Origin of the sequence: Chryseobacterium sp. JV274 (assembly GCF_903969135.1) — a bacterium.
Classification (GTDB): Bacteria; Bacteroidota; Bacteroidia; order Flavobacteriales; family Weeksellaceae; genus Chryseobacterium.
Genome location: NZ_LR824569.1, coordinates 806,609 through 864,279, shown reverse-complemented (window position 1 = coordinate 864,279; position 57,671 = coordinate 806,609). Strand labels below are relative to the sequence as shown.

52 protein-coding genes and 5 tRNA genes (1 of these 57 cut by a window edge) are annotated in these 57,671 nt (G+C 35.7%); 33 read left to right on the top strand and 24 right to left on the bottom strand.

What is annotated here, in order from left to right; translation table 11 throughout:
* Positions 1-338 carry the 3' end of an NAD-dependent epimerase/dehydratase family protein gene (locus CHRYMOREF3P_RS04070; protein ID WP_232538967.1) on the top strand. 691 nt of this gene lie to the left of the window's left edge, so 338 of the gene's 1,029 nt are visible here — the last part of the coding sequence; the start codon falls outside the window, past its left edge; its stop codon occupies positions 336-338.
* A gap of 19 nt (positions 339-357) precedes the next feature.
* Here the strand turns inward: CHRYMOREF3P_RS04070 and CHRYMOREF3P_RS04065 are convergent, their stop codons facing one another.
* The 8 genes from CHRYMOREF3P_RS04065 to CHRYMOREF3P_RS04030 all read right to left on the bottom strand — a co-directional run bounded on the left by CHRYMOREF3P_RS04065 (position 358) and on the right by CHRYMOREF3P_RS04030 (position 7,406).
* Positions 358-1,899, bottom strand: a complete 1,542-nt coding sequence (locus tag CHRYMOREF3P_RS04065; protein WP_232538966.1) for a lectin-like domain-containing protein — start codon at positions 1,897-1,899, stop codon at positions 358-360.
* Between the two features lie 7 nt (positions 1,900-1,906).
* Positions 1,907-2,479 carry a hypothetical protein gene (locus CHRYMOREF3P_RS04060; protein ID WP_180563915.1) on the bottom strand — a complete coding sequence of 191 codons (573 nt, stop codon included), beginning with the start codon at positions 2,477-2,479 and terminating at the stop codon, positions 1,907-1,909.
* A gap of 548 nt (positions 2,480-3,027) precedes the next feature.
* Entirely contained in the window at positions 3,028-3,387 is a 360-nt protein-coding gene (locus CHRYMOREF3P_RS04055) for a DUF4180 domain-containing protein (protein ID WP_180563914.1), read from the bottom strand.
* Between the two features lie 5 nt (positions 3,388-3,392).
* On the bottom strand, positions 3,393-4,415 hold the full coding sequence (locus CHRYMOREF3P_RS04050) for a serine hydrolase domain-containing protein (protein WP_180563913.1): 1,023 nt from the start codon (positions 4,413-4,415) through the stop codon (positions 3,393-3,395).
* A 27-nt stretch (positions 4,416-4,442) separates the two neighbouring features.
* Positions 4,443-5,291: a peptide chain release factor N(5)-glutamine methyltransferase gene (gene prmC, locus CHRYMOREF3P_RS04045; protein WP_180563912.1), complete on the bottom strand. Its 849-nt coding sequence runs from the start codon at positions 5,289-5,291 to the stop codon at positions 4,443-4,445.
* Positions 5,292-6,050: a peroxide stress protein YaaA gene (yaaA, locus tag CHRYMOREF3P_RS04040; protein ID WP_180563911.1), complete on the bottom strand. Its 759-nt coding sequence runs from the start codon at positions 6,048-6,050 to the stop codon at positions 5,292-5,294.
* Positions 6,051-6,054: 4 nt separating this feature from the next.
* The gene (locus CHRYMOREF3P_RS04035; RefSeq protein WP_180563910.1) at positions 6,055-6,756 is read right to left on the bottom strand and encodes a CPBP family intramembrane glutamic endopeptidase; all 702 of its coding nucleotides are present in this window, start codon (positions 6,754-6,756) and stop codon (positions 6,055-6,057) included.
* 38 nt (positions 6,757-6,794) lie between these two features.
* Positions 6,795-7,406: an L-threonylcarbamoyladenylate synthase gene (locus tag CHRYMOREF3P_RS04030; protein ID WP_180563909.1), complete on the bottom strand. Its 612-nt coding sequence runs from the start codon at positions 7,404-7,406 to the stop codon at positions 6,795-6,797.
* Between the two features lie 101 nt (positions 7,407-7,507).
* Here CHRYMOREF3P_RS04030 and CHRYMOREF3P_RS04025 point away from each other — a divergent pair.
* From CHRYMOREF3P_RS04025 to CHRYMOREF3P_RS04005, 5 genes are all read left to right on the top strand, one after another.
* Positions 7,508-7,580, top strand: a tRNA-Met gene (locus CHRYMOREF3P_RS04025).
* Positions 7,581-7,619: 39 nt separating this feature from the next.
* Positions 7,620-7,692 (top strand) — tRNA-Met (locus CHRYMOREF3P_RS04020).
* Between the two features lie 38 nt (positions 7,693-7,730).
* Positions 7,731-7,803 (top strand) — tRNA-Met (locus CHRYMOREF3P_RS04015).
* Positions 7,804-7,841: 38 nt separating this feature from the next.
* Positions 7,842-7,914: transfer RNA gene (locus CHRYMOREF3P_RS04010), tRNA-Met, on the top strand.
* Positions 7,915-7,953: 39 nt separating this feature from the next.
* Positions 7,954-8,026: transfer RNA gene (locus tag CHRYMOREF3P_RS04005), tRNA-Met, on the top strand.
* A 132-nt stretch (positions 8,027-8,158) separates the two neighbouring features.
* Here the strand turns inward: CHRYMOREF3P_RS04005 and CHRYMOREF3P_RS04000 are convergent.
* Entirely contained in the window at positions 8,159-8,416 is a 258-nt protein-coding gene (locus tag CHRYMOREF3P_RS04000) for an Ada metal-binding domain-containing protein (protein WP_077416774.1), read from the bottom strand.
* A gap of 50 nt (positions 8,417-8,466) precedes the next feature.
* The gene (locus CHRYMOREF3P_RS03995; RefSeq protein ID WP_180563908.1) at positions 8,467-9,180 is read right to left on the bottom strand and encodes a 2OG-Fe(II) oxygenase; all 714 of its coding nucleotides are present in this window, start codon (positions 9,178-9,180) and stop codon (positions 8,467-8,469) included.
* A gap of 173 nt (positions 9,181-9,353) precedes the next feature.
* Here CHRYMOREF3P_RS03995 and CHRYMOREF3P_RS03990 point away from each other — a divergent pair, with 173 nt between their 5' ends.
* Positions 9,354-9,800, top strand: a complete 447-nt coding sequence (locus CHRYMOREF3P_RS03990; protein ID WP_180563907.1) for a GNAT family N-acetyltransferase — start codon at positions 9,354-9,356, stop codon at positions 9,798-9,800.
* Between the two features lie 350 nt (positions 9,801-10,150).
* Here the strand turns inward: CHRYMOREF3P_RS03990 and CHRYMOREF3P_RS03985 are convergent, their stop codons facing one another.
* Positions 10,151-10,732 carry a hypothetical protein gene (locus CHRYMOREF3P_RS03985; RefSeq protein ID WP_077416780.1) on the bottom strand — a complete coding sequence of 194 codons (582 nt, stop codon included), beginning with the start codon at positions 10,730-10,732 and terminating at the stop codon, positions 10,151-10,153.
* A 335-nt stretch (positions 10,733-11,067) separates the two neighbouring features.
* Between CHRYMOREF3P_RS03985 and CHRYMOREF3P_RS03980 the strand changes: the two genes are divergently transcribed.
* The 5 genes from CHRYMOREF3P_RS03980 (at position 11,068) to CHRYMOREF3P_RS03960 (ending at position 15,895) form a co-directional block, all read left to right on the top strand.
* Positions 11,068-11,433: a BlaI/MecI/CopY family transcriptional regulator gene (locus CHRYMOREF3P_RS03980; RefSeq protein WP_047385363.1), complete on the top strand. Its 366-nt coding sequence runs from the start codon at positions 11,068-11,070 to the stop codon at positions 11,431-11,433.
* A gap of 5 nt (positions 11,434-11,438) precedes the next feature.
* Positions 11,439-13,382, top strand: coding sequence for a M56 family metallopeptidase (locus CHRYMOREF3P_RS03975; RefSeq protein ID WP_180563906.1), 1,944 nt, complete (start codon positions 11,439-11,441; stop codon positions 13,380-13,382).
* Positions 13,383-13,453: 71 nt separating this feature from the next.
* Complete coding sequence (locus CHRYMOREF3P_RS03970; protein ID WP_180563905.1) at positions 13,454-14,344, top strand: GLPGLI family protein; 891 nt, start codon at positions 13,454-13,456, stop codon at positions 14,342-14,344.
* A 97-nt stretch (positions 14,345-14,441) separates the two neighbouring features.
* Positions 14,442-15,008 carry a sugar O-acetyltransferase gene (locus tag CHRYMOREF3P_RS03965; protein WP_077416786.1) on the top strand — a complete coding sequence of 189 codons (567 nt, stop codon included), beginning with the start codon at positions 14,442-14,444 and terminating at the stop codon, positions 15,006-15,008.
* 20 nt (positions 15,009-15,028) lie between these two features.
* The gene (locus CHRYMOREF3P_RS03960) at positions 15,029-15,895 is read left to right on the top strand and encodes a GLPGLI family protein (protein ID WP_180563904.1); all 867 of its coding nucleotides are present in this window, start codon (positions 15,029-15,031) and stop codon (positions 15,893-15,895) included.
* 71 nt (positions 15,896-15,966) lie between these two features.
* On the opposite strand, the gene fsa is transcribed toward CHRYMOREF3P_RS03960, so the two are convergent.
* On the bottom strand, positions 15,967-16,620 hold the full coding sequence (gene fsa / locus CHRYMOREF3P_RS03955) for a fructose-6-phosphate aldolase (protein ID WP_047385358.1): 654 nt from the start codon (positions 16,618-16,620) through the stop codon (positions 15,967-15,969).
* A gap of 244 nt (positions 16,621-16,864) precedes the next feature.
* Here fsa and CHRYMOREF3P_RS03950 point away from each other — a divergent pair, with 244 nt between their 5' ends.
* A complete protein-coding gene (locus CHRYMOREF3P_RS03950) occupies positions 16,865-17,353 on the top strand; it encodes a YdeI/OmpD-associated family protein (protein WP_077416790.1) in 489 nt (162 codons plus the stop codon).
* Between the two features lie 252 nt (positions 17,354-17,605).
* Here CHRYMOREF3P_RS03950 and CHRYMOREF3P_RS03945 read toward each other — a convergent pair whose 3' ends face one another.
* The gene (locus CHRYMOREF3P_RS03945; RefSeq protein ID WP_228408803.1) at positions 17,606-18,142 is read right to left on the bottom strand and encodes a tetratricopeptide repeat protein; all 537 of its coding nucleotides are present in this window, start codon (positions 18,140-18,142) and stop codon (positions 17,606-17,608) included.
* 195 nt (positions 18,143-18,337) lie between these two features.
* Between CHRYMOREF3P_RS03945 and pepE the strand changes: the two genes are divergently transcribed.
* From pepE to CHRYMOREF3P_RS03925, 4 genes are all read left to right on the top strand, one after another.
* Positions 18,338-19,030: a dipeptidase PepE gene (gene pepE / locus CHRYMOREF3P_RS03940; RefSeq protein WP_077416794.1), complete on the top strand. Its 693-nt coding sequence runs from the start codon at positions 18,338-18,340 to the stop codon at positions 19,028-19,030.
* The gene (locus CHRYMOREF3P_RS03935) at positions 19,030-19,884 is read left to right on the top strand and encodes a hypothetical protein (protein ID WP_077416796.1); all 855 of its coding nucleotides are present in this window, start codon (positions 19,030-19,032) and stop codon (positions 19,882-19,884) included. The genes pepE and CHRYMOREF3P_RS03935 overlap by 1 nt, the downstream gene beginning before the upstream one ends.
* A 96-nt stretch (positions 19,885-19,980) precedes the next feature.
* Positions 19,981-21,354, top strand: a complete 1,374-nt coding sequence (dacB, locus tag CHRYMOREF3P_RS03930) for a D-alanyl-D-alanine carboxypeptidase/D-alanyl-D-alanine-endopeptidase (protein WP_180563903.1) — start codon at positions 19,981-19,983, stop codon at positions 21,352-21,354.
* Between the two features lie 7 nt (positions 21,355-21,361).
* On the top strand, positions 21,362-22,528 hold the full coding sequence (locus tag CHRYMOREF3P_RS03925; protein ID WP_077416800.1) for a sensor histidine kinase: 1,167 nt from the start codon (positions 21,362-21,364) through the stop codon (positions 22,526-22,528).
* 120 nt (positions 22,529-22,648) lie between these two features.
* On the opposite strand, the gene CHRYMOREF3P_RS03920 is transcribed toward CHRYMOREF3P_RS03925, so the two are convergent.
* From CHRYMOREF3P_RS03920 to CHRYMOREF3P_RS03900, 5 genes are all read right to left on the bottom strand, one after another.
* Positions 22,649-24,505: a PDZ domain-containing protein gene (locus tag CHRYMOREF3P_RS03920; RefSeq protein WP_180563902.1), complete on the bottom strand. Its 1,857-nt coding sequence runs from the start codon at positions 24,503-24,505 to the stop codon at positions 22,649-22,651.
* A gap of 132 nt (positions 24,506-24,637) precedes the next feature.
* A complete protein-coding gene (locus CHRYMOREF3P_RS03915) occupies positions 24,638-26,269 on the bottom strand; it encodes a M1 family metallopeptidase (protein ID WP_077416804.1) in 1,632 nt (543 codons plus the stop codon).
* Positions 26,270-26,405: 136 nt separating this feature from the next.
* Positions 26,406-29,366 (bottom strand): reprolysin-like metallopeptidase, encoded by a 2,961-nt coding sequence (locus CHRYMOREF3P_RS03910; RefSeq protein ID WP_180563901.1) that lies wholly within the window; start codon positions 29,364-29,366, stop codon positions 26,406-26,408.
* A gap of 229 nt (positions 29,367-29,595) precedes the next feature.
* Positions 29,596-30,423 carry a twin-arginine translocase subunit TatC gene (tatC, locus tag CHRYMOREF3P_RS03905; RefSeq protein WP_180563900.1) on the bottom strand — a complete coding sequence of 276 codons (828 nt, stop codon included), beginning with the start codon at positions 30,421-30,423 and terminating at the stop codon, positions 29,596-29,598.
* A 134-nt stretch (positions 30,424-30,557) separates the two neighbouring features.
* A complete protein-coding gene (locus tag CHRYMOREF3P_RS03900) occupies positions 30,558-31,517 on the bottom strand; it encodes an SIS domain-containing protein (RefSeq protein WP_077416810.1) in 960 nt (319 codons plus the stop codon).
* A gap of 158 nt (positions 31,518-31,675) precedes the next feature.
* On the opposite strand from CHRYMOREF3P_RS03900, the gene recQ reads away from it, so the two are divergent.
* From recQ to CHRYMOREF3P_RS03845, 11 genes are all read left to right on the top strand, one after another.
* A complete protein-coding gene (gene recQ, locus CHRYMOREF3P_RS03895) occupies positions 31,676-33,880 on the top strand; it encodes a DNA helicase RecQ (protein ID WP_077416812.1) in 2,205 nt (734 codons plus the stop codon).
* Between the two features lie 77 nt (positions 33,881-33,957).
* Positions 33,958-34,407: a hypothetical protein gene (locus tag CHRYMOREF3P_RS03890; RefSeq protein ID WP_077416814.1), complete on the top strand. Its 450-nt coding sequence runs from the start codon at positions 33,958-33,960 to the stop codon at positions 34,405-34,407.
* A gap of 94 nt (positions 34,408-34,501) precedes the next feature.
* Positions 34,502-35,581: a glycosyltransferase gene (locus tag CHRYMOREF3P_RS03885; RefSeq protein ID WP_077416816.1), complete on the top strand. Its 1,080-nt coding sequence runs from the start codon at positions 34,502-34,504 to the stop codon at positions 35,579-35,581.
* A 66-nt stretch (positions 35,582-35,647) separates the two neighbouring features.
* Complete coding sequence (locus CHRYMOREF3P_RS03880; protein ID WP_180563899.1) at positions 35,648-35,992, top strand: hypothetical protein; 345 nt, start codon at positions 35,648-35,650, stop codon at positions 35,990-35,992.
* 50 nt (positions 35,993-36,042) lie between these two features.
* Positions 36,043-36,429: a cupin domain-containing protein gene (locus CHRYMOREF3P_RS03875; RefSeq protein WP_180563898.1), complete on the top strand. Its 387-nt coding sequence runs from the start codon at positions 36,043-36,045 to the stop codon at positions 36,427-36,429.
* A 130-nt stretch (positions 36,430-36,559) separates the two neighbouring features.
* On the top strand, positions 36,560-37,963 hold the full coding sequence (gene lpdA, locus CHRYMOREF3P_RS03870) for a dihydrolipoyl dehydrogenase (protein ID WP_077416819.1): 1,404 nt from the start codon (positions 36,560-36,562) through the stop codon (positions 37,961-37,963).
* A 121-nt stretch (positions 37,964-38,084) separates the two neighbouring features.
* Positions 38,085-38,939: a DUF4476 domain-containing protein gene (locus CHRYMOREF3P_RS03865; RefSeq protein WP_180563897.1), complete on the top strand. Its 855-nt coding sequence runs from the start codon at positions 38,085-38,087 to the stop codon at positions 38,937-38,939.
* Positions 38,940-39,071: 132 nt separating this feature from the next.
* Positions 39,072-39,896: an SDR family NAD(P)-dependent oxidoreductase gene (locus tag CHRYMOREF3P_RS03860; protein ID WP_180563896.1), complete on the top strand. Its 825-nt coding sequence runs from the start codon at positions 39,072-39,074 to the stop codon at positions 39,894-39,896.
* A 17-nt stretch (positions 39,897-39,913) separates the two neighbouring features.
* Positions 39,914-40,834 (top strand): helix-turn-helix domain-containing protein, encoded by a 921-nt coding sequence (locus tag CHRYMOREF3P_RS03855; protein ID WP_077416825.1) that lies wholly within the window; start codon positions 39,914-39,916, stop codon positions 40,832-40,834.
* 59 nt (positions 40,835-40,893) lie between these two features.
* Positions 40,894-41,475, top strand: a complete 582-nt coding sequence (locus CHRYMOREF3P_RS03850; protein ID WP_077416827.1) for a TetR/AcrR family transcriptional regulator — start codon at positions 40,894-40,896, stop codon at positions 41,473-41,475.
* 32 nt (positions 41,476-41,507) lie between these two features.
* A complete protein-coding gene (locus tag CHRYMOREF3P_RS03845; protein ID WP_180563895.1) occupies positions 41,508-42,299 on the top strand; it encodes an SDR family NAD(P)-dependent oxidoreductase in 792 nt (263 codons plus the stop codon).
* 29 nt (positions 42,300-42,328) lie between these two features.
* On the opposite strand, the gene CHRYMOREF3P_RS03840 is transcribed toward CHRYMOREF3P_RS03845, so the two are convergent.
* Positions 42,329-42,775, bottom strand: coding sequence for a hypothetical protein (locus CHRYMOREF3P_RS03840; RefSeq protein ID WP_077416831.1), 447 nt, complete (start codon positions 42,773-42,775; stop codon positions 42,329-42,331).
* Positions 42,776-42,911: 136 nt separating this feature from the next.
* Between CHRYMOREF3P_RS03840 and CHRYMOREF3P_RS03835 the strand changes: the two genes are divergently transcribed.
* Complete coding sequence (locus CHRYMOREF3P_RS03835; RefSeq protein ID WP_180563894.1) at positions 42,912-43,736, top strand: S1 RNA-binding domain-containing protein; 825 nt, start codon at positions 42,912-42,914, stop codon at positions 43,734-43,736.
* A 38-nt stretch (positions 43,737-43,774) separates the two neighbouring features.
* Here CHRYMOREF3P_RS03835 and CHRYMOREF3P_RS03830 read toward each other — a convergent pair whose 3' ends face one another.
* Positions 43,775-47,800, bottom strand: coding sequence for a T9SS type B sorting domain-containing protein (locus CHRYMOREF3P_RS03830; protein ID WP_180563893.1), 4,026 nt, complete (start codon positions 47,798-47,800; stop codon positions 43,775-43,777).
* A gap of 179 nt (positions 47,801-47,979) precedes the next feature.
* Between CHRYMOREF3P_RS03830 and CHRYMOREF3P_RS03825 the strand changes: the two genes are divergently transcribed.
* The 4 genes from CHRYMOREF3P_RS03825 (at position 47,980) to CHRYMOREF3P_RS03810 (ending at position 54,282) form a co-directional block, all read left to right on the top strand.
* A complete protein-coding gene (locus tag CHRYMOREF3P_RS03825; RefSeq protein WP_034695556.1) occupies positions 47,980-48,573 on the top strand; it encodes a TetR/AcrR family transcriptional regulator in 594 nt (197 codons plus the stop codon).
* A gap of 89 nt (positions 48,574-48,662) precedes the next feature.
* Positions 48,663-50,015, top strand: coding sequence for a TolC family protein (locus CHRYMOREF3P_RS03820; RefSeq protein ID WP_077416838.1), 1,353 nt, complete (start codon positions 48,663-48,665; stop codon positions 50,013-50,015).
* 9 nt (positions 50,016-50,024) lie between these two features.
* Positions 50,025-51,086, top strand: a complete 1,062-nt coding sequence (locus tag CHRYMOREF3P_RS03815) for an efflux RND transporter periplasmic adaptor subunit (RefSeq protein WP_077416840.1) — start codon at positions 50,025-50,027, stop codon at positions 51,084-51,086.
* Positions 51,087-51,093: 7 nt separating this feature from the next.
* Positions 51,094-54,282, top strand: a complete 3,189-nt coding sequence (locus CHRYMOREF3P_RS03810; protein WP_180563892.1) for an efflux RND transporter permease subunit — start codon at positions 51,094-51,096, stop codon at positions 54,280-54,282.
* 263 nt (positions 54,283-54,545) lie between these two features.
* On the opposite strand, the gene CHRYMOREF3P_RS03805 is transcribed toward CHRYMOREF3P_RS03810, so the two are convergent.
* The 4 genes from CHRYMOREF3P_RS03805 to CHRYMOREF3P_RS03790 form a co-directional block, all read right to left on the bottom strand.
* Complete coding sequence (locus tag CHRYMOREF3P_RS03805; protein WP_047385336.1) at positions 54,546-54,992, bottom strand: KTSC domain-containing protein; 447 nt, start codon at positions 54,990-54,992, stop codon at positions 54,546-54,548.
* 147 nt (positions 54,993-55,139) lie between these two features.
* Positions 55,140-56,036, bottom strand: a complete 897-nt coding sequence (locus CHRYMOREF3P_RS03800) for a retropepsin-like aspartic protease (RefSeq protein ID WP_180563891.1) — start codon at positions 56,034-56,036, stop codon at positions 55,140-55,142.
* A gap of 192 nt (positions 56,037-56,228) precedes the next feature.
* Positions 56,229-56,993: a hypothetical protein gene (locus CHRYMOREF3P_RS03795; protein WP_077418048.1), complete on the bottom strand. Its 765-nt coding sequence runs from the start codon at positions 56,991-56,993 to the stop codon at positions 56,229-56,231.
* Between the two features lie 209 nt (positions 56,994-57,202).
* Positions 57,203-57,583 carry a VOC family protein gene (locus CHRYMOREF3P_RS03790; RefSeq protein WP_180563890.1) on the bottom strand — a complete coding sequence of 127 codons (381 nt, stop codon included), beginning with the start codon at positions 57,581-57,583 and terminating at the stop codon, positions 57,203-57,205.
* Positions 57,584-57,671 lie beyond the last annotated feature (88 nt).

Genomic DNA, 57,671 nt, shown 5'->3' with positions numbered 1-57,671 from the left:
TTCAATATGGGAAGACTGATGAAAAATATCTCTTAGCCAATGAAAATTTGAGCTATAAGGAATTTTTTAAGAAAGTAAACCGGATTACTGATCAGAATCCAGTCATGATAGCTATTCCAAACAGAATTTTGAGTTTCCTTGGATTGATAGGTGACGGCTTGAGAAAATTAAAAATAAAAACAAATCTCAGTATCTCCAATATGAAAGCTCTGCAGATCCGTAATTATTATTCTAATCAGAAATCAGTAGAAGAGTTAGGTATTCAATATCAATCCGTTGATAAAGCAATTGAAGATGCTGTTCAGTATTTTATTGAAAATAAAAAAACCAGCTCTTAAAAGCTGGTTTTTAATCAAATTATCTTGTTATTTTCTGGGTTACATTCTTGTTGGAAATAACGCAGGCTTTGCTGCAGTTATTTGTATTTGAAATATTAACCTGTACCAATGCCGGCAATGATCTGTATTCTTCCTTATTATAAGGAGCTTCAGTACCATTGCTTCCACCACCTTTAATATCATATTGTACCTGGGCCACTCCTGTGAACCCAACCGCAGGTTTGAAAGAAAGCGCTCCGGTAGTGGGGAAGTAGGTCCATGTTCCCTGGCTGTTAGTATAAACACCACCAGTTATATTCGGAATCAGAGCTCCATTATTATCCAAAAAACGAAACGAATTGAAATCAAGGTTATTATATGAAAGTGTTGGCGGGTTTTGACCACCTGCTGAAGAATAAGCCGCATCATTCAGCAAAGGATAATAAATTGACTTTATCCCCGGGCATCCCGCGAACAGATCATCTGTTACTTCTGCAGCATAAGGTCTGGTAACCCCTAAGTTTCTCAATAAATGTATATTTTTAGCAGCTCCTGTAGAAGCAGCAAATCCAATTCTGAAAGTTGAAGGTGCTGAGGTATCCAGAGTTCTTACCGTACTGTTGGATATTGTAGTTTCCGTATATTTCAGAGAAGTTGGATAATAATAATTATCAATCACTGTTTCTTTCACGGTTCCGTGTTGTATTTCCAGGGTTATATTGTAACCGCCAGCAGGATTGGGAACTAATGTGACATACGCTTTACGGAATCTTGCATCATTTTCATTGAGAGGAAAGGTTGTTCCACCACTTTCAATGCTGAATTGCTGAAGAGTTGTATTTTTAATCCCTATATATTTTCCGGTTGCAGTATCAAGATAAGCAGATCTGTTACTGCTGGAAGGAGCAGCATTGGTTGCTGTACTGTAAAGCAATGGATACCCATTGTATCCTGCAGGTTCAGCTGATGACAGATACTGATTTCCACGTTTACCTCTTAAAGAAACATTGCTTCGTCCATCCGCTAATGATACGCCGAAAATTCCATTTCTGACTCTTTCACCCTGGTTAAAGCTTGTTTTAAAATTTCCGAATTCATCCAGTCCTATTCCAAGATAGGCTCCTTTAAGGCCTTCTGTAGACTCGCCTCCACGTACAAAACTATATCCTAATCCTCCACCAAAGTATCCAAGATTAAGCTGCTCTTTAGGAATAGATCCGTCTACTAAGAATATAGAAATACCGTCTCCTCCGTTAATGTTTCCGCCATAAATAGCAAATTCAAACTCGAATTTGATTCCCTGGTCACTTTTGAATATTTTATCAGCAAGTATTACACCTCCCGAAATATTGTTCACACTTCGGGTAAGCCGCAATCCATCTGTGGTAAAGGTGGCATCATTCTGGACTCCACTGGTTGCTACTTTATAAGCTTCCTGAGGCTGTAATCCCTGTGTGAAGTTTACAAAATAAGGATAGCCGGTTCCCTGTTCATTCTGTGCTTTACTATTCTGGGAGAAAATGAATAATGAAAAAATAAATAAAAGCCTTTTGTATTGTAAAACTGAGGTATTTTTTATCATAGCTCAGTTATTTAACAACAAAAACAATATTAATAAAAGAACAGTCTGTGGCTGTGGCTTTTACATCATAAGTCATTACCCCATCATCAGAAATAGAAATATTACTGAATACATTAGGATCAGCATCTGTTACATAATAATAAATGTCTTTGCTTGACGGGAAAAAAGGAATAGATGCAGGAGCGCTGGTGCTCTTTGCTTTTGGAGACCCGAACTGTGTTTTATACAAGGTATATAAATCTTTTGTTCTGCCGGTAGCATTGGTAGAAGTGTCAAAAGAAACACTAGGCATGTAAAACATTTTTACAGTATTACTACTGATACATAGCCAATCAGGCTTGGTAGGTGTTCCAATATTCTGGCTTAAACATTTCTTATCAGTATCATAAATAAGAAGCGAATTAGCCGGATTGGAAATAGCATCTCTTTTTGCAGTAGTAAGTCTTGGTATCAGCATTCCTTTGTTTTGACTGTAAACATCCAGAATAGAGCTTTCGTCAGGTGTTGGTGTATTAATCCCTATCTGGGCAAAAGAAAAAGAACTTACTAAAACGATTGGTAGAAATAATTTTTTAATCATGATGTCTCTAATAATTTTTTATCTGTGTATTGTATGTTTTTTGTGTTGTGTTTTTTATGAAAATACTTTCCTACCAGCTCGATTCATATTGGAAATAAATACTCCTGCAACTCATCCAAACAATGAATTATACTCATAGATAGTATGAGGAGCCCTTAGGTTCCAAAATAACAGATATAACAAGCATGTGTCATAGAGACAATCTATGTTTTATCTGAAAGAGTCGAAAAGAGAATTGAGTTAAGTAGCCCTATTATATAAAATATAAGCTTGTAGAATAGTAAAATTCATAACCTTTGTGTTTTTGCAAATATACGAATAAACTACTTATTATGTGTGTTTTATGAGATTAATTTTAATTTAACTTTGTTTATTGGTTAAATCATCACTTGTTGAATTAATTTTTTTGAGAATATGGTAATATAAATAGATTATTTTTAACATTCAATCACCGTATTTTTTTTAAACATACCGTTTTGTAAAAAAATACTTCTATTAAAAAATCCATTAAATAGTATGTTTTTGTACGTAATTAGCTGAAAAAGAATTTATTTTGATAAATTATCTAATGCGTTTTCCAGTGATTTTAGAAAATTTATGTGTCTTGTTTTGTTACTTTCAAAAATGAAATCCTTCAGACTCTTACTATCATATTTGTCGAAGTCACCTACAATAGCCAGTCCGATACGATAGTTCGAGAATTTTTGAAGAATTTCACCGGCTATTTTTGTTTTTAAATCGAAGAATTCAGGAGTGATGTTTTTTTCATAAAGAATGACCTTGTCAAAACCTTGATAATAAACATCTCCCATGAGATCCAGCCCGTCCTGTGCAGATTGGATGATAATTTGATCAGAAATAACTTCTGCAATTTTTATCGTATTAATTTCGTGAGATTCAATAGTCATCTTCTTTATTGAATTGTTTTTTTGATGTCATGTAAAAAGTTACCCAAAGGAAATGCTTCTCCCTGATTGGTAAGCGCTATAATACAGCTGTTATGCTGCAGATCTCTCCAGAATAAAGCTTTGAAACCATTCAGGCCACCTGTATGCATTGCGGTTTTTCCTTCCTTTTCATCTTCTATAAACCAGGCAAACCCGTAGTTTGAAATCTGGCCGCCAGCTAGTTTTGCAGGAGTATACATGAGAGCTGTATTTTCTTTACTGATCAAGATATAAGTCCGCAAAGCCTGATCAAATTTATACAGATCTTCAGGAGTAGAATAAATTCCGCCGTCACCAGTTGTTAAGATTGAATAATCATCAGGCTTCTTCTGCTGATTATATCCTGATGCTTTATTCTGGATAATTGTGGAAGATTTATACACATACGTATTGTTCATCTTCAAAGGAGTGATAATCTGTTCATGGATCAAAGTACCATAAGATTTCCCGGAAACTTTTTCGATAATCTGAGAAAGAATGATATATCCGCTGTTGCTGTATTTAAACTTACTGTCAGGAATGAAATCAAGATTTTTAAGACTAAACAGCCAGGCAATCACTTCCGTATTGGTCAATCCTTTTTTCGAAAATAAACTCTCATAGTCACTGATTCCTGATGTATGATGCAAAAGCTGCCTGATAGTGATATCTTTAGCATATTCAGGAAGTTCAATGAACTGAGAAGCCTTATCATCCAGCTTCAACAAACCTTTTTGCTCTGAAATCATAATCGCTGCCGCAGTAAAAGCCTTGCTGAGAGAGGCAATATAAAAAGAAGTATTTTTATCAGACCGGAGCCCTTTTTCAATATTGCGGAAACCCAGGACAGTATCACATACCATCCTGCCGTCTTTCACAATCAGAACAGAGCCGTTGAATTCACCTTTCTTATAATATTCATTCACAACATCCTGAGGATGCTGTTTGCAGGATGTTAACGACAGAATCAGGAAAATACCAACCAAGGCATGCCATATCAAAGTTTTCATAGGTTAGGTGTTTGGAAGCAAAATTACTTATTTCCTTCCATAAATGAACCGGTCATTTTCAGATAAATCCTTCAATAATTGAGCGTTAGAAAAATATTGATAGAGTTCCAGAGTTTCCGGACCTAATTTCTGATTGATTTCTAAGAACAAAAGCCCGTCCTCATTCAAGTGCTTTTTAGCATCTTCTGCTATTTTTTTGTAAAAGATCAAAGCATCGGAAGTGGGGGAGAAAAGAGCCATTTTAGGCTCAAATTCTTTCACAGAGTCTGCAATTTCAATCTCTTCTTCAATGCCTATATACGGTGGATTTGAAATAATGATATCAAAGCTTTCAACCGGTTTAAAATGGAGATAATCAGCATGAATGAATTGTATTTCCAGGTGATGATAATCTGCATTTCTCTGAGCGGTCTTCAATGCTTTTTCAGAAAAATCTATCGATGAAACTATAGCTTCAGGAAAATGTTTCTTTAAAACCAAAGGAATTACTCCACTTCCGGTTCCTATATCCAAAATCTTTAATCCCTGAATGTTAAACTTTGAACGTTGAATCTCTCTGATAGCAATCTCCAGCAGTTCTTCCGTTTCAGGACGGGGAATCAGTACATTTTCATCCACAAAGAACTTCATGCCATAAAACTCAGTTTCTCCGAGAATCTGTTGGTAAGGTCTTCCTGTTTTAAGTTCTGAAACCAGATGACAAAGTTTTTTTTCATCATCTGTCAGAAGTTCCTGTTCAGAAAATCTTCTTTGCTGAAAATGATCGAAACCTATGATCTGATGGATGAATAGGGAAGATAAAAAAACACTTTCCGATTCAGTATAAAGACCGGAAAGTTCTGCTTTGAAATATTTTTTAAATGTTGAAATTGTCATTTACCTTGTAAAAACCAGTTTAGTATCTGTAGACTTCTCTTCATCAATTCTGTACCCTTCATAGTTGAACGCTTTTACATCTTCCAATGTTTTGGCGTTAGTTTCAGCACAAAATCTTACTACAAGACCTCTTGCATGCTTGGTATATACAACGATGGTTTTGAGTTTTCCATCTTTTAATTCATAAAAATCAAAATCGATTACTTTATGGTTCAGTTTTTTTCTGTCGATTACTTTCCCATATTCATTACTGGCAAGATGAAGAAGTATTTCACCTTTCTTCATTTCAGAATTCAGCTGTTCTGTAATCTTTTCTCTCCAGAATCCATACAGGTTTTTGTATTGATCAAACTCAAAAGGACGGCCCATTTCCAGCCTGTAAAGCATTACTTTATCAGAGGGCTTCAGCAGACCATAAAGCCCGGAAAGCATTCTGTAGTTTTTCTGCAGGTAGTCTACCGCATTTTTATCCAGGGTCTTGGCATCCAGCCCCCTATAAACTTCTCCTGTAAAAGCAAACATGGCAGGAGCAGATTCTTTTGCAGTAGGTTTGGATTTCCATTTTTGATTTCTTTCCCAGTTTTCATCAGCCAGTTTGGGTGATATTTCCATCAGTTCGGAAAGATATTTCGGAGATTTTTCTTTTAAATAAGACTGTATAAATGCTGCATCTTCAATGAATCTGGGAGTAGAAGATTTCAACAGATCCGTTGAGTTTTCTACGTTCATTAATTTTGCAGGAGATGTTATAATTTTCATAATGTTAAAATACAGATAAATGTTTAATATTAATAAAATTCAGGGTCATCAGAGAGATAAAGTCAATCATAAAATGACAGATGATCAGAATTTTAATATTTGAATAGCGTTTATAAAACAGGGCAAAAACAATTCCAATAAAGAAAGGTCCGAGAACCTGACCTATGGTACCGTAAGTGCTGTGCAGGATTCCAAATAAAACAGCTGAAATAAAAACTCCAGCAGTTGGATTATTATAGATTTTTTCAATTCTGGGCTGTATATAACCCCGCATCAGGAATTCTTCTACAATAGCAGCCGTAAGGCACATGAAAATAATTAAAAAATAATTGTTCTTAAAAACGGGTACAAGGTTAAGAAGCTTATCACTTATTTTTTCGGGGATAAAAAACAGGATTATTGCATTCAGAAATGCTCCGCCAATGATGCAGATGAAGTACAGGCTCAGAACTGCTTTAATATAAAATAGGATAGAATAAGGAGTTTCTTTTTTTAATAAAAATGAACCTTTTTCAATAACTATATTGTACAGAAATACAATGATCAAAACGATCCAGATCACAATCCTGCTGAGAAAAAAGCTGTCTGAAGTAATTCCTTTTATTCCTGTCATCAGAGTGATAACCGGGAAAGAATAAAGCATTGCCGTAACCAAAAGCACAAAAGTGAGTAAAATTCCTATAGAATATTTCCCATTAAACCCCATAATCCAGTAACCCTAAACCTTGAACTTTATATTTTGAATTAAATAATTCCTTTTCCCTGACGGATAATCTCCGGTTCTCCGGAAGTAAGGTCTACAATAGTGGATGCCACATTATCTCCATATCCTGAATCAATAACGATATCTACCAAATGATCATATTTCTCAGCAATCAGCTCAGGATCGGTAGAATATTCAATGATTTCATCATCATCTTTAATGGAAGTGGAAGCAATAGGGTGTCCCAGTTTTTCAACAATCAGTTGCGGAATCGGGTGATCCGGAACACGGATACCAATTGTTTTATGACCTTTATACGCCAAAGGTAAACTTTTGTTTGCTTCAAGGATAAAAGTAAACGGCCCGGGAAGATGACTTTTCAGAAATCTGAAAACCGAGGTGTCAATAGGTCTTGTAAAATCAGAAAGATGGCTTAGATCATTACAGATAATCGAGAATTTCGACTTCTCAAGCTTCAATTTTTTAAGCTGAGCCAGTTTTTCCATGGCTTTTATATCAAAAATATTACAGCCTAAAGCATATATCGTATCAGAAGGATAGATAATCAGCCCGCCATTTTTTAAAGTTTTAATAACCTCATTCACAAGATTTTCCTGTGGGTTGTCTGGGTAAATTTTTAATATTTTTGCCATAAAACAAAGATACAAATAATAAAATAGTTTTCATAAAAGTCCTTTATTTAAAAGAAAAATTAGGATTTGTAAAAAATATTCGTACCTTTGCAATCCAATATCGCGGGATGGAGCAGTAGGTAGCTCGTCGGGCTCATAACCCGAAGGTCATCGGTTCGAGTCCGGTTCCCGCTACTAAGATAAGTGCTTTCGGTAAGCACTCTAAAAATACACCGCGGGATGGAGCAGTAGGTAGCTCGTCGGGCTCATAACCCGAAGGTCATCGGTTCGAGTCCGGTTCCCGCTACTAAATAAGTGTTTTCGGTAAACACTCTAAAAATACACCGCGGGATGGAGCAGTAGGTAGCTCGTCGGGCTCATAACCCGAAGGTCATCGGTTCGAGTCCGGTTCCCGCTACTAAGTAAGTGTTTTCGGTAAACACTCTAAAAATATACCGCGGGATGGAGCAGTAGGTAGCTCGTCGGGCTCATAACCCGAAGGTCATCGGTTCGAGTCCGGTTCCCGCTACTAAGATAAGTGCTTTCGGTAAGCACTCTAAAAATACACCGCGGGATGGAGCAGTAGGTAGCTCGTCGGGCTCATAACCCGAAGGTCATCGGTTCGAGTCCGGTTCCCGCTACTAAACTAAAAATCGGTATAACGACAGTTATACCGATTTTTTTATGTTAGCCTGTCATTGCCAACAAAGTGAAGCAATCTCAGGTTGCAGTAACGCAGAGACGCAAGTTTATAATTGTATTATAGAATCGTTTTAAGAGCCAAGAGTAAATATTTTCTGTTTCCACTGTTGATACGCTTCTCTCATACAATGTCCACAAGGACGATAATTATTTTGTAGAGCTTCTTTTTCATCTGTAAAGAAGACCCTGTTTTCTATTTTCATTCTTTTTCCTGACCGGCAGCTGAGCAGTCCATAGATTTTCAGTTTTTTATTTCCTCCAAAACAAACTTCTCTGCTATGAATTTTACTTCTCAGACTTTTGGCTGATATTTGAGAATGTGAGAGCATTATAATTGAAATTTTAAAGTTGAAATTTAACACAGTTAGCACAACTCAAATTAGCTGATTGCATCATGGAAAATAATTCCCAAAGCATAGCGGTTTCCTTCCTGAACCTCACTTATTCCATGTTTCATATTGACCCTGTAATAGCCTTTGGCACCTTTTTGTGGCTTAAATTGAGTCGTAAAAATGAGTACATCTCCTTTCTTAGGTTTTAAAACAATAGCTTTTGACTGTGCTCTCGGGATCTGCTGGGTAAGTACAAATTCTCCACCTGTAAAATCTTTATCAGGTTCGCTGAGCATTAACACAATTTGGATAGGAAAGTACACATCGCCATATAAATCCTGGTGTAAAGTATTAAAACCACCTTCTTTATATTTTAAAATTAAAACAGTAGATTTTTGTTGGCCATTGGTATGACATTGTTGTAAAAATTCCTGATGATCTAAAGGAAATTGAGTGTCAATATGTAAGGCTTTAAACCAGGAATTGGCAATCGGAGCCAGATACGGATAAATAGTCGTTCGTAGGGTCTGAATCATTTCAGGAAGCGGGTAATCAAAATATTTATATTCACCAAGGCCGAAACGGTGTCTTGCCATGATCACTGTTTTTCGGTAAAAACCGGGATTGTCATAATTTGTCTTTACTATTTCGCATTCTTCATCTGATAACAGATTAGAAATTACAGCATATCCGTTTTCATGCATTGTTTCCGTAAGGTGCTGCCAATCTGTATTTTTTATTTTATGAATGATATCTTTCATTGGTTTTATTTTATACTGCAAAAATCCGAAGTTGTTCAGGATAATAAAATCCGAAACATGTGGTATTTATCTTCAGACTGAAGCTTCTGGACTATGAGTATAATATGAATCTGGATTATAAGTCTGGTCCTGGTTAAGACTACTTTTGTCCTGTTAATAAAATAAACATAACTATGAATTACATTATTAAAAAGGCAAGTCTTGAAGATCTTAATGAAACAGCAGAATTATTCAATCTTTACCGTGTTTTTTACAGACAGGAATCAGACATTGAAAAAGGAAAAGCTTTTCTCAAAGAACGGTTTTTAAACAGTGAATCGGATATCTTTCTTGTGATTGCTGAAGGAAGGGCTGTAGGATTTGTACAACTTTACAAGCTCTTTCATTATACCAAACTACAGAAACAGTGGCTGCTAAGTGATTTATTTGTTCACCCGGATTACAGAGGAAAAGGCTTTTCCGTAGCATTAATTGACCGTAGTAAACAATGGTGTGAAGAAACAGGGGCATGCGGATTGATGCTGGAAACAGAAAAAACAAATGATATTGGAAATACGCTGTACCCGCGTTGTGGATTTGAGTATGATGGACTTCATAATTACTACCAATGGTGGAAATAGGCACAAAAGGGAACGATGATTTTTAGGCTGGAGGCTGGGGCAGGAAACTCCCAGCATTTTTCTTAAAAGTAGTATTAGTTCTACAATTGTGCACGTTTAATTCTACAGGAATTTTCAGCTAATGGAAAGGTATAGTTCTATTTTTGTAAAGCTCTTACAGATCATGGGTAGGACAGTTGATCTGTAGAGTGTATGCAAAAAAATCTCTGCCTAATTTTCTACTTTTTCCCCAAGAGTTTTATGATTAGTACCACAAAACTGCTTTTTCCGGCGGAGATTTTTTGCTTTTAAATAAAAAGAGAACCGCAATTGCAGTTCTCTTTTTTATGTTTTTAATATGATTTTAGATATTATTGAGCCAATTGAGCGTAAGGAGTAAGCTTGTTGTCATCAGACATTGTCTGTCCTAAAAAGTCTCTTTTCTGATCCGCTTTCATTCTCCCTGCAGCATCGTTGGCATTGAAATAAGCTTCATTCAATTTTGTAGCAATATCAGCAGGCTTGAAATCAAATTTAGTATCACCTTCTACACCCAGATATCCGTTCTTTCTTGTAAGGTTGGTAATATAATTATTGTAGTTGATCATTGTACCTCTAAACATATTGTTATGGTATTCCATACATTTCTTAGCTTTTTTAGAAGAATTGTTCAGGATACAGTTTTTCATATTGTTCCTGTATAAAAACCATTCAGATTCTAAAATACCATATTCTCTGCCCACAGCAATCTTCCCATTATTCACAATATTATTATCCCCTTCTTTTGTGGAGATGGTCTGAAGATGCTGAATAACCAATGGAACGGTAGCTTCGATTTTTGATTTTGTATCCTTTAATATGCTCAGATCGGCAGCAGGAGAACCCTTCTTTTGTGCTGTAGTAACGTTAAAAATAAGCAGTAATAGTACAATCAATAAATTATATCTTTTCATGAGAAATTTTTAAAGCACTAAAATAAATATAATTTCCCGGTTAAAACAAATTCATTTTAATTTTATTTAATAAAATTTAACAAGTTTTAAGAATTTATACCTGAAATGACTCTTTTTGTGTGGATTAAGCAGGTGGATATTTCACTCCTTTAAAAGATTAATATATTTTAACTAATTTTATATAATTGATTTTCAAACAGTTGTATTATTATCTATGTTTATCACTAAAAAAATAGTTGTTTGATTCATTTTTATTTCTACATTTGTATAACTAATTTCTTAGTGATATAGAATTGGATGACTTTATATCACGATAATTGATAAATGAACAGGATATGAAAATTCAGACTTTAACAAAAGCAGAAGAGCAGGTAATGCAGTATTTATGGAAAATAGAAAAAGGATTTCTAAAGGATGTTCTTGATCTTTTTCCGGATCCAAAACCACATACCAATACGGTCTCTACCATTTTAAAAGTATTGAAAGACAAAGAATTTGTAGACTATCGTGTACATGGAAGACAGCATGAGTATTTTCCGCTGGTTTCAAAAGAACAGTATTCTGGGAAAACCATGAAAAGTCTTGTGAAAAACTATTTTAAAGGCTCTTACAAAAGTGCCGTTTCATTTCTGGTAGAAAAAAACGAAATGACAGTAGAAGATCTTGAGATGTTATTGGACGAACTCAAAAATAAAGACTAGTATCTATGGAAGCAATACTTTTATACTTTGGGAAAACAATTTTATGTTCAGGTGTAACATTTTTGTATTATCAGTTGTCTTTAAAAGACAAGACATTCCATCATTATAACAGATTTTATCTGTTGGCCGCAATCGTGATGTCACTGTTGCTGCCACTCATCAGAATAGATGATTTTACGATAGAGGTAAATAGTGATATGTATATGCTTCTTGATAAGATTCAGAATTTTAATTCAGAAAAAAATATAAACAATGGTAACCTTTATTTTAACATTATTTTTTCAGCTCTGGGACTGGTTTCTCTCTATTTTTTAGGGAAGCTTATCTATGGGATTTTCAAAATCCAGCAGTTTAAAAAACAGTTTCAGAAAGAAAGTTTTGACGGGATCAACTTTTACCGTACAGACCTTAGTGAAGCTCCGTTTTCATACTTTAAGAATCTTTTCTGGAAGAATGCTATCACCCTGCATTCTGATATCGGAAAACAGATTTTAAAGCATGAGATGGTACATATTGAGCAGAAACATTCCTTTGATAAGATTTTTATCGAGATTATTACTTCTGTTTTCTGGTTCAATCCGTTTTTTCATATCATCAAAAAAGAAATTAATCTCATCCACGAGTACCTGGCTGATAAAAAAGCCGTACAACAATCGGACACCAAAGCATTTGCGCAGATGCTTTTAGCAAGCCACTTTTCCGGAACACAGTTGCCTGCTGCCAGTCCGTTTCTAAGTTCAAACTTTAAAAAAAGACTTAAAATGTTACAAAAACCAAAAACCAAGTTCGGATATGCGCGAAGAATTCTTGCATTGCCGGTGTTATTTACCGTAGCTTTTGCTTATCTGGTAAATGCAAAAAACAGAGAAATTGAAGAAACCAATCTTTCCATTAAAAAAGTAGTTTCAGAAATCAAAAAAGATACCGTAAGACCATCGGGTCAGGAAAAAATTACAGATATGAAACCTGTCTCACCGGAAGATCATACAAAAGTGGCTGAGCTTGAGAAAAAGATAAAAGAAAAAGAGACAGAGCTGAAAGGATTGGATCCGGAAAGTGATGCCTTCAGTGATAAAATTGAAGAAATAAGTAACCTCGCATCAGAGATAGGAGAGATAGCTTCCAAAGTTGAAGTGGATGAATATTTCAATTCTGCTGAATGGAAAAATCAGATGAAGGAACTTGAAAATATGGATCCTCTTGATAAAAAAGAGCTTCGTAAAATAGAAAGAGAGGCTAAAAAAGCGGGAAGAGAAGCTGCAAGGATGGTAAAAAAACTGCCTATTCCTCCTGCTCCCCCGGAAGAGCCAAAAGAACCCAAAGCTCCGAAAGTAATTTATTTTAAAAATAATAATACAGTCTATTATAAGGATCTTAGTTCTAAAGAAAAAGATGAAGTACGTAAGGCAATGAAAGAAGCCAGAAATGCGATGAAGGAAGCCAGAATTGAAGGAGAAAAAGCTAGAATTGAGGGCGAAAAAGCCAGAAAAGAAGGAGAGAAGGCAAGAGCAGAAGGTGCTATAGCTCGCATACAGGGAGACAATGCGAGAGCAGAAGGAGAGCGAATCAGAAAAAAAAATGTGATCATAAGGATTGATGGAGAGAGAATAAGAAAGGAAAGCGAAAAAATACGTGCAGAAGCAGAAAAAACAGCACAGAGTTTCAGAGCTGGTAACTTTACCATGACAACTTCTGCTCCTAATGTTATGGTAATGAATGCTGATTTCATCAAAAAAGACGGCAACGGAAACATCGCCATGAATGGGGTGAAAAAGTTTAGCATAAATGGCAGTGATGACCTGAAATACAAGTATTTTATTGACGGAAGAGAAGTATCTAAAGATGACGTTAATGCTTTGAATTCTGCCAATATTTCAAAAGTAATGGTCAACAGCCAGAAGAATGGGGAAGTGAAGAGAGGAGAAGTAAGAATTGAGACAAAGAAATAAAAGTTCCAAAAAGCTTTGTCAGTATTCAATTGGCAGAGCTTTTTTACTAATATCCGGATAATACATAAATTATGAAAAAAAGTTATTTCATTTTATTAGCACTGTTAAGTGTGTTTGTGAATGCACAAGTGAACAGATTCTTTTATGACTACAAGTATGTTTCTGATTCTACCAATAAAGCAGACGTGAAGAGCGATGTTATGCTTTTGGATATTGATAAAAATGGATCAAAATATTACAGCCGCGATAAGTTTGTTGCTGATTCAACAATGAAAGCTGATATCGCCAAGCAAATGAAAGGAGGATTCGGAGGCAGTATTAATATTAAAAGGAATATAAAACCTGGAACAATTAATACAACTGTTACAAAAAAATATCCTGATTACAGTGTTTCATTCTCAGAAAATATAGGGAATACTACTTATAAGATGCCTGAAGACCAAAACCCTGAATGGAAAATCTTACCAGAAAAACAAAAAATTGGAGAATATAATACCCAAAAAGCAACCACAAATTTTGGAGGCAGAAGCTGGACAGCATGGTTTTCTACAGATATCCCGTTTCAGGATGGTCCTTATAAATTCTATGGACTGCCGGGACTGATCATTAAGATTGAAGATAAAACAGGATCACATATCATGACTTTAATAGGTAACAAAAAAACAGAAGCTGCCTCAGAAGAAGATATTCAAATACCAGGTCTTACTACAATCGGTTTAGGAGGTAAAGAAATAGAAATAACTAAAAAACAGTTTAAAAAAGCCTGGAAGGATTACCTTGTTGATCCTACAAAAGACATGAAACAAACCATGAGTGCTCTTCCTGCAGGAGCTGTTGTACAGATGAAAAATCAGGATGGAAAAAGTATTGATACGAATGAAATGTATAGGGCTATTGAAAAAAGAGCAAAAGAAGAACGGCTAAAAAATAACAATAAAATAGAACCGGAGCTTTATCAATAAGCAGTTTCTATTTGATTAAAATACAGTAAGGTTATCATAATCTTACTGTATTTTTTTTGTATTGTGTATCTTTATCCGGGACTTTAAATTCCATAGTATGACAGAAAAAGAAAAATGTGCAGCAGGACTTTTATACAATGCCAATTACGACAAAGAACTGATTCAGGAGCGTATTGCCTGCAAAGATCTGTGTCAGGAGTACAATGGACTGAAAAACTCTGAGGCAGAAAACAAATACAGAATACTTAAGAGCATTATTAGCGATATAAAAGAAAATATCTGCATAGAACCCAATTTCTGGTGTGATTACGGATACAATATAAAAGTAGGAGAGAACTTCTATGCCAATCATAACCTTATTATTTTAGATTGTGCTAAAGTAGAGTTTGGTGATAATGTTTTTATCGGTCCAAACTGTAGTTTCTATACAGCAGGCCATCCGGTTGATGCAAAACAGAGAAACGAAGGTCTTGAATATGCACATCCGATTAAAGTAGGAAATAATGTCTGGCTGGGAGGAAATGTGGTTGTGCTTCCCGGAGTTTCCATTGGAAATAACTCGGTGATTGGTGCGGGAAGTGTTGTCACGAAAGATATTCCGGATCATGTTGTCGCTGTGGGAAATCCGTGTAAAGTTGTTAAAAAAATTACAGAACAGAATTAAAAAACTATATCAAACTAACCATGAGAAAGTTGATCATTTTATTGAGTCTTATATTGGCTGTAATTACTAATGCCCAGAATCAAAGATTTATTTATGAATACAAATATGTTCTGGATTCCATAGCTAAAGATAAGCCGGAAGTAGAAATTATGCTTTTAGATGTTGCTGCAAAAGGATCAAAATTTTACAGTAAGGATTCTTTTGAATCTGATTCTCTTATGACATCTGCTATGGAAAAACAGCTTCAGATGGGAGTTAAGGAATTAGATTTTTCAGGAATCAAATTCAAAGGCAAAATAAGTTATAGTGTTGAAAAGGTGTATCCGGATTATTCAGTTAACTTTTTTACCAATCTTGCGGCTGACGAATATATGGTACAGGATGCCAGAAAACAAGAATGGAAAATCTATTCAGATAAAGCAGAGATAGGTGGATTTAAAGTACAAAAAGCAATTGGTGACTTTGCCGGAAGAAAATGGACAGCCTGGTTTACCACTGATCTTCCTATTCAGGATGGTCCGTATAAATTTCATGGGCTTCCGGGATTAATTGTAAAACTTGAAGATGCTTCCCATACCCATTCTTTCGAATTAAAAGGAAATAAAAAACTCCCTGAAGGCTATGAATGGAAGAGTACCAAAGAAAAAGAACGATTTAATGCTCTTGTTACAGTGAATGAAACCAGGTATAGAAAAGCTTTTAAAGACTATCTTGCTGACCCTATGAAAAGTGAAAAACAGATGTTGGCCCAGGGAATTGAAATTCAGGAAATGGATGATTCAGGAAAATTGATTCCTGCTGATAAAGCACAAAAAGATAAAGAAATAAAAAGGAAGAATGATCTGAAAAAGCAAAATAATATCCTTGAGCTGGATCTGCTGAAATAAAAATACTCATTATAAAAATAAAAACCCGGAACATTGTTCCGGGTTTTTTATATCTGAATAAGAATCAGTTATTATGCTAATTTCTGAGAATCTGCAATAAACTGAGCCAATCCGCTGTCTGTTAATGGGTGCTTCAATAAGCTCAAGATCGGAGGCAGTGGAGATGTAATTACATCAGCTCCGATTTTAGCACAGTCAATGATGTGCATTGAGTGACGGATAGAAGCCGCTAAAATTTCAGTTTCATACATATAGTTATCAAAAATCAATCTGATTTCCTGAATAAGGTTCAGGCCGTCTGTAGAAATATCATCTAATCTTCCTAAGAATGGAGAAACATAATTTGCTCCAGCTTTTGCGGCCAAAAGAGCCTGTCCTGCAGAGAATATCAGTGTACAGTTAGTTTTGATCCCTTTATCAGAAAAATATTTTAAAGCTTTGATACCGTCTTTGATCATCGGAATCTTTACAACGATATTAGGGTGAATAGCAGCCAATTCGTCTCCTTCCTTAATCATTTCTTCATACGTTGTAGAAAGAACTTCCGCAGAAATATCTCCGTCTACAAGTTCGCAGATCGTTTTATAATGGTTTTTAATTGCTTCAGATCCCTGGATACCTTCCTTTGCCATTAATGAAGGGTTGGTCGTTACACCATCTAAAATTCCAAGATCTCTAGCTTCCTTGATTTGCTCTAAATTAGCTGTGTCAATAAAAAATTTCATTTTGTTAAATAGATTTATTGATACAAAGATAGGGAATTAATTGGGTTCTGGGATATGAATTTTGAGTTACGGGGTTCGGGATTTCGAGTTACGAGGTTCGGGATTTTGGGTATACGCGTTGTAGAATTGGAGGGGTTGAGAGTTTCAGGTTTGGGAATGGGATGAATTATATACAGTAAAAAAAATAATTTATATTGATCTTGAACAAATAGTTAATTTTGCACCTAACACCTAAATATCATCCATGAAAAGCAACAGTTTCACAGCCACATTGGAAATCATTGGAATTAATCCTTTTGTATTTATTCCGAAAGAGATTTTGGACAGGATTTTTGATGAATCAGGGAGAAATAAAAGTCCGGTTCCGGTAAAAGGAACAGTGAACGGACTGGAATTTAAACAAAACCTGATGAAATATCTGGGAGAATGGAGACTGTATGTGAACCTGACAATGTTAAAAAATTCCCCGAAGAGAATTGGAGAAATCATTGAAGTTGTATTGGAATATGATGATTCTGACAGAAGTATTTCTATGCATCCTCATTTGGAAAAAGCGATTAAAGAAAGTCCTCTGGCAACAGAAAATTTTGAAAATCTGATTCCTTCAAGAAGACATGAACTGGTTCGTTATATCAACAATTTAAAAACTGAAGCCAGCATCCAGCGGAATATCGAGAAAATCATCCGCCACTTACATGGTGAAACAGATTTTTTCGGAAAGGTGATTGAATAGGTGAACAGAAACTAAAAAGAATTTTAAAAACGCAAAGACCAAATTAAATTTTCTTATTGTAAAGTAAGTTAAGAAAGCGAAAAAGTTGCTGATGAAGCTTGTGATATACATACGCTTAGAAAGAATCAACGAAGTTGATTTAAACTTTGCTCCCTTAAAATAAAAAGTAAGTAAAAATAGACCTTTGCGTTAAATTTAAACTAGATTGGATAAATAAAAAATGCCGGAAAAACTTTCCGGCATTTTCTTTTACTAAGAATTTAGTGTTTTGCTAAGCTTTACAGCGTCCTGATTGGTAGGGTCATATTGTATCGATTTAGCAATATGCTCTTTTGCCTTATTAGGATCTGTCTGCTGTTCTGCAAAGGCAATATAGAAATAGGCATAGGCCAGATTTTTCTTATTTTGCTCTACTTCTTCCGGTTTTACGGTTGCAATATACTTTTCATAAGCCAGTTTTGCATTGGCATCATCTTTTGCAGACTGATAAGCATAAGCCTGGCTGTAGTAAGATGGAGCCCAGTCCGGTAATAAAGCAGAAATTTTTTTCCAGGTATCAATGGCATTTGGCCAGTCTGAAGCTTCCTGATAAGCTGCTGCTAATTTTGCTAAGGATTCTGTATCCTTTGGATTGGCCTCAATCTGTTTTTTAAGACCATCAATCGTTGGATTGGTTGTTTGACTCGTCGCTGCCGAAGTTTCCGGTTGAGTCGTTTGAGCGTTTACAAAACTTACACTTCCCGCCAGTATCAAACCTAAAAATAGATTTCTACTATTAATTGTACTCATTTTCATAATCTTATATTTTAAATTCGAAATCTAAAATTCAATAATAATTCCATAAAAAGTTAAATTTTAGAAGCTTTAAGTTTTTTTAGAAAATATTAACGGGAAACATGTTTTTTTTAGTTTAATTTTTGATTCGTTAATGTTTGAAGCTATCTTTGTCATTCATTTTTTTATTAATAAATATAATTTCGTGGTATGAATATCATATTAGCTTCAACATCCACCCTTTTTGGTGGAGAATATCTGGAATACTTAAGAGAAGAATTAATCCAACTTTATAAAGGAATTGACGAAATTGTGTTTATCCCTTTCGCAAGACCAGGTGGAATTTCCCATGACGATTATACAGCAAAAGCACGCTCTTTCTTTGAAACCATCCATATAAAAGTAAAAGGGCTTCATGAATTTGAAGATAAAACAGCAGCCCTTAATCAGGCAAAAGGATACTTTACAGGAGGCGGAAATACATTTTTATTGGTCAAAACATTACATGAAGAAGGATTGATGTCTGCCCTAAAAGAAAATGTATCAGGAGGAAAAGCATATCTTGGATGCAGTGCAGGAAGCAATATCGGAGGCCAGAATATGAAAACGACGAATGATATGCCAATTGTATATCCTCCAAGTTTTGACTGTATGGGACTGGTTCCTTTCAATATCAATCCACATTATCTTGATCCTAACCCGGATTTGAAGCATAATGGAGAAACCAGAGAAACCCGTATTCAGGAGTTTCTTACCCAAAATGACATTAAAGTAGTAGGTCTTAGAGAAGGAAACTGGATCAGAAGAACAGCAGATTCTATTACTGTGGAAGGAAATGAGCTGACAAGAATTTTTGAAAAAGGTAAAGAACCTTACGAAATAGAAGCAGGAAGCAGACTTTAATGAACAAAGAAGAGATCAATCTTTTTGTAGAACATAATCTGAGCAATTTTTCAGTGAACAGTACCGGATGGGAACAGTTGATCCGGAACCTGCTCTTTGAATTTGCTATCGCAGGCTGGAATATGGAGCACCGTGTTTTTGGAAAGGAAAAATTCGGTGGGTTGAGGTGTTACACATACTCCGAGGACGAAGCACTTAATAATAAGCTTAAAGCCATCAAAGATAAATATTCAGAATTGTCTGTAAAGACTTGTGAAATCTGTGGCAGTGAAGGTAAAATGAGGGTAATAGGTTCGTGGCAAACCACGCTGTGCCTGAATCATTTTCTGGAACAGCAGCCTTTTATTGAAATTGATCATCAACAGAATATCAGGAGAAGTAATAAAACCATTCTGAATATCAAAAATATCGTAAAAGCCGACCTGGAATATGACTTTCAAAGCGTATGGATTCATACAAAAGAACAAGGAGAAATGTTTTATTTCTCATGGCAGGAACCTAATTATTATCTGCTTTTAAAAACAATTCCTCTTTCTCTTTTTCCGGAAGACAGACGGAGTGAAATTTCAACGTTATTCCAAAGTTTGCAGAATTGTGAGATATGCGGATATAAAGCTGTGCATCAAAAAAATTGTCTGCGCTGTCATCATGAGCAATGGAATGAATCCGGATATTTTATAGAAGATTATAGAGAAAAATCAAATTATATAAAAGAATGCCAGATGGATATTTTTATAGATGAAGAGGATTACGAGAAATATTTCACCTATGATCAGTCATTTGAAAAAACGTCTGATCATCAGATACTTTTCAGCTCCGATGATCTCAGGGCGTATGAAAAGCTTTTATTTTAACTATATTTGATTAGAATTTAAATCAATGAAAAAGTTTCAGATACTGGTCATGAACTGTATGGGAACTTTTTGCATTCAGAACCAAATAACAATTTAATGAAAAAAACATTTGCTGTTCTCACACTCTCTGTACAAATGGTTGCTGCGCAGAATATTGCTCAGAAACTGGATAAAGTAACTAAGGATCTCATGGATTCTTCAGGAACGGTTTCTTCCAGTTTATCATTTTATGTTTCAGATGAAAATGGCAACTTTATATACGAATATCAGGGAAGTAAGGGACTTTCTACTGCTTCTACACAGAAAATTTTTACCGCTGGTGCAGCACTGGAAACCCTGGGCAAAAATTATACTTTTACAACCACTTCAAGCTATTCCGGAAACATTGCCGGAGGAACACTGAACGGAAATCTTTTCATCAGTTCCAATGGTGATCCTACATTAGGAAGCTGGAGATATGATGCCTATAAACCTGAGAATTTTAAAAAGAAGCTGATTGAGGCAATTAAAAACTCAGGAATTACAAAAATATCAGGAGATCTTGTGATTGATGATTCTTATTTTGATCATCAGACGATTCCCGGTGGCTGGCCTTGGGATGATCTTGGAAATTATTACGGAGCTGGTGTGTGGGGAATCAACTGGAAAGAAAACCAGTTTGATATTAATATTAACGGAACAGATTTTAAAAACTTTTCTTATCCTTTGGAAGGAGTGAAATGGCTGAATGATCTGAAAGCCGGAGGAAGTTCTGATCAGAGTCTTATCTTTACCGCACCTCATTCCGAGGTAGCGTTGATTAACGGAATGCTTCCGGCAGGAAAAACGGTTACGGTTTCCGGCTCTACGCCTAATCCGCCCTTACAGCTCGCAGCAGAAGTGAAACAATGGCTGAAAGAATCGGGAATTGAGATTTCAGGAAAAGCAATAACGAATTCACAGCTTGAAATAGAAGGGAAACAGGCATTGGAAACTCCTAAAAATAATATTCTTTTGACTTACCAATCTCCGACGCTGGATAAAATTGTGTATTGGTTTCTAAGGAAAAGTATCAATCTGTATGGAGAAACATTGATTAAAACCTTAGGAAAAGAGAAAAAAGGAAATTCAAGTTTTAAAAGCGGGGTTTCTTATCTGAAAGAATTCTGGAAATCAAAAGGAATTAATCCTAATATGATCAATTTTGCTGACGGAAGCGGACTTTCACCACAGAATTATGTAGCGGCAAAAGCAGAAGTGCAGGCTCTTTTATATGCTAAAAAGCAATCATGGTTTGAAGCGTACTATGATGGTTTCCCAATTCAGGAGAATGGAATGAAGATGAAAAGCGGTACGATGAGAGATACCAAATCTTTTGCAGGATATCACACCGCGAAAGATGGCAAAAAATATGTGTTTTCGATTATTATCAACAACTACCAGGGAAGTGGAAATGCAGAACTGCAGAAAATTCTGAATGTTTTAAAATAAAATAACTTTGAGAAAATCCATACTTACCAGACTGAATAACTGGATCATTTTTGTTGTCATGACTACTTTGGTAATCGCTATTGTAGTGGCTTCGACATCGCTCATTAATTTTCTCAGAAAAGAGGAGATCAAAAGGATCAGCCTTCTTTCCAAAGCGATAAGAATACAGCAGGAAGTAAAGACTCCGGATACGGATGTTCTGGATCTGCTGCCGGATATCCTTAATATCAACAATACCATTCCGTTCATTGTAACAGATAAATATAAAAACCCTATTCTTGATCTCGGATATTACAGAAATATCCCTGAAGCTACTATAAAGAACCCTGAAAAACTTCAGGACCTGATCCGGAATATGGAGAAAAATTATGATCCTATTGAGATTAAGGTGCCGGATGGGAACAATCAGTTTGTCTACTATGACAACTCGCGTATGCTTAATAACCTTCGGTATTCGCCTTATATTTTAGGATTGTTTATTCTGCTGTATTTCGGTTTTTCATTCTGGTTTTTCAGGACGATCAAAAAAACGGATGAAGGTTATCTCTGGGCAGGTTTGGCTAAAGAAACGGCGCATCAGATCGGAACACCTTTATCTTCCATGATTGGGTGGATGGAAATTATGAAGCTTGATAATCCTGAATCGGAAGGAGTACACGAGATAGAAAAAGATATTGAAAGACTTAGAACGATCTCAGAACGATTCTCAAAAATAGGTTCTATTCCTGAGCTGAATGACAGGAATTTCAATGAAACAATTCAGGAGAATTATGATTATTTGAAAACCAGAATTTCCAAAAAAATCAATTTTACATTGAATCTTCCGACCTATACCGTGTTGGTTCCGCACAATAAAATTCTGATGAGCTGGGTGATTGAAAATCTGGTAAAAAATGCTGTGGATGCCATGAAAGGGGAAGGTGCTATTACGATGTCAATTTTTGAAAGAAATAAAAATATTCTGGTCGAAGTAAAAGACAATGGAAGCGGAATGACAAAACAGCAGGCAAGAAATGCTTTCAATCCCGGATATTCTACTAAAAAAAGAGGTTGGGGATTAGGATTGTCATTGGCAAGAAGAGTCATTCATGAATATCACAACGGAGATATTAAGATTTCTCAAACTGAAGTAGGAAAGGGAAGTACTTTTAGGATTACAATTAAGAAAGAATAAAGGTTGTTACAGAAAATAATCTTAAAAATATAAACCAATAAGGGTTGAATAAAAAAATACAAGATCTTATTTATTCAGATTTAAAAATAAAAAGCGGGGAAAATTTCCCCGCTTTTCTTATTATTTTTTACCAGTGAGCCACTGTGTTTGTAATTTCAGTTCTTCCGGAGTTGGATTCGCCTTGAAGGTAGGAGTTTCCATTGTCATCTTATCCAGAATAGCCTTTCCTTTCAACGTCATTTTCTCTTTCTTACCGGCATTATCTCTTAGAATCGTTACTGTAACGTCCTGCCCGTCTTTGATGGTTCTGGTATAGCCAATAAAGTCCTGTACTTTTTTGATGTCTACCGTTTTTCCATCTAAAGCAAGTACCTGGTCTGTAATTTTAAATCCGATACTTTTTGCAAAAGGAGACAAAGCAGAGTTTTCATCAAAAGCAAAAGCATTGTTCTTTTCATCAAAACCTGTCTGGTTCGGGTCTTTGATAAACCAGAAAAGAGGATGGCTTTCCTGCTTTTGAATGTCTATACCTACCATTTTCAGATATTCTGCATAAGGAGTGGGCTGGTTTCCTGCAATATATTTATTGTAGAAATCTTTTACCTGAGGATATCCGGTTACCGTTACCAGCTCGTCAATCAGTTTATCATCTTTGAAAGGTTTGTTTTCTCCAAATCTTTGAGACAGTTTTCTGATCATATCACGATATCCCATCTGTCCGTTGGAAAGTTTTCTAAGCTCAATATCTAGACACATTGCAAGAAGAGCTCCTTTTTCATAAACATTTCTGTACTGATCCTTGTAAGGTTCAACCAATACATTTTTACTCATTACCGTAAACGGCATCGTATCATCGTAACTCTTGGAGTTGGCAATCTTCTCACCAATTCTTTGAAGGAACTGATCTTTATTGATAAGACCCTCCTGAATCTGAAACAGGTTGGCAAAATATTCTGTTCCACCTTCGTACATCCATAAGTGCTGAGACATCTTCGGATCTGCATAATCGAAATAGTGAATCTCTTCAGAATGCGTCTTCAGAGGATTTACTGTATGGAAAAACTCGTGAGAAACCACATCTGTAATGGTATTGTCGATAGCATCTTTCGGCATTCCTTCAGGAAGAACCACACTTGTAGATTCATGGTGTTCCAGTGCTCCGAAACCTTTTACTTTAGGTCCGTCACCTCCGGAAAGATAAAGCATGATTGCATACTTTTTATTGGTATTCATATCACCCAGGAATTTTTTCTGAGCAACCACCATTTTTTCCAGATTCTCTTTGAAATCAGCAGCTTTGTATTTTCCTGTTGGAGAATATACTCCCAGCACCAGATCCATTCCTCCTGCATTGAAGGTAATATAATCCGGTTTTGTATACATAAGTGGAGAATCTGTTACCTTAGCATAGTTCGCAAGGGTATAGGTATCTGTAGCATCAGATTTGTCCTGGTCTACCAATGCTGTTGTTCCGTAGAAATCTGTTGGTTTCTGAACGATCAGCTGATAAGGAACATCCTGCATATTATCAATATATCCTATAAATCCGTGGGTATTGATCATATATACTTTACCTGCCTCAATATCTGTTCCTGACGGAGAAAATACCGCTTTATGCTTTGATGCATCTAATTCATCATCAAAACTGTCATTCACAAGATAAGAAATTTTGGAAAGACCCTGCGCATTTTTCAATGAATAGGTATTATCATTTACTTTAGTGAAAGTAAGTTCTTTTCCTTTATTATCGTAAAATTTGATCCCTTCGATGAATCTTCCGTAATCGTCTACAGAATAAGTACCCGGAACCGTTTTAGGGAAATGAAATTTAACATCTCCTGATTTCATTTTCGGAAACTCCATGGTAACGGCTACTTTATCATCTTTTACATTGACTAGATCAATGGTTGTTTTTATAGACTGAGCATTTGCTAAAAAAGAAGCAAAAATACCGAGACTAAGTACTGTTTTTCTCATTAGGTTTACATTAATAGTTAAATAGTTGTTCTTTTTATCATTTTGTTACGGAAGAAGTATTAAACTTTTCTTAAAATTTCAATGTAAAAGCGAAAAGGCAAATCTGCTGGTCTGCAAATCTGCCTTTTTCTTTTATTTATTATTGTAATAATTGATATAATAGTTGGGGTTTAATTCAACCGGATCATTCTTTTTAAGCTTTACGGTCTGCCATTCTTCCGTAGGATTTATAGTCTGATCACCGTTGATGATTATAGGTAATTTCAGGTTTTTTACCACATCTGTATAACGGAACTTTAGAGTATCACCATTTTGAGTGTACTCAAAAGTTGGTATTTTTATCGTTCTCAGGTACTGATCAAAAACAGTTGAGAAATCAATGCCGGATTTTGATGAAATATAATTTTCAATCTGCTGGGTGGTAACAGTCTGATGATAAAAATCTTTATTCAGTCCTCTCAGAATCTGTCTGAACTTTTCATCATTGTTAATTACCTGTCTTATCGTATGAATCATGTTGGCTCCTTTTGGATACATATCTCCGCTGCCTTCATTTCTTACGCCGTACTGACCAATAATAGGAACATCATTATCTATCAATTTCCTTATCCCCTGAACATAGATTTCAGAAGATTTTTTGTCCATATATTTTTCCGTGAAAAGAGTCTCGGAATAATTGGTGAAACTTTCATGGATCCACATATCAGCCTGGTCTTTTGCTGTAATATTATTGGCGAACCATTCATGGCCGCTTTCATGAATAATAATGAAATCCCATTTTAATCCAACTCCTGTCCCTGAAAGATCTCTTCCAAGATAGCCGTTCTGATATTTGTTTCCATAGGCTACATTACTCTGATGTTCCATACCAAGATGAGGAGATTCTACAAGTTTGTATGAATCTTCATAAAACGGATACGGACCAAACCAGTATTCAAACGCTGAGAGCATAGGTTTTACCTGTTGAAATTGTTTTTTTGCCTTGTCTAGATTATAGTCAAGGACCCAATAATCCAGGTCCAGTTTTCCTTTTTCACCCTCAAATACATCTTTAAAATTTACATATTTTCCTATACTCGGGATAATGGAGTAGGCGTTGATAGGGTTTTTAACTTCCCAGGTATAAGTAGTTTTACTGCCGGTTGTTTTTTTATCAGTTAGTCTGCCGTTACCTACACCTACCAGATCATTAGGAGTTACAATTTTCATAATGACTCCGTTATCAGGTTCATCGCTCCAGATATCTTTGGTAGGAAGCCATATGGAAGCTCCTATTCCCTCATCAGCAGCAGTCATCCATGGATTTCCTTTTTCATCCTTAGTAAAAACCCAGCCTCCGTCCCATGGCGCGTTTTTAGCAATGGTAGGTTTTCCGGAATAGATAACATTGATAGTATATTTTTCGCCTTTTTTGAATTTTTTATTCGCTGTAACCAAAATGAAATCCCCGTCCTGCTTGTAATTTTCAATAGGGAAATTTCCTTCCACTTTATCAGCTTTCATAGGCTGTTGAAGATCAATCTGGAAAACAGGGTTGGTAATATCTTTTATAATCTCAAAGCTGATTATATTATTTCCTTTAATACTTCTCTGCTCAAAATCCGGTTCTACGGAAAGATCATATTTTTTGACATCCCAAAAATTTCTGAACTCAGTATTGGAGCCTTTTAAAGTATCCTGTTTGGTGAAAACCTTACCCTTTTCAAAGAACTGCCCGAAAACCAGTCCTGATGCAAATAAGAGTGTATATGACAACTTTTTCATTTAAACTTTTATTAATAATCTTTTCAAAAGTATAAAATTAAATTAATAGCACATACCGGAAATACAATAAAATGTAGATTTTGAAAAAGCATAAAAAAAGCCCGGTCAATGCCGGGCAGTAAAAAATTGTTAGGTTTTATTTTTTGATGAATTTCAGGTTTGTAGTGGTACCCTTATCTTCAATTGAAATAATATAAGCTCCAGTACTTAATTTTGAAACCTGGATTTTATTATCATTAATATGGCCGCTCATTACTTTTTGACCTGCCATATTAGTAATGATAAACTGAGCTTTAGATGAAATCTGAGTTACATTTAATACATCACTTGCCGGGTTAGGGTAGATCTGAATTGAACTCTTATCTTTTACTGTCTCATTGGTAGAAAGCTGCTGCTGGATAAGTACCGGATAATCCTCTACTTCACCATATTGCTGGTTGCTGCATCCGCTGTTTGGCTGGCTTTCATATCCCAATACAACTCTCATGATCACATTTCCTCCGGTATAAGCATCTGCAGGTACTGAGAATGTTCCTGAAACAGGAGTTGCTATACTAGGTGCGCTGGTGTAGATTATTTCAGATGAAGAGAATACTCCGTCTTTGTTGAAGTCTATCCACGCTGTTACCCCGTCATTATATTGTGAACCTGTCCATGCTTTGGTAATACTTACATTGTTACCTGAAGATCCGGACATCAGGGTGATTAGTTTTGTAGGATCCGTAGTGTAGTCTGTATACGGTGTATTATTACTGCTATTTGAAACAGGAGGCATTCCCGAAGGAGTTACCGTCACATTGGAAATATATTCATCAGCTGCATTTGTTCCGGTTATGGAACATTTAGCAAATGAAGTCGTTGTGAAATTCGTTGATGCAGAATAAGAGCCAACAGAAGATCCGCAAACATTGGCTATCTGTACTTCATATTGAGTTGCTTCTGTAAGACCTGAAATGTTATAAGAGTTTGTTGAAACAGGAACAGTAGTCCATGTTGCCGTTCCTACTTTTCTGTACATTACAGAATAAGTTGCTCCTACTAAGGCTGTCCAGTTTACGGATGCTGAGGTTCTTGTAATGCCTGTTACCGTAATCCCCACCGGAGCAGATGTTGCACAGGCACTTGCAGATGCAGAAACTGTGGCATTCCCAACCGCGTAGAATACATTATCAATGGCGCTTACTCTTATCTTTACGCTGGCACCTGTTGCCAAAGAAGAGAACGAAAACGGCTCAGCTCCATCATTAGGTGTGGAAGGAGTAATAACCGTCCATGTAGTTCCATTGTCTGTAGTATAGTCTAATTTAACATTCTGTACATTATACGGTGCATTATTAGTGTTCACTACATCCCAGGCAACAGCTCCAGGTGTATTATTGTAAACCGTAGTTGAAGTTACTTTAAATGGACCTTCATTGCCTATATCCACTTTCATCAGGCTGCTTTGGGTCTGTTGTTGTGCAGCATCCGGATTATTATCTCTCACCGTTACCTTGAAATTCATAGTTCTTGGTATGTTGGATACTGTTTCCCAATCTACAGCACTGGTAAGAGTGCCATTAAGAACATTTGCCAATTTAGGGAAATAACGGGTAGGGGAGTTTGTAGGCATTAGAGATCTGAAGTTCGCACCATTATTTCTGGTTGCACTTACTGGTCCAAAAGTAGAAGTAGCCAGATCATATTGTTCCCATGTGTAAGTCATTGGATCATTTTGTGTATCTGCAGCAGAAGCTGTCAGTACAAAAGCAGTTCCTTTAGGGATCATTTTATTAGCCAATGGCTGTATAGAAGGAGGTGTATTGGCTACTGCTGTAATAATACCACAATCCTGAGCATTCACATATGCTCCTACTTCTTCAATATTTTTGGTATGAAAATAAGCATCAGAATGCATCTGAACATTATAGTTGGTAATACCGGCGTATCCCATAATAGTAGATCCCGATCCCGGCTCCATGTGGGCACCGTGCAAAGCAATAGACATTGTGTGTGCTGCACCGAACTGGTGACCGATTTCATGAGCTACAAAATCTATATCATAATTATCTCCGAAAGGCTGATCCGGAGTAGATGGTGACGTGATTCCTGCACCTTTAGAAGTAGCATCATTGTTGCTGGCAGGATTTCTGCAGACATTTCCTACATCTCCGGCACTTCCACCACCACCTCTGTGGCCAAAAAAATGTCCTATATCATAGGCATTATTACCTACACCAGCAGTATTGGAAAGAGTTTGCTGAAGTTGTAGATTCCATGCGCCGGGAGCACTGTAGCTGCCATTTGGATTTACTATTACATTAGAGTAAGGATCCGTCGCAGGATCTGCGAATATAAGCTGTGGAAGATCCTGTACAATCATATGGATTCCAAAATCTTTTTCAAAAACACCATTTACACGGTTCATTGTAGCATTAATACGGGCTGCGGCTGCAGGCACACCTCCGGCAAGCTGAGTGTATTCACCATTTACGGAGATTGCGATTCTATAGGTTCTGTATTTTTGTTCATTACTTTTATTAACATTACCGAGCCCGTTTAAGACATTTTTTGTTTTAAGAAGCTTATTCATTTCTTTCTTTGCCTTCTCAGGCTCAGAAGTTTTACACTCAAAAGGATCTTCCTGGGATTTATTAGATTTAAAAAAGACTCCAAATACATCCCTTTCTTTGTTGATGGGCTCTATAAATTCGTATTTCCCAGTATTAGAGTCGAATGTCATAGATTGGAAATCGTTTGGTGCAGTACTGAACCGGATTTGTTTATGTGGATTATCCAGTCCGATACCGGAATATGCTCCCAATTCGTATCTGTCTGCCATAGACTTTTCTACTACAGGCGAGCTGTACACTGAAAATTTTTCAATTCTTCCGTCTGCTGTTGGAATAGAAACAATAACCGGGCTTCCTCCTTTTCCTGCTTCAGGAGTATTCTTCAGTTGCTCTCTCAATGCAGAAAGATCAAACTTATAGGCATATTCTACCTTAACTTCTTTTCTTACCGGTGTGATTTTTTCCGAGACCGGTTCCCAGCGTTGTGCCTTTAAACCGCTTAGACTTAAAGCTAGTGCACACACAAAAATAATTTTCCTTTTCATATTTTTTATTGGTTGTAATTGATTTTTTTAAAGATAGTGTATTTTATTAAAAAATATATTAGCAATACGGTGTTAATTGTTCCCAACTTTATATTATTAATTAAATTTTATCATTGTTTTAAATTAAATTAAGAATAAATACAATTAAGGTTAATTTTTTTATATAAAATAAGCGCTACCATTCGGGTGAATAGTAGCGCTTAGAATTTTATTAGTAAAAAAATACTGGTTATTTCTGTACTGCCGGAAGATTTCCGTTGCTTTTCTGTACCTTCTTATACGTGAATGTACACATCATAATACTGAATTCATACAAAATAAGCAGTGGGAATGCAGCCATCAGCATACTTAAAACGTCTGCCGGAGTAATGATTGCAGCAACTACCATAATCAAAACAATAGCGTGACGACGATATGTTTTCATAAATGTTGGAGTCAGAATTCCGATGCTGGTAAGGAAATAGATCAGAATCGGGAAAAGAAAAATAACACCCATCCCTAAAACTACCTGTAAAAATAAGGTGGTATAATCACTTAAATCATAAAGCGGAACGATAATGTCTGAAATTTTAAAAATAACCCCAAAATTAACCGCAAACGGAAGGATTAGAAAATAACCACATAATACTCCGGTCATGAAAAGAATCCATACCGCATTAATAATATAAATAGAATTTTTTCTCTCTCTCGGATGTAAAGCAGGACCAATAAAACGCCATAATTCCCATACAATATAAGGAAATGCTGCTACCATTCCTCCAAAAATAGAAACAGCCATCATTACATTGAACTGCTGATACAATCTCTGTACACGAACGGGAAACTCTTTTGGAAGATGAATACTGTCTTCTCCTAAAATCATTCTTGAAAAATGATTAACAACTCTGAAGGTTGGGAAATCATTTCTGGTGGGCCCAAAAAAGATATGGTCCATAATCCAGTTGATATTAAAGCCAACCACAAAAGCCGCAATTATGATAGCAATAATCGAACGGATCAGATGCCCTCTTAATTCTCCTATATGCCCAAGAAAGGACATGTCTTTACCATCACTCACAGAATTCAATTTTTAAAGCGCAAATTTATAAAAAAAATGACAGAAGTAAGCGTCTGCAGATTATTAGTTAAATTTTACTCTTGATCTGCAAATCATCTTTCATGTATTAATCTCTAAACTTTGGATTATATTTTCTAATTAATCCCCTCGTCCAGCAGTTTATGCAGATCTATAATCCCGAAATACTTTCCGTTTTCCGTTACAATAAGCTGGCCGATATTATTTTCTTTCAGCGTTTTCATAGCTTCTTTGGCCAACGCATCTTTCTCAATAGTTCTTGGATGAGAAGACATAATATCTTTAGCCGATACCTTACTGATATCTTCTTCTTTCATCAGCATCCTTCTCAAATCTCCGTCTGTGATCACACCAATGATTTGATCCGATTGAGTTACCACTGTAATTCCGTGGCTTGATGCACTGATTGAGATAATGACATCTCTTATTGATGAATCTTCAGTAACCTGAGGTTTTTGAGAAGAAAGAAACTGTTCTACTTTAGAAGTCAGGTTTTTTCCTAAGCTTCCTCCAGGATGGAATTTGGCGAAATCATTAGCTTTGAAATCATTCAGCTCCATTAAAGCAACAGCCAAAGCATCTCCCAAAGCCATCTGAATTGTAGTAGAGCTGGTAGGTGCCAGTTTATTCGGACAGGCTTCAACGTCAACGTGAGTATCTAAAATAACTTCAGAAAACTCAGCCAGTTTACTCTTTTTATTTCCCGTCATCCCGATCAAAGCGGAAGAATAGTCTTTTAAATAAGGAACCAGGTTGGCGATTTCAGGAGAATTTCCGGAATTTGAGATGCACAAAACAACATCTTGTTTCTGAATTACTCCCAGATCTCCATGGATAGCTTCTGAAGCATGCAAGAACTGTGAAGGTGTTCCCGTTGAGTTTAAGGTCGCTACAATTTTATTTCCTACATGGGCCGATTTTCCAATTCCTACCACAATAAGCTTTCCTTTTGCCAGGTTGATGATCTCTACTGCCTGCGCAAATTGGTCATCTATTCTGTTTTTTAATTTTTCGAGTTCAGAAATCTCTATTTCTAAAGTGGTTTTTGCAATTGATATAATGTTGGTTCTATCCATTTTATGATGATAAGGTATACAAAAAAGTTCTTTAAAAACGTTATATTTTAAAAAGAATATTTAATATAAGTTTTATTTTTTATAAATTCGTTCGCTTTTATTTTAAGCGAAATTTTTATAACTTTGGGTGTGATGCAAATTTAGCAATAGAAAATTAGATGAGCGCAAAAAAAGCCAATTTATCAGGCGAATTGAAAAAGTATTTTGGGTTTTCTACATTTAAGGGACAGCAGGAACAAATTATAGACAACCTATTGAATGGGAAAGATATATTTGTTTTAATGCCTACGGGTGGTGGAAAATCATTATGTTATCAGCTTCCGGCACTTATTTCGGAAGGTACGGCAATCGTCGTTTCGCCCTTGATAGCGTTAATGAAGAATCAGGTAGATGCAGTGAACGGCCTTTCATCTGAGGATGGGGTAGCGCATGTATTAAATTCCTCATTAAACAAAACGCAGACCAAGCAGGTTTTTGACGATATAAAAAGCGGCAAAACCAAACTTCTGTATGTAGCTCCTGAATCATTAATAAAAGATGATTACCTGGATTTTTTGAAAGATGTGAAAATTTCTTTCTTTGCTATCGACGAAGCCCACTGTATTTCAGAGTGGGGACATGATTTCAGACCAGAATACCGGAATCTGAAACAGATTATAGACAGAATCGCCAATGTACCGGTGATTGCTTTAACGGCTACTGCTACTCCTAAGGTTCAGGATGATATCCAGAAGACTTTAGGAATGACTAATGCATTGGTGTTCAAAGAAAGTTTCAACCGTCCTAATCTATATTATGAGGTATGTCCTAAAATCAATATAGACAAGGAAATCGTTAGGTTTATCAATCAGCATAAAGGGAAATCAGGAATTGTATACTGCCTGAGCCGAAGAAAAGTTGAAGAATTTGCCCAGCTTCTGCAGGTAAACGGAATCAATGCACTTCCTTACCACGCAGGTCTTGACCAGAAAGTGAGAGTTGCCAATCAGGATAAATTCCTGATGGAAGAAGTAGATGTAATTGTTGCTACCATTGCCTTTGGGATGGGAATTGATAAGCCGGATGTACGTTTTGTGATCCACTACGACTTTCCAAAATCATTGGAAAGCTACTACCAGGAAACAGGAAGAGCAGGAAGAGACGGAGGTGAAGGCCACTGTCTGGCATTCTATGATCCTAAAGATATTGAGAAATTAGAAAAATTTCTGGCACAAAAACCCGTTTCAGAAAGAGAAATCGGATTACAACTTTTAAATGAAGTGGTAGGTTATGCTGAGACTTCAATGAGCAGAAGACAATATATCCTGTATTATTTTGGAGAAAATTTCGATCCTGTAAAAGGAGACGGAGCCAATATGTGTGACAACTCATCCAATCCTCCAAAAGTAAAGGATGCCACTGCAGACTTGAAAAAAACGTTGGAACTCATTAATGATACAGGAGAAAAATTCAAGTCTAAAGATTTGATTTCCGTTATCGTGGGGAAAGAAAATGCAGTGACAAAATCTTACAAACTTGAGCAAAGTTCTTATTTTGGCTTTGGAAAAGAAGAAAAAGATAATTACTGGAAAACAATCCTGAGACAGGCAACCGTTCAGAATTGTTTGCAAAAGGATATTGAAACCTACGGTGTTTTAAAAATTACAGAAAAAGGAAAAACGGTCCTGAATGGTACTTCTAAAGACGTATTTTTAATCGCTGAAGACAGAGAATTTGACCTTACCCAGGCAAAAGCTGAGAGCGATCAGGTACAGCAGCAGGCTAGCGGAGGTATGGATCAGAACCTTTTTAATCTGTTGAAAGAACTTAGAAAGAAAGTTGCCAAAAAACATGGAATTCCACCATATACTGTATTTATGGATCCAAGTTTGGAGGATATGACCGTTCAGTATCCGATTACAGTAGATGAAATTACCAAAATCTATGGAGTAGGCGAAGGAAAAGCTAAAAAGTATGGTAAAGAATTCGCTGATTACATCAAAACATATGTAGAAGACAACAATATAGAACGTACTCAGGATATGGTTTTGAAACAGGTGGCCAATAAATCGAGCCATAAAGTTTTCATTATCCAGAGTACTGATAAAAAGATTGACCTTGAAGATATTGCAAGAGCCAAAAACCTTTCTATGGATGAACTCCTGAAAGAAATGGAAAGAATTGTATATCAGGGAACAAAGCTGAATATCGACTATTATATTGAAGATAATTTTGATGAAGATATCGTAGACGGCTTCATGGAGTTCATGAACGAATCTGAAAGTGACAGCATGAAGGTATTACTGGATGAATTTGGGGATGAACTGTCCGATGAAGAAGTGAGAATGCTGAGGATTAAATTTATCAGCGATGTAGCTAACTAAAAGAACAAATCAGAACACAATAAAAGCCCTGTTTATAAGGGCTTTTATTGTATTTAAAAGTTTATAAATAGAGATAAATGGATTTTTTTAAAAAATATTATCTTGTAATTTTATTTTTTCTAATAATAGCAATCATTTGTTTTGATTTTTCACTAAGACAGAACTTAAAAAAAAATTATAAGAATCAAGGAGAATATGCAATTGGCAAAATAAATAGCATTAAAGGATATGGAAGAGGTACTGGTTTCTATTTTTTATACTCGTTTAAAGTAGGGAATAAGAATTATAAAGGACGATCTACGACAGATTTGTCATTTTCTGAAGCTGAGAAAAATATAGGTAAAAGGTTTTTAGTATTGTATTTAAAACATAATATTTATAATAATATACTATATGTTTCTATTCCTGTTAATGATAGTATAAAAAGTAATTTGGAGCTGCATAGATGGGTTTCTCGTTATCCTGTTATTCAATCTAAATTAGACTCAATCCCAGGGTCAGGGTTTTTCTTTGAAAACTATTTCTAAGGTAACAATAATTTTATACTTTGCTTACTTTTGTTCTTTAGTGTAAGAAAGGAATATTTGAAAGATAACCAAACTTTTTACTAACTTTACACTGATGAAAAAGATATCTGTCATATTTATTCTGCCGGACTTAGAAACCGGGGGAGCAGAAAGAATTGTTACTACTATTGCGAATCATCTTTCCAGAGATCGGTTTGAACCCAAGATTTTGCTGTTACGTAAACAAGGCGGATATTTGAATTTTCTGAAAAAAGACGTCGAAATTATCGATATCAATACCGAAAGAATAAGACATTCTTTAAAGCCTATTTTAGGTGAAATCTACCGAAGAAAACCAGATATTGTTTTTTCAGGTTTCGGAGAGGTAAATGCTTACTTATCCTTATTCATCAAACTCTTTCCAAGAACCAAATTCATTGCCCGGGAAACCAATGTCGTTACCCAGCATGTAACCCGTAAAGAGATTAAGTTTTTCTATAATTTTTACAATAACTATCAGAGAATCATTGCGCAGAGTGATGATATGATGAAGGATCTTGTTGATAATTTTAATATTAAAAAGAAAAAAATTGTCAAGATCAATAATCCTGTAGACTTTGATTTTATTGAAGATAAAATGGCACTCTCTTTAAAACCAGAATGCTTCAAATACAACTATAAAAACGTAGTGGCCATTGGCAACTTATCATCCAGAAAAGGATTTGATAACCTGTTGAAGGTTTTTTCCAGACTGAAGAATGAAAATATTATGCTTCATATTCTGGGTGATGGAAAAGATAAGGAGATCTTATATCAGACCAAAGAACTCTTAGGATTAAAAAAAGTAATTTTTCACGGCAGACAGGATAATCCCTACCAATATCTGAAATATGCAGATTTATTTGTACTTTCTTCGAGGTATGAAGGTTTTCCCAATGTACTTCTGGAAGCGGGAGCCTGCGGAACTTATTCTCTAGCCAACAACTGCCCCGGAGGAATCAATGAAATTATTCAGCATAATGTAAACGGTGAAGTTGCCAATATTGAAAACTATGATGGTTTTGCACAACAGATTGTAAAAGTATTGCAGAACAATTATAATAAAGATGCAATAAGAAACTCTATTAAATCAAGGTTTTCAAAGAATATTATTTTGGATAAATACGAAAGGGTATTGCTGGATTTAATGAAGTAGTATTGCCGGACTATTTGTCTTATGGGGTTTTATTTTCTTAGATTTGGGGTGATAAAATAGATCGTAATGAATAAAATCCCGAAAATAGGATGCGCTTGTGAAAAACCTGACTTCAATTATACAGAATTTAGAAGTTCCGAATTAGGTATAGACCATACGAACGGAAGATATGGAGAAGTTTCCATTCAACAATGCAAACTGTGTCAGAGAATATGGATTCATTATTTTGTTGAAAATGAAAGTTTTTCCAAGTCGGGAAGATGGTACAAAGGAATTGTTTCTAAAAAAGATCGTTCACAGATAACCCCGGAAAATGCAGTAGAGTATCTGGAAAGCCTTGAATGGTATGTATATGGAGGTTCATTTTTTGAAAGTACAGGTGCATTTGGACAAGGAAAGTTGGATGTGTGATATTTTAGCTGATTTAATAAAAACAAGCAGTAGAATTAAATACCAAATCAATGAAACCATTTATAATTGCTGTTTTGATGCTGAATTCTGTTGTAATCATGGCTCAGCAGAAGACTATCTCCAGAAAAGAATTATTAAAAACTTCTCTTGATCAGAGTGTTAAATCAGCAGAAATTCAGGAAATAACAATGGCTGCAGGGCTGGCTGCTCCCAAACATGTGCATCAATGTCCGGTAGTAGGAATCATAAAGTCCGGAGAAGCTATTTTTCAGATAGAAGGACAGAAAAGCGTTCTTCTTCGGGAAGGTGATGCTTTCTATGAACCTAAAAATACTACGATTCTCCATTTTGATAATGCATCAGCAGAGAAACCACTCATCTTTACAGCAATTTATTTGAAAGAGGGGAATGAGGAAAATATAAAATTCATAAAATAACATTTTTCATAAAACAAAAACATATAATTATCATTTTTAAAATTGATAAAACTCACTTTGGTGCTTAGTAATTTATATGTAAATTTGTGAGAATTAAGATAGATAATAATAAACAAATTCATAAAATAACATGAGTCAATTCGATGTTACCGTAATAGGTTCTGGTCCCGGTGGTTATGTTGCTGCTATCCGTGCAGCACAGTTAGGTTTCAAAACAGCAATTATTGAAAAATATTCAACTTTAGGCGGAACTTGTCTTAATGTTGGATGTATTCCGTCAAAAGCGCTTCTTGACAGCTCTGAGCATTTCGAAAATGCAAAACACAATTTTGCAGGTCACGGAATCATCATCAATGAGCCGCAAGCGGATATTACAAGAATGATCGAACGTAAAAATGAAGTGATCAAGCAGAATACAGATGGAATCAGCTACCTGATGAACAAAAACAAAATTACTGTTTTTGAAGGTGTGGGAAGCTTCGAATCTGCTACTCAGATTAAAGTTACAAAAAACGACGGTTCTTCTGAAACTATCGAATCTAAATATACAATCATTGCAACAGGTTCTAAACCATCTGCATTGCCTTTCATCTCTTTAGATAAAGAAAGAGTGATTACTTCTACGGAAGCTTTAAACCTTAAAGAAATTCCTAAGCATTTAGTAGTAATCGGAGGTGGTGTTATCGGCCTGGAACTAGGTTCTGTATACCTAAGATTAGGAGCTCAGGTAACTGTTGTAGAATTTATGGATAAAATCATCCCTGGAATGGATGGAGCTTTAAGCAAAGAATTGACTAAAGTTCTTAAAAAACAAGGAATGAAGTTTATGCTTTCTACTGCGGTTTCTGCGGTTGAAAGAAACGGAGATACTGTAAAAATCACAGCTAAAGATAAAAAAGGAGAAGAAGTAGTAGTAGAAGGAGATTACTGCTTGGTTTCTGTAGGAAGAAAACCTTACACAGATGGGCTTGGCCTTGAGAAAGCAGGGGTAGAACTTGACGAAAGAGGAAGAGTAAAAGTAAACGACCACCTACAAACGAATGTTGCGAATATCTATGCTATTGGTGACGTTATCAAAGGGGCTATGTTGGCTCACAAAGCTGAAGAAGAAGGAGTTTTTGTTGCTGAAACATTAGCAGGACAAAAACCTCACATCAACTATAACCTGATTCCTGGTGTTGTTTATACATGGCCGGAAGTTGCAGGAGTTGGTAAAACTGAAGAGCAGCTGAAAGAAGAAGGAGTAGCTTACAAAGTAGGTTCTTTCCCAATGAGAGCATTAGGTAGAAGCCGTGCAAGTGGTGATGTTGATGGTCTTGTTAAGATTATTGCAGACGAAAAAACAGATGAGGTTTTAGGAATGCACATCATCGGAGCCAGAGCTGCTGACCTTATTGCTGAAGGAGTAATTGCTATGGAATTCCGTGCAAGTGCTGAAGATATTGCAAGAAGTTCTCATGCTCACCCAACTTATGCAGAAGCTATTAAGGAAGCTGCATTGGATGCTACAGGGAAAAGACCAATTCATATGTAATAATTGATTAAAAAATTTAATCATTTAAATATTTAAAAATTAAAGGCTGTTTCTTTTTGAGACAGCCTTTTTTATGTGGCTTTTGGCATGAAAATGGAGATTGATTTTTGAAATTTCAAGTATGAAAAAGATTTTTATCAGTGGGATGCTTTTAGCGGGGATCAGCTCTTTTGCCCAGGAAGCAGGTCAGGTTGGAGAGTTATTAAAGAATGAAGCTTCTACCTCAGAAATGAGATCTCCCAAAAGTTTAAATGAAAGAAATAAAACTCCTGATGGGATGAGACCTGGAAATAATACGATTCCTCAGAGAAATAGAAATACCCATCCAAATTATCAGTGGAACAGGAACTATGGCTATGCGGAAGTTTTTCTGAGAATTCCTGAGCAAGGCTTTTTCACTGTTGAAATTGGAGATCAGATGATAGCCAATGGTTCCGGGAAATACAGGTTCTTTGATTTGTCGTCAGGAAGAATGCCTGTTTCTATCTACGAAAATGGTTTTCTGATTTACAGAACCACGCTTATGCTTCGCAATAATAACAGAATGGTGCTGGATTTTTTTACCAATGAAGGGTTATATCTTCTGGATTCTTATCCTGTTCAGGGCCAATATGGCTTCAATGACTGGAATGATGTATGGAACAATCCTTACGGAAACCAGTCCGGAGATGGATATAATCAGGGTAATGTAATGGATAATAATTCTTTCCGCCAGTTTTTTGATATGATGATAAGGAATGAGAAGTTTGATGATGGTAAAATAGCTATGATCAATCAGCAGATGCGCACTTCAATGTTTACTTCCGCACAAATAAGAGATCTGGTAAAAGCTATCAGTTTTGATAATAAAAAATTAGCACTCGCTAAATCTATGTATCGCAACTGCGTTGATAAAAACAGATACTTTATGGTGTATGATGCTTTTGATTTTGAAAGCAGTAAGCGGGAGCTGATGGATTATATTTCAAATTTGTAATAAGACTTTTTTTATCTTTCTCTCTCTCTCTAGAATAATTTATATCCTGCTTTTGAATACAATAAACGGTGATTTGAACACTTCCTGATCTTTCCGAAATCCGAACTTTGCATCATTAATAAGATATATATTATGAATAAGCAAAAAGTGTGGTTTATAACCGGAGCATCAAGAGGAATGGGACTTGAAGCGGTAAAAGAAGTTTTACATAAAGGAGATAAAGTAATAGCCATTTCCCGGAACATACAACATGTAAATAATGGAGATACAGAAAATTTACTCTCTTTACAGGTTGATATTACGAATGATGAGGATGTAAAAAATGCTATTAAAAAAGGTATTCAGCATTTTGGTGGCATTGATGTGGTTCTTAATAATGCAGGCTATTATTTAGCAGGCAGTGTAGAAGAAATAAAGGATGAAGAATTCCGCAAAACAATGGATGTAAACCTGTTTGGGATGGTTAATGTTATTAGACACACTATGCCATTTCTAAGAAAACAGAGATCAGGACATATTATCAATATTTCTTCCAATATGGGATATGTTGGTTATGCCAATACAGGCAGTTATAATGCTTCAAAATTTGCTGTCATAGGACTTTCAGAAGCTCTTGCACAAGAAGTCAAAGTTTTCGGGGTGAATGTGACAGTAGTGGCTCCCGGAATGTTCCGTACAGGTTTTATGAGTGAGGCAACTTTGACGGCTGCAGAAAATAGGATTGAGGATTATCACTTGGACAAGCATATTGACATGCTTCAAAGCTTCCATGGTTATCAGCCTGGTGATCCCGTGAAACTTGCTCAAATACTTTATAATATTAGTACTTTAAGCAATCCGCCCTTACATCTGATTTTAGGGAAGGATAGTTATGAATCAATTCTTGAACATAGAAAAAATGAAACTGAAGAACTAGAGCAATGGAAACATCTTTCCTTTTCTACGGATTTTAAATAATGTGTAAATTTGAATAAATGAAAAAACCTTATTCAGGACCTTATGTGATAAGATCTATTTCAGAACTGCATCGTTTGTTTGCTCTTCCTCAGCCGGATCATCCTTTGATAAGTGTAATTGATTTTGAATCATTAAGCTATCAGCATAGCGATATATGGAATCATTTTACTAACGACTTTTATTGCATTGTTCTTAAAAAAGGCAGTAACGGGAATTTTAAATATGGTCTTAAAGATTATGATTTTGATGAAGGGATGATGACTTTTACAAAACCAGGACAGATATTTTCAGTAACATCCATAAAAAATAATCCTGTTAAAGGATATATGTTAGTATTCAAGGCGGAGCTAATCCGTCCATATTCTTTAGGGAAAAATATAGATCAATATGGTTTTTTCTCTTATTCCATAGCAGAGGCCCTGCATCTTTCAGAAAAAGAAAATATTGTAATTTCATCTTTACTGAAACAGTTACAACAGGAACTGAAGAATAATATAGACCATTACAGTCAGGATGTTGTAGTATCTCACCTGGATCTTTTATTGAGTTATTCCAATCGTTTTTATAACCGACAGTTTCTTACCAGAAAATCAGTGAATAATGATATTGTCACTAGACTTGAGCAAATTTTGAAGGATTATTTTAACAACGAACAAGCTCTTACCCAAGGGCTGCCGACAGTGCATTTTCTTGCTGGTGAACTTCACCTTTCGCCCGATTATATGACAGATCTGCTGCGCAATACAATAGGACAGAATACTCAACAATATATCCATGAACATTTAATTGAAAAAGCTAAGAAATTATTAACTGCTTCCAACTTAACCGTTACAGAAATTGCTTATCAGCTCGGATTTGAATATCCTCAGTCATTTAGTAAATTATTCAAAAAAACTACAAAACAAACTCCACTGGAGTTCCGAAAATCTTTTAATTAAAAAAAATAAGTCAGATAATTTCTTTTTTTATATTTTTGTATCAATCATTACAAAAATAAATGAAAGGAAGACCCAATATCCATCAGGATAAAGAATTGATTCTAAAAGCTCAGAAATTATTCTGGGAAAAAGGTTTTACTGCAACTTCGCTCAGTGATTTGACTGTCGCAACTGGAGCAGGAGCTGGAAGTTTATATAACTCTTTCAAAGGAGGCAAAAAAGAACTGTTTAAAAAAAGCTTGGGGCAGCGAAGAGAAGACTTTGAAAACTTCAAGCAAAGATTGAATAAAAGCGAAGATCCGATTGGACTTATTAAAAGTTTCTTTTTAAATATCGCTAATGCTGATTATAATGAGCATATGAAAGGCTGTATTGTTGCCAATACACTTGTTGAAATGACATTCGTAGAGGAAAGTTTGAAAGAAGAGGCTGTCGAGATACTAAAGGAAACAGAAAAACTCTATACTTCGGTTATTCAGCAACAACAAAATAAAGGAACTCTGAAATCAACACTTCCGGCAGAGGTTTTGGGTAAGTACCTGATCACGTTTTGGTGTGGTATTAATTCTCTTCGTAGAATGTACCCGGACAGGAGGATTTTGAAAACCCAGATTGAATTGCAATTGCAGGTATTGCATTAAATTTTTTTAACGATCATTACAAAAATAAAACAATGAATTTACAACTAAAAGGAAAGAAAGCATTTATTAGCGGATCCACACAGGGAATAGGATTTTCAATAGCAAAACAATTGTTGGAAGAAGGTGCGTCCGTAATTATCAATGGCAGAAGTGAAGAGAAAACGGAATGGGCGAAGAAAAAACTCAAGGAGGAATTTCCAGATGCAGATGTGTCTGGAATTTCCGCAGATTTTGTCAAAAAAGAAGATCTTAACAAGCTACTGGAGGAGTTGGAGGATATTGATATTCTTATTAATAATGTAGGCGTTTTCGGAATCAATGATTTTTATGAATTGCAGGATGAAGACTGGTATCATTATTTTGAAATCAATGTGATGAGTGGGATGCGGTTATCAAGAAAGCTGCTTCCAGGGATGATCCGAAAAAACTCGGGCAGAATTATTTTTATCAGCAGTGAATCAGGAGTCAATGTTCCTGAAAATATGATTCATTACGGAATGACAAAAGCTGCGATGTCGGCATTAAGTAATGGTTTATCCAAACTCACAAAAGGAAGTGCCGTTACAGTTAATACCATTTTAGGTGGACCTACTTATAGCGATGGGGTTGCTGCTACTGTGGAGCAAATAGCCGAAGCTCAACATCTGACTGTGGATCAAATGAAAGAAATCATTATCCAGACCGCCAACCCACATATTCTTTTACAAAGATTTATTAATCCGGAAGAAATTGCAAGCCTGGCAGTCTACCTTTCCAGCCCTCTTTCTGTTGCGGTAAATGGAGCAAGCTTAAGAGCAGATAGTGGAGTTTTAAAGATAATATAACCCATAAAAATATATCTTCAGTTGCTCTTTTACATTATTTTCAGATTATCGTAAAACTTAGAATGTTTCGGAGCAATATTGAATTGTATTCCAAAGGTTACTCCTTTAAAATATTTATCTCTGTGAATAGGAAAAGCATATCCGCTATTCAGAAATATAGCATTAAATAATGAGATCCCTATTCTTGGTTCTAACGAATAGGGATTGCCGGATATTCCAAACAGCAATCCGGCACGTAGAAAGTTGATATTCATCTCCGGAATAAATTTATCTGTGTTATTAACATGGGTATAAAGCAGAGACGGTCCCAGAATAATAGAACCATCATAGCTGTCTCCAAATCTATATTCTAATCCTGCCTGCAGAACATTTCTTCCGGTGTATCGGTAAGAAATATTTACCGCTGTTTTCTCCAGTAGCTGAGCTTTTGAAAAGACAACCGAAAAGAGCAAAGGCAGAATGAAATATTGTTTCATGTTTTGTTTTTTATTCAAATGTACATGTTTTACGGTCTTTATAAAAGGTTAATAAGAATCATCCAAAGATTATAATGGTATTGACTAGGTTGGCATCTTCAAATTTCCGTACCTTTGTAAGCTAATTTTATCATCAATGCAACTCGGAAAAACTCAGACTCTAACAATTTCAGAACAAATTAATTCAGGATGGATCCTCGTGGACGAATCCGGAGAAAAAGCTTTTCTGCCTAAAATCTTTATTCAGGATGAAAAAGAAACAGGTGATGAAGTTGAAGTTTTTGTATACCAGGATGACGATAAATTAAAGGCAACTACTGAAATTCCATTGGCTGAAGTTGGTGAATTTGCGGTAATGAGCTGTGTACAGAGTCTTCCTAGCGGAGCTTTTATGGATTGGGGAATCATTAAGGATTTATTTATCCCTTACAAACAGCAGAAAACCAAAATTATAGAAGGTAAAAGATATCTGGTTTATATCTATGTAGATGAAGATATGGAGCTGATTACAGGGACAACAAAGTTCAAGAGAAACCCACAGTATGATGATCTGCCATTTCAGAAAGGAGACAAAGTAGATCTGCTTATGATGAACGAAAGTGAACTGGGCTGGAACGTGGTTATCAACAAGCAGTACATAGGTTTGATATACGCTTCTGATGTTTTCAAAAAACTTTATCCACTGTCAGAAGAAAAAGGCTATATTAAAATGATTCGTGAAGATGGGAAAATAGATATTTCCTTACAGCCGGACGGTTTTGAAAATATTGACGAGTTCAAACAGAAGATTATTAACAGACTGGAAGAAAATTACGGACTTCTGTATGTATCTGATAAATCCTCACCTGAAGAGATCAAGAATGAATTTCAGATGAGTAAGAAAAACTTTAAAAAAGCGATCGGAGGACTTTATAAAGATAAAATCATCGATATCCTGGACGACAAAATCAAATTATTATAAAATAAAAAAACGAGCAGAAATTTCTGCTCGTTTTTTTGTTACTCTCTGTTCTTGATCAGAAGCCATCCGCTGTAGACTCTTCCGTCAGAAACTTTTATAGTGTACCAATAATTTCCGGTAGAAATAGGGTGTGATTCATATTTTCCATCCCATTGGAAAGGTTTCTTTTTAATAAGCTCCTTATAGATTATCGCTCCTTTTCTATCATATAAATAAATTTCTGTTCCCGGATAGTTTTCCAATCCTGCGATTCTCCATGTATCATTGATCCCATCTCCGTTTGGACTGATTGCATTCGGAATATTGAATATAGAGAAGTTCTTCTGCCCGATAATACATCCGGATTTTGTTCTCACATAAGCAGTATATTCTCCCATATTTAAATTGGTGAAAATATTAGAATTCTGCCATGTGAAATTATCTAAGGAAAATTCATAGTTTCCGCTCTGAGAAAGAATAACTGTCGCTGTATTATTGGTAATATTTACAGAAACAATATGGGCTAAAACAGAATAACTCACCTGAGTGGAGCTTGTACTTTCGCATCCGAAAATATTGGTTACTTTCACGGTGTACGTTCCTGGGGTAGATACTGTAATGGTTTGAGTAGTTGCTCCGGTATTCCATTCATAAGACTTAAATCCTGGTCCTGCATCCAAAACAACCGATTTGCCTTCACAAAAATCAAGTTTATCAGGAAGCTGAACAAAAGGCTTAGGATTTAAAGTAAGGCTTAATCTTATTGTTTTAAAACATCCGTCAGGAGTAGCTACTTTTACGTGAATAAGTGTTGTTCCTACATTTAAAGTATAAGCGGAAGGATTGGAAATAGGATTTCCCGCCGTATCTGTATACGTGAAAATATAACTGGCGGGGTTATTAATAATACTTGCTTCATAGGAGTGAAGATTAACCATCATAGAATTTGACGTTGTAGAATTACATTGTACTTGTGTAATATCTTTTGCAGGTACATTATCTGTGGACAGCGTTACAGTAATTGCCAGTTTTTCAGATTCACAGTTATTTAAAGTCTGGGTTACATAATAGATTTGTCCGCTTACCAGAGGAGTTGTCATCGGAATCACATTTCCTGCCGCATTATAGAATTTAAGAGCTGTTCCTGATACAACCAGCTTTTCCAGCGTAGGATTTGCCGAAGCACAGAAATCCTGATTAATATTTGCAATCGGTTTAGGAGTGGTATTTACCGTTACCTGAATAGCCATTTTATTACTTTCACAGCCATTAATGGTTTGAGAAGCATAATAGGTCTGTCCGTTGGTAAGAGCAGTTGTTGATGACAGAACATTTCCTGCAGCATCGTACCACTTGATGTTCTGGCCTGTGATCTGAATGTCAGAGATTTTAGAATTATTGATAGCGCAGAAAGTTTGCTGGACATTTGCAGCAGTTGGAAGAGAGGGAGATGTTACAATCACATTCTGATTTTGGGTAGCTGTATTTCCATTTCCATCGTTATAAATCCAATGGATAATATAGTTTCCAGGGATTGAATAAAATAAAGGATCTGTGGTTGTTGCAGTTATAGTTCCCGCACAGTTATCTGTAGCAGTAGGAATGGTGGTAACTATTGTATGGCAGTCTCCTGTAATGTCTGCTAGAGAAGCAATGTTCGGAACCGGAGCCATATTGTCACCCACAACGACGTTTACAGTAAAAGTTCCATCACAGCCTCCCGACCCCGAAACGTGGCAGGTATATGTACCGGAATGAGCTGTTGTTGCATTAGGTATTGTTGGATTCTGCTGGTTTGATGTAAAGCCATTAGGTCCAGTCCAGTGATAGGTTGTTCCTCCTGTAGCGTTAAGCTGAACAGTTGAATTGATACAAACAGGAGAGTTTGATGTGACAGATATTCCTGCAGCACAATCATAAAATTTAGCGAAATTATTATTAACCTGGGCTCCTCCTAAAGTATATATATTATTACTTTTTGCATAGATGGAATGAACGGATGAATAAAAATAAGTTCCCCAAACCTGATTACCTGCCGGATTAAATTTAGTAAAAAAACCTGAACGATAACCATTATTATTGTCAGGCATATACCCATTTGGAGTTGCTATCTGAACTGCGTTTGATGTCTGCCCTGAAAATATAAGACTATTATTGTCATCTACGGAAAGTCCGAAGGCCTGATCATCATTTACAGCATTGCTTGTTGTTGCTCCGAAATAAGTTCCCCAAATTTGATTTCCTGCAGGATTGAATTTTGTTAAAAAGATATCATCACCAAGATTAGATGTGCGTATTGGCTGATGTGTTCCTGAAGTTGATATTCTTTCATTAGCATCCGTATTTCCTAATAAAACTACATTGTTATCTTTGTCAACTTTTAAATCTCTTACTATTGTTCTCCCTTCATTATAATTGTGCTGAATACCATACGCGTTTCTACCGCCATAATAAGTTCCCCACAAAAATTGAAAATTATTGTCTAGCTTGGCTAGAAATGTATTGCCTTCTCCAATCAAAGTTTGCTGATGAGTACCTGCTGTTCCATTTCCGGTAATATTATACCCCTGGTAAACATCGCCGGCTAAATAGATATTATTATTACTGTCTCTGTCAATTTTTTTAATTCCCGACTCTTTTAAAAAAAAATAGGAGCCATACATTTGTTGACCATTCGGAGAAAACTTTGCAATAAAAGAAACCCCATTATAAATATTAGGATTATTTTGAATATTTCCATTAGCTGTTACAATCCCATTGTTTCCGGTGGAAAGTCCTCCGATAATTAAGTTCTGGTTTGAATCTAGTACAATAGAATTTGCTGTGTCAAATTGATCTCCTCCGAAATAGGTTCCCCATATTCTTATACCATTATCATTAAATTTCATGATGAAAGAATCAATGTCATATCCCATCCATTGCCCCTGGTAATTTGTATGTTCTTTATGGGCACCGAGAGTTGTTATATTGTTTGTACCTCCTTGAGAATCTCTTGCCTGGCCAATAGCATATATTTCATTGTTATTATTAATGGTAATATCCTTCAGAAGATTGGTTTCATCCCCTCCATAATTGAATTGATGATTTCCTAAAAACACACCCCATATTTTATTTCCTGCCGGATCAAATTTACAGATATAACCATAGTTCTGAGAGTTAGAGTCCATTATTGTATAAGTACTGGTAGCAATATTATATCTTGCAATAGTAGTAAATCCAGTATAAACTTCCTGATTGGAATTGGCCAATACTCTATAATATGTATTGGATTGCCATACCCAGTTTGGGTGATTTTTAATCCATAAGGGGGTAGGTACAGGATCAATAATTAAAGTTTTGGTGAATGAATCCTGTGTCCCGGCAAAACCATAAGTGTTTTCATCAATATGTTTATAATTGATAGTGGTTTCATGCTTAGATTTTCCATCTGTAATCCAGGAAAGAGGAATATTTTCATACATATCTCCAAAACGAAGTTTCATCACAATTTTTTTATTTTTTAATGATGTCTCTGCTCCGTTGAATTTCATTTTGATATCTGAAATTTTTCCGCCGGGTCTTACAATAAAGTTATATTCAACAGGTTTCAGAGTATCTTTTGGTTTAAAGAAAATAAGATCAATATTATTGTAGATATTCTTATAAGTAATCTTTTTAAAACGATACACATTTAAGATCCCGGCCGGCTTTCCAGGAATATTATAAAAGTTATCATAATCAGGAGACTTTTCTTCGGGAATTATTTCAGAATTGATATTAGAGTTAACCAAGTCTATATCTATTCTATGATATTTGTATTTAACCTTTTCCTCTTTTTGATTATAATATTTTGGGGGTTTAGGATTATCTGGTGTACTTATTTTTTCTACCTGATATACATCATAAGAAAATCCATTAGAACGCAGCTGTACATTCAGACCATTAGAATGGAAAAGATATTTTACATTTTTATTTTCTTTTCCGTCTTGATCAATAATCTGACCTTTGTTTTCATAAAAATAATAGGAGTTTTCTTCAGAAATATTTTTCTGTGAAAATAGAAGTACCGTGTTCAAAACCATGAACAGCGAAAGAATTTTCTTCATCAGGTTATTAATTTTTGCGGCAAAGATATAAAAATAGCTTTCTCATTATATATTAAGTAATAGCAAACTTCAGGTCAGAAACATGATGGATGTCATAACAATTATGTTTAATTTTTTTGTTTAACAATTTTGTCAAAAATAAAATTTAGTATAAATTTGCACAAATTTGTTTAACAAAAATGTCAAATCAAGCAAAAAAAGACCAAACACAGGAATTGATCAAGGAGACAGCGAAGAATTTGTTCTTTGTGAAAGGAAAATTTGATGCTACTACGCAGGAGATTGCAGATGAAGCAGGAGTGAACAGGACCCTTATTAATTACTATTTCCGTTCAAGAGATAAGCTGATTCAGATCATCTTTGATGAAGCGCAACGAGTAGAACAGGAAAAATCGAAGATCATTCAAAATTCTGATCTGCCTTTTAAAGAAAAGATCAGCCAATTCATAGAAAGCAGCCTTTCTACAAGTCTTCAGTATCCGTATCTGGAAACGTATATCGTATCACAGATCAATAAAGGGACCTGCCATCAAAGAGAAATTGAAGAAGATATCCTGAATGATATGTATAAGGATATCGAAAAAGAAATGGAATTGGGAAATATAGAAAAAATGGCACCTGTTCAGTTTATTCTTAATATGGTAGCTCTATTAGTATTCCCAAGTGCCATAAGACCATTATTTATGGAAAATTTATTAATTAATGATGAAGAATATGATAAGATTATTTCTGAACGAAAAGAGATTATTATCAATATGTTGTTCAAAAACTAAAAAAAACTAAAGTATTTCTGAAAATGATTCGTCATTTAGAAATAAATAATGACTGAAAATTAAATAAAAAATAAACGAAGTATAAAATTATGAATAGAAAACGTATAACTGCTACAAAGCTAAAAATTGGGATAGCTTCAGCATTTATGATTTTCGGCTCTACATTGATGTCTGCCCAGCAGCAGGTTTCCCTGCAGGAAGCTATAAAACAGGCACTTCAGAATAAGGCAGAAGCCAAAAAAGCTGCTTTACAGATAAAAAAAGCCGAATACAAGATTGATGAGGCCAGAGCCGGTGCTCTTCCACAGGTCAGTGCAACGGCGGGTTTAACTTATAACCCGATTATTCAGGAGTCTTTGCTGGAATTTGGAGGAGAGAAAATCAGAGCGCAGTTTGGGCAGCCTTGGGGTTCTACAGCTTCTGTACAACTTCAGCAGGCAATTTTTGATCAAAGAGTATTTACAGGACTTAAAGCTGCAAAATCAACAAGAGAGTTTTATGTACTGAATGCTCAATTGACCAATGAACAGATTATTGAAAATGTAGCAACAGCTTATTATCAGGTGTTTGTACAGGAGGAAAATCTTAAAACGGTAACCGCCAGCTATGCTAACACTGAAAAAGTAAGAAATGTTATTAAAAGCTTGGTTGATAATGGTTTGGCAAAATCAATCGATTTAGACAGGACAAATGTTCAGCTTACGAATATTGGTTCCAATAAGCAGACTTTAATCAACTCTGTTGAACTTTCAAAAAATGCTCTGAAGTTTTATATGGGAATCCCGATTTCTACAGACATTGAGCTTGAAGAAAAAGAGATCGAACCAAAGCCTGAGCTGATTGCAAGCAACGTAAATCTTAATGATCGTACAGAGATCAAAGTTTTAAATAAAAACAGGGAACTTTTGGTTTTCAATAAAAAAGCAACCGAAGCTTATCTTTATCCATCAGTAAATCTTACTGCGAACTATGGATGGGGAGCAAACGGAGCAAAATTCCCGTTGACAAATGGTCTTAGTAAAGGCGTTCTTTGGAGTGATTATTCGGCAATTGGATTGAATGTAAATATTCCTATTTTCACAGGAGGAGCTACAAAAGCGAAGATCAATCAGGCAGAAATAGATATTCAGGATCTTGATGTTGATATTGAAAACACTCAGTTGAGCTTAAGTTTAGATTATAAAAATGCAATCACCAATATGGAAAATGCATTGATTAATATCGAAAGCATGAAAGATAATGTAGGATTGGCAGAAAGAGTTCAGAAAAATACCCAGTCAAATTATCAATATGGGTTAGCAACCCTTACAGAGGTGCTGGATTCTGAAAATGCTTTAACACAGGCAAAACAGAACTATTCTAATGCATTGCTGGATTACAAACAGGCCGAGATCAAGCTGATAAAAGCTAAGGGTGAACTAAACACACTACAAAACTTATAATAAACTAAAATGAAAAAAACTTTAATATATATCATCGTAGCAGCAGTACTGATAGGTTTAGCCGCTTATAAGATTGCCGGGAACAAAGAAAAGCAGACGCAGGAAGTAAAAGAAGTTGCCAAGCAGGTAGATAAAATCAACGTTAATATTGTAACCGTTACAAGAGAAAATATTGATACAGATTACTCTGCCAACGGAACTTTCATTCCTAAGCAGGAAATGAACCAGTCTTCTGAAATTGCCGGACGTATTGTAAGCGTTTTGGTAAAAGAAGGATCAAGAGTAAGTGCAGGTCAGGTGTTAGCAACTATCAAGAGAGATGCTATCGAAGTGGATGTTACACAGGCTCAGAATAATTTGCAAAATGCTATTATCGATAATCAGCGTTACGAAAATGCTTTTAAAACAGGAGGGGTTACAAAACAACAGGTTGATAACTCAAGACTTCAACTGAAAAATGCACAGGCAGCTGTGAAAGCTCAGGGAGTAAGAGTGAATGACACCAGCATCCGTGCAGGTATCAGTGGTACTATCAACAAGAAAATGGTTGAGCCGGGAACAGTAGTTTCTATAGGGACTTCCATGTTTGAAATTGTTAATATCAACAGCCTTAAACTTTCTGTATTGGTTGACGAAAGCCAGGTTGGCAGAATTGCACTCGGTCAGGAAGTTCCAATTAATGTGAATGTTTTACCGGAAGATTCTTTCAGCGGTAGAATTACATTCATTGCTCCTAAAAGTGATGCTACTTTAAATTTCCCGGTTGAAATTGAGGTTCAGAATAAAGGAAACCTAAAAGCGGGGATGTATGCAACTGCTACATTTAAAACAAATCACGGTGCTGAAACTCAAAATATGTTGACTGTTCCTGCAGAAGCTTTTGTAAACGGAGTAAGTTCAGGACAGCTATTTATTGTAAATAATGGTACTGCTAAATTAATTAAAGTTCAGACCGGTAAAGTATACGGCGACAAAGTTCAGATCTTAAGCGGACTGAATGGAGGCGAGCAGGTAATTACCAGCGGACAGATTAATCTTGATAACGGTTCGAAAATCAATATCGTAAAGTAAGCAGAAGATGAAGTTAGCAGAAATATCCATTAAAAGACCATCGCTGGTTATCGTATTATTTACGATACTTACGCTGGGTGGTTTATTAAGTTACTCCATGATGGGGTATGAGTTGATTCCAAAGTTTGAAACCAATATGGTAACCATTTCTACGGTATATCCGGGAGCTTCGCCTGCTGAGGTGGAAACTTCGGTAACCCGAAAAATTGAAGATGCTGTTGGTTCTTTGGAAAACGTGAAAAAAGTAGAATCTTCATCTTACGAAAGTTTATCGGTTATTATGGTGCAGCTGAATACCGGTGCCGATGTAAACTATGCTTTGAATGATGCACAGAGAAAAGTAAATGCTATTTTGGCAGATCTTCCCGACGATGCAGATCCTCCTTCTTTGCAAAAGTTCTCATTGGATGATCTTCCGATCATGACTTTGAGTATTTCCAGTAATAACCTGAATAATAAAGATCTTTATGATCTTTTAGATAAAAAAATAGAGCCTATTTTTTCCCGTGTAAACGGTGTTGCTCAGGTAGACCTTGTAGGTGGGCAGGAAAGAGAAATTCAGGTAAGTTTAGATGAAAAGAAAATGCAGGGATATGGTCTTGCCATCGCAGATGTACAGCAGGCAATTCTTTCTTCAAATCTGGATTTCCCAACGGGAGCTTTGAAAACAAGAACTTCAAGATCTACGATCAGACTTTCCGGAAAGTATAAAAATGTTGCTGAAATGAATAATCTTGTAGTTTCCAATAAAGATGGAGCTCAGGTTCGTTTATCTGATATTGCAACCGTTTTTGATACACAGAAAGATGTGGAGAAAGTTGCAAGATATAACCAGAATTCAACGATTTTACTTCAGGTTAAAAAACAATCTGATGCCAATGCGGTTTCAGTTTCGGAACTAGTGAAGAAAACAATCGCTGATGTTCAGAACAATTATAAAGCCCAGGCGATTAAAATAAATATTGTAGATGATACAACAGACTTTACGCTTGAAGCTGCAGACCATGTAATTTTCGATTTATTCTTAGCAATTATCCTGGTAGCAGTGGTAATGTTACTGTTCCTTCATAACATCAGAAACGCGTTTATCGTTATGGTTTCTATTCCGATGTCATTGATTGCAACGGTGATTGGAATGTATCTTATGGGATATACCTTAAACCTGATGAGTTTACTTGGACTTTCATTAGTTGTTGGTATTCTTGTGGATGATGCAATTGTAGTTTTGGAGAACGTTTATCGTCACATGGAGATGGGGAAAAGCAGAATTCGTGCGGCATACGATGGTGCTTCGGAAATTGGATTTACCGTAACGGCGATTACATTGGTAATTGTAGTGGTATTCTTACCGATTGCAATGAGCTCAGGATTGGTTGCTGATATCCTGGCACAGTTCTGCGTTACCGTAGTTATTGCGACAATGTTTTCGTTACTGGCATCATTTACCATTATTCCTTGGTTATCTTCAAGATATGGTAAATTGGTACACCTTTCAGGTAAAAATCCTTTTGAGAAGTTTATTCTTTGGTTCGAAAAGCAATTGGAAAAATTCACACACTGGATCACAGGAATTCTGGAATGGTGTTTGAAAACGACATTAAGAAGAGTAATGACGGTTATTGTAACATTTATTATTTTGATCTCTTCATTTATGTTGGTTGCATTTGGATTTATCGGAGGTGAATTCTTCCCTAAAATGGATAGAGGACAGTTCCTTGTTCAGATGGAATTGCCAAAAGATGCTTCTGTAGAAAAAACCAACCAGATTACTCTTGCTGTTGAAAAATATCTTAGAGAAGACAAAGATGTTGTAGATATGATCACAACAGTTGGTCAGCAGTCATCAGGTTTTGGTGGAGCACAGGCAACATTGTACCAGTCAGAGATTCAGGTGATTTTGGTAGATAAATCTGAACGTAATGAGAGCACAGATATCAAATCCGCAAGAATCAAGAGAGCTTTAGAAGAAAAATTCACAGGAGTTGAATTTAAAACAGCACCAATTGGATTAATGGGAGCAGACAATGCACCAATTGAAATGGTAGTGACAGCTCAGGATAACGAAACAGCAAATAAAGAGGCAAACAGAATTCTTGAGTTGCTTAAAAAAGTTCCTGGTTCTGTAGATGCAGAATTATCAACTGACTCTGGAAGCCCTGAAGTACAGGTGAATATCGACAGAGATAAAATGGCTTCTTTAGGCTTAAATCTTTCTAGTGTAGGACAAACAATGCAAACTGCATTTAACGGAAATACAGACGGAAAATTCAGAGCCGGAGAATATGAATATGATATTAATATCCGTTTTGGTGACGCGAACAGAAAATCTATTGAAGATGTAAGAAATCTTATGTTTACCAATCCTAAAGGAGAACAGGTAAGACTGAGCCAGTTTGCAGAAGTAAAAATGGGTTCAGGACCAAGTTTATTGGAACGTAGAGATAAAGCACCTTCTGTAAAGGTAAAGTCTAAAGTGGTAGGCCGTCCTGTAGGGGATGTTGCCAATGAATGGGCTGCTCAATTTATGGATAACGAAAAGACTAAACCGGCAGGAGTAAGCTACATCTGGAGTGGTGATATGGAAAACCAGACTGAAGGTTTCGGTACTTTAGGGATTGCATTAATGGCTGCTATTGTATTGGTTTATCTGGTAATGGTTTCATTATATGACTCATTTGTATATCCTTTCGTGGTATTATTTTCTATTCCTCTGGCATTGATCGGGGTAATGGTTATTCTTGCCATCACAGGAAATTCATTAAACATATTTACGATGCTGGGGATGATCATGTTGATTGGTTTGGTAGCGAAGAACGCAATTATGATTGTCGACTTTGCAAATATGAGGAAAGAGGCTGGTGCAAGTACGCATGATGCTTTGATCCAGGCAAACCACGCACGTCTTCGTCCGATCTTGATGACTACTATCGCGATGATCTTCGGTATGATCCCAATTGCAATTGCAAAAGGTGCCGGAGCAGAAATGAACAATGGATTAGCCTGGGTAATTATCGGTGGTTTGACATCGTCATTATTCCTGACTCTAATTATTGTACCGGTAGTTTATTCAATATTTGACTCTATCTTAAGAAGAATGGGTAAACATGAAAAAGTGGATTATGAAGCTGAAATGAAAGCTGAATATGAGCATAGAGAGCTAAGTGAAGATGGATTTACTACAAAACATGTAGACTAAATATAACAATCTTTAATTAACCGAAAGCCGTGTCATTTTTGATACGGCTTTTTTTTGCCGTTGATATAGCAGGCTTCGATAAAACCGCTGGATGATGTTTGTTAAGGAAAACCGCTGTTTTAAAGTCAAATTATTGACTTTTGTCATTCTGACGAAGGAAGAATCTCATTTTTAATCAAACACGAGATTCTAACATAATATTAAAAACAAAAAAAGACTCCCAGAATAAACCGAAAGTCTTCAAATATTGTAATGTGAAAAAATTAATCTGCCATAGCCTCACCAGACTTTCTGTAGATAAAGTTTCCATAGATATGTCTTCTTGCAAAACGGCTTGGTGAATCAGCGTTGACCATTTTGATGTAGGTATTTCTTGGAACTCCCATATACTCATACATGTTTCCATTCAAATGTTGAACAGTCAAAATCGATTTCTCAAGATAGAAATCCTGAATGTTAGATTTTGTAGTCGTTTCTGTGTATTCTTCTTTATATTTATCCTGCGTTTCAGAATTAATACTTACCAAAAAGTGATACGCTTCAATCACAGACTTGCTTTTTTCTTCAGCTTCTGTTTTTCCGGCTTCATCATTAATGAATTTATCAGGATGTGTATCTTTCATCACATTTCTGTAAATAGTCTTTAATTCTTTTAAAGTAACATTTTTATCTACCCCAAGAAGTGTTCTGTGCTCACCAATTTTTTTCATATTCTAACCCTTATTTTCGGGGTGCAAAATTAAGCAATTAAATTTAAAAAACCATAACTTATTCATTATTAATTTATTTGGTGGGCTATAATGTGAAAAATTACCCTGTGTACAGACCTGTAGAATTTGTATAGTCAACCCTTACAGTTAATTAAACCCTGAATACAGATTTTTATTAAGTTTAAAATAAATAAATCCGTTCTTAAAATCAATGATGGTGTTGAATCTTTTTAAAAACTGATTACCAAAAAATCCTGCCATTTTTTCCGTAGCATCAATTCCTTCTGTGGAGCCGGAAAGGGTTATCGGGAGGTTATAAAGATATTTGTGAGCGAATTTCACAGCCGGACAGAGAACAACAGGCATTTCATACACAGAACCATCAGAACCTCTTGCTGTAGCTTTTCCTATGGTTTTCATAGTTTTGGACAAAGCATTGTTTTTCGCAAAAGGAGAGGCAATAGTAAGTGCATCATCAGCTCCGCTGTCGAGTCCAAAAAGTACTGAATATTCTTTATCATTTATGACAATACTGCTTTCTACAGCAGGGTAGTTGTCGACCATATGCAGTTTCATCTTTTCATATCCCGTCAAATCAATGGACAGATCATTTTCTTCATAAAACCGTATTTCATTTTTATGATAATCAATTTCAATGATTTTTCCTTTCATCAGGTCTGTTCCGAAAACCCCGTCAAAATTGGCAGAACCATAGGGAATAAGAGTAAACTGTACATCATTTTTCTGAATGCTTCCAAACTGCACCGTATTGTGACTGCTGTAATCGACGGTATTTACTCCGTTTGAGCCTTTGTTTTCAGACTGTCCATCAATAGTAAGTGATACTTTTTTCTTTGCAGTGATACTGATGACAGAACCATCGGCACCTGTATCAAACAGGAACTTTATACTGTCAGTCTTATTGACTTTACAATAGATATAAACGGAATTGTTTTCCAGAGAAAAAGGAAGGATAGTGGGTGGTTTTTGAGCTGATATTGCTATAGAAAATAACAAGGTCAGAAAAATAACAATGAGTTTCATGGAATTAGTTTTTTACGCAGACGAAAATAATTGTAATCGTCGCTTCCACAAAGAAATAACAAGCTGTTAACCCTCTTTTAACCGTTTCTTAACCGTTCTCAATAAAAAGATCAGCAAATAAAAAACAGTACCCAATCTGAGTACTGCCATTATATTTTTTAATAATTAAATCTTTCAATTTTTGAATCAATATTATGGTTCATCACAAGTTCTTTTCAGCTTTGTAAAGATCTTATCAAAATCCTTGTAAGAGGTTACCTCATCTTCACGTTTCTGTCTGAAACTGCTGTTGGCACAGTTGTGAAATCCAAGACCAATAAGGTCTATCAACGCATAATCTTCTTTCTGCGGATCATTCATTTTGGCATCAAATCTCGCCATTACCCCTTTCGGATCAGCATTATTCTTACTCTTAAGCTCTGTGTAGTTTTTCCATGCGACAAACATCTTTTCTCTATCCGGAGAGGATATTGCATCAATCTGTTCTCTGCAGGTATTGTAATATTTACTGTTTCTAAGGGTGGAAGGATCAGAATAAGCAAGGATTTCTTCTTTATTCAACTGATATTCATTTTCAAAAGAATCAATGGTCTCTTCCATCAATTTTTTCCATCTTGGAAGATCAATAACTTTAATGCTGTATAATTCCTTTTTCTTTTCCTCATACTGCTTTTCAAGGTCCTGTAAGTAAGCTTCTCTGTTTTGGCGGATTTCTTCAAGCTGGGAAAGTTTAAAAACAGGTCGGGTATCAAATACAACTCCATTGAATTGGTACAAAAGCTTATTGACTCCGTCTATTTCTTCTTTTTTATATTTAGCCGAATCAAAATACCCTTTATTATCACAATTAAAAGTCTGATAACTGTAGGGTGTCAGATTGTTTGCTTTTGCAGGAGTTTTTTGCCCCCAAATAGTAATGGATAAGGCCAAAGCAAGCCCGATCATCATTTTTTTCATGTACATAACCTGTTGAAAGAATCCGAATTTTCTGAATTTCACTGCAAAATTAAGGCTTTAAATCCAAAATATAAAGGAATAAATAGATTTTCTCAATTGATTTTGCGAATTTTATATGGATTTTGTACTGCTATTTTTTTATTTTAAAAATTGTAGTCCATCAAATCTTTAAAAATGAATAGTAAAAGGCTGATGTAGAGGAACATTTGTTAATGATAATTGCTCACTTCAATAAGATTTTGATCCGGATCACGGAAATAAACCGATTTTATTTTACCAGTAGCTCCGGTTCTGTCTACAATGCCTTCAATGATTTTTATATTTTTCAGCTTTAGTTCTTCCATCACCCCATGAATATCTGTCTGTGCAATAAAGCAAAGATCAGCAGAACCACAGGTTGGAGTCTGTGCTTTAGGTTCAAATTCATGTCCTTTCTGATGCAGATTTATCTTTTGATTTCCAAAGATGAGTGCCTTTCTGTTTTCTCCAAAAACGACTGCCTCAAATCCCATGACATATGTATAGAATGCAATCGTTTTATCAATGTCTGCCACAGTTAAAACAAGATGGTCAAGGTTTTTAATTTCCATAAATTATTTTTTAAGCATCAATTCTGATCAAAAATAAAGATATTTATAGATCTGTTCTTCCGTTATTGATTGTTTTTTTAGATTTAAA

Coding starts and splice junctions, on each gene's coding strand:
- CHRYMOREF3P_RS03845 (WP_180563895.1), top strand. CDS start 41,508: ATGAATTTACAACTAAAAGGAAAGAAAGCATTTATTAGCGGATCCACA.
- CHRYMOREF3P_RS03915 (WP_077416804.1), bottom strand. CDS start 26,269: ATGAAAAAGTTGTCATATACACTCTTATTTGCATCAGGACTGGTTTTC.
- CHRYMOREF3P_RS03885 (WP_077416816.1), top strand. CDS start 34,502: ATGAAAAAGATATCTGTCATATTTATTCTGCCGGACTTAGAAACCGGG.
- CHRYMOREF3P_RS03850 (WP_077416827.1), top strand. CDS start 40,894: ATGAAAGGAAGACCCAATATCCATCAGGATAAAGAATTGATTCTAAAA.
- prmC (WP_180563912.1), bottom strand. CDS start 5,291: ATGACAATTTCAACATTTAAAAAATATTTCAAAGCAGAACTTTCCGGT.
- CHRYMOREF3P_RS03835 (WP_180563894.1), top strand. CDS start 42,912: ATGCAACTCGGAAAAACTCAGACTCTAACAATTTCAGAACAAATTAAT.
- pepE (WP_077416794.1), top strand. CDS start 18,338: ATGAATATCATATTAGCTTCAACATCCACCCTTTTTGGTGGAGAATAT.
- CHRYMOREF3P_RS04060 (WP_180563915.1), bottom strand. CDS start 2,479: ATGATTAAAAAATTATTTCTACCAATCGTTTTAGTAAGTTCTTTTTCT.
- CHRYMOREF3P_RS03800 (WP_180563891.1), bottom strand. CDS start 56,036: ATGAAACTCATTGTTATTTTTCTGACCTTGTTATTTTCTATAGCAATA.
- CHRYMOREF3P_RS04035 (WP_180563910.1), bottom strand. CDS start 6,756: ATGGGGTTTAATGGGAAATATTCTATAGGAATTTTACTCACTTTTGTG.
- CHRYMOREF3P_RS03840 (WP_077416831.1), bottom strand. CDS start 42,775: ATGAAACAATATTTCATTCTGCCTTTGCTCTTTTCGGTTGTCTTTTCA.
- recQ (WP_077416812.1), top strand. CDS start 31,676: ATGAGCGCAAAAAAAGCCAATTTATCAGGCGAATTGAAAAAGTATTTT.
- lpdA (WP_077416819.1), top strand. CDS start 36,560: ATGAGTCAATTCGATGTTACCGTAATAGGTTCTGGTCCCGGTGGTTAT.
- CHRYMOREF3P_RS03815 (WP_077416840.1), top strand. CDS start 50,025: ATGAAAAAAACTTTAATATATATCATCGTAGCAGCAGTACTGATAGGT.
- CHRYMOREF3P_RS03790 (WP_180563890.1), bottom strand. CDS start 57,583: ATGGAAATTAAAAACCTTGACCATCTTGTTTTAACTGTGGCAGACATT.
- CHRYMOREF3P_RS03980 (WP_047385363.1), top strand. CDS start 11,068: ATGAAAATTCAGACTTTAACAAAAGCAGAAGAGCAGGTAATGCAGTAT.
- CHRYMOREF3P_RS03805 (WP_047385336.1), bottom strand. CDS start 54,992: ATGAAAAAAATTGGTGAGCACAGAACACTTCTTGGGGTAGATAAAAAT.
- CHRYMOREF3P_RS04065 (WP_232538966.1), bottom strand. CDS start 1,899: ATGATAAAAAATACCTCAGTTTTACAATACAAAAGGCTTTTATTTATT.
- CHRYMOREF3P_RS03830 (WP_180563893.1), bottom strand. CDS start 47,800: ATGAAGAAAATTCTTTCGCTGTTCATGGTTTTGAACACGGTACTTCTA.
- CHRYMOREF3P_RS03860 (WP_180563896.1), top strand. CDS start 39,072: ATGAATAAGCAAAAAGTGTGGTTTATAACCGGAGCATCAAGAGGAATG.
- CHRYMOREF3P_RS04055 (WP_180563914.1), bottom strand. CDS start 3,387: ATGACTATTGAATCTCACGAAATTAATACGATAAAAATTGCAGAAGTT.
- CHRYMOREF3P_RS03990 (WP_180563907.1), top strand. CDS start 9,354: ATGAATTACATTATTAAAAAGGCAAGTCTTGAAGATCTTAATGAAACA.
- CHRYMOREF3P_RS03875 (WP_180563898.1), top strand. CDS start 36,043: ATGAAACCATTTATAATTGCTGTTTTGATGCTGAATTCTGTTGTAATC.
- CHRYMOREF3P_RS03910 (WP_180563901.1), bottom strand. CDS start 29,366: ATGAAAAGGAAAATTATTTTTGTGTGTGCACTAGCTTTAAGTCTAAGC.
- CHRYMOREF3P_RS03795 (WP_077418048.1), bottom strand. CDS start 56,993: ATGAAAAAAATGATGATCGGGCTTGCTTTGGCCTTATCCATTACTATT.
- CHRYMOREF3P_RS03945 (WP_228408803.1), bottom strand. CDS start 18,142: ATGAGTACAATTAATAGTAGAAATCTATTTTTAGGTTTGATACTGGCG.
- CHRYMOREF3P_RS03890 (WP_077416814.1), top strand. CDS start 33,958: ATGGATTTTTTTAAAAAATATTATCTTGTAATTTTATTTTTTCTAATA.
- CHRYMOREF3P_RS03855 (WP_077416825.1), top strand. CDS start 39,914: ATGAAAAAACCTTATTCAGGACCTTATGTGATAAGATCTATTTCAGAA.
- CHRYMOREF3P_RS03950 (WP_077416790.1), top strand. CDS start 16,865: ATGAAAAGCAACAGTTTCACAGCCACATTGGAAATCATTGGAATTAAT.
- CHRYMOREF3P_RS03960 (WP_180563904.1), top strand. CDS start 15,029: ATGAGAAAGTTGATCATTTTATTGAGTCTTATATTGGCTGTAATTACT.
- CHRYMOREF3P_RS04030 (WP_180563909.1), bottom strand. CDS start 7,406: ATGGCAAAAATATTAAAAATTTACCCAGACAACCCACAGGAAAATCTT.
- CHRYMOREF3P_RS03810 (WP_180563892.1), top strand. CDS start 51,094: ATGAAGTTAGCAGAAATATCCATTAAAAGACCATCGCTGGTTATCGTA.
- CHRYMOREF3P_RS03970 (WP_180563905.1), top strand. CDS start 13,454: ATGAAAAAAAGTTATTTCATTTTATTAGCACTGTTAAGTGTGTTTGTG.
- CHRYMOREF3P_RS03995 (WP_180563908.1), bottom strand. CDS start 9,180: ATGAAAGATATCATTCATAAAATAAAAAATACAGATTGGCAGCACCTT.
- CHRYMOREF3P_RS03865 (WP_180563897.1), top strand. CDS start 38,085: ATGAAAAAGATTTTTATCAGTGGGATGCTTTTAGCGGGGATCAGCTCT.
- CHRYMOREF3P_RS03900 (WP_077416810.1), bottom strand. CDS start 31,517: ATGGATAGAACCAACATTATATCAATTGCAAAAACCACTTTAGAAATA.
- dacB (WP_180563903.1), top strand. CDS start 19,981: ATGAAAAAAACATTTGCTGTTCTCACACTCTCTGTACAAATGGTTGCT.
- CHRYMOREF3P_RS03880 (WP_180563899.1), top strand. CDS start 35,648: ATGAATAAAATCCCGAAAATAGGATGCGCTTGTGAAAAACCTGACTTC.
- yaaA (WP_180563911.1), bottom strand. CDS start 6,050: ATGAAAATTATAACATCTCCTGCAAAATTAATGAACGTAGAAAACTCA.
- fsa (WP_047385358.1), bottom strand. CDS start 16,620: ATGAAATTTTTTATTGACACAGCTAATTTAGAGCAAATCAAGGAAGCT.
- CHRYMOREF3P_RS03965 (WP_077416786.1), top strand. CDS start 14,442: ATGACAGAAAAAGAAAAATGTGCAGCAGGACTTTTATACAATGCCAAT.
- CHRYMOREF3P_RS03985 (WP_077416780.1), bottom strand. CDS start 10,732: ATGAAAAGATATAATTTATTGATTGTACTATTACTGCTTATTTTTAAC.
- CHRYMOREF3P_RS03935 (WP_077416796.1), top strand. CDS start 19,030: ATGAACAAAGAAGAGATCAATCTTTTTGTAGAACATAATCTGAGCAAT.
- CHRYMOREF3P_RS03820 (WP_077416838.1), top strand. CDS start 48,663: ATGAATAGAAAACGTATAACTGCTACAAAGCTAAAAATTGGGATAGCT.
- CHRYMOREF3P_RS03825 (WP_034695556.1), top strand. CDS start 47,980: ATGTCAAATCAAGCAAAAAAAGACCAAACACAGGAATTGATCAAGGAG.
- CHRYMOREF3P_RS04000 (WP_077416774.1), bottom strand. CDS start 8,416: ATGCTCTCACATTCTCAAATATCAGCCAAAAGTCTGAGAAGTAAAATT.
- CHRYMOREF3P_RS04050 (WP_180563913.1), bottom strand. CDS start 4,415: ATGAAAACTTTGATATGGCATGCCTTGGTTGGTATTTTCCTGATTCTG.
- CHRYMOREF3P_RS03975 (WP_180563906.1), top strand. CDS start 11,439: ATGGAAGCAATACTTTTATACTTTGGGAAAACAATTTTATGTTCAGGT.
- CHRYMOREF3P_RS03920 (WP_180563902.1), bottom strand. CDS start 24,505: ATGAGAAAAACAGTACTTAGTCTCGGTATTTTTGCTTCTTTTTTAGCA.